Source organism: Glaciecola sp. XM2 (assembly GCF_018595715.1).
Lineage (GTDB): Bacteria > Pseudomonadota > Gammaproteobacteria > Enterobacterales > Alteromonadaceae > Glaciecola.
In genome coordinates, this window is record NZ_JAHEOJ010000027.1 from 81,719 (window position 1) to 131,214 (window position 49,496).

The following is a 49,496-nucleotide window of genomic DNA, read 5'->3' on the forward strand; positions in this document are numbered from 1 at the left end:
CAGCTTAAAATAAGTCAGCTCGAACTAGCCACCTACTGATGAATCAGTAGTTGATATGTCTTGGCAGTTCGATTCCGGCAGTCGGCACCATTTTCTACACTAGTTTAGCCTTTTTGTTTATCTTTGATAATCTCCTTACCTCGAACCGGCCATTTTTCAAATCAGAGCGCTTGCCGCCTTTTTGATTTGAGGTTATGTTATTATCATTATTAATAGTTTGTTTAGAGAGATAACGTGAAATGAACAAAGTGATTTGGGCCGGTTACATATTTTTGGTCATGATGGGTGCACACATAGCGCATGCAAAGGCGAATGACGCTGATGCTACAATGGCACAAAACATTGTTGTTGATAAAGTATGGGCACGCGAAACTTTTAAAATGGCGCGCTCTGGCGCTGCATACGCGCAACTCACTAATCCATCAGATGCAGAAATAGTATTAGTTGGCGCAAGTGTCGACGAAAGTATCGCAAGCATGGTAGAGCTACACGAAACCAACATGGTCAATGGCATGATGCGGATGCAAGAATTAGAGCAAGGCATTGCAATTGCGCCTGGCGCTTCGGTTTCCATGCAACCAGGTGGGATGCATTTTATGATTATGGGCCTACAGGGCCCTCTGGTTGCCGGCGAATCGTTTACTTTAACTTTGGAATTCGCTGACCAATCGCAGCAAACGCTCAATGTGGGTATCCAAGATATGAGTAATCGTAAGGCTGACGATGCAAGTAAACCAAAAACCCACAATTAGTCTATAAATAACGAATTAAAATAAACGCATTGTAATAATAAACGGGAGTCTTTTGTGTCAAAAATTGATATTGGTATTAACGAAGCAGACCGCGTAGCGATTGCTGATGGTCTAAAGAAACTACTTGCAGATTCATACACGTTATACCTTCAAACGCACAACTTTCATTGGAACGTGACAGGTCCTCAGTTTCGTGAACTGCACCTTATGTTTGAAGAGCACTACACCGAATTAGCGATTGCTGTGGATGATGTTGCTGAGCGCATTCGTACGCTTGGTGTAGTTGCGCCAGGTACATATAAAGCATTTGCAACACTTAGCAGTATTAGCGAAGTCGATGGCGTCCCTGAGGCAAAAGAAATGGTGACCATTTTGACGCAAGGACATGAAGCGGTCGTAAGAACGTGTCGTGAAGTATTAAAATTAGCACAGGATGCCGATGATGAATCTACTGCAGCACTAGTAGGCGACAGAATGCGCGTTCATGAAAAAACAGCTTGGATGTTGCGAGCAACTCTACCTAATTAAGGTTTATCCCATATGAAAAAGTGTTTAAAAATAGCCCTTGCCTCGAGCATAGTCTTGGCAGGGAGCACCCATGTAGTGGCTCAATCAAACTTTGAAGTAACTGAGGTTGCCAGCGGTCTGAACCACCCATGGGGCATTGCGTTTTTGCCTGACGGCAGTGCGCTTATTACCGAGCGCAAAGGCGGCCTTAGACATATGAAGGCTGATGGCGAACTCAGCGCTCCTATTACCGGATTACCCGCCGCGGTAGATAGAGGACAGGGTGGGATGTTAGGGCTAGCGATACATCCTAACTTTGCAGAAAACCAAGAAGTTTATGTATGTCTGTCGGTTGCTGGCGAAGGCGGTACTTCTAGTGAAGTGCACAAAGGCACTCTCAACGATGGCGCACTTACTAATGTGACTCGAGTGTTTGAAGCCTTACCTAAAGTCGACACAGGTTTTCATTTTGGTTGCCGCGTAACATTTGACCAATCGGGCCATGTTTATATTTCATTGGGCGATCGTGGGTCGTTCAAAGAAGCATCACAAGAAACGGATGCGCATTTCGGCAAAGTAGTGCGCATTACGCAAGACGGGCAACCGGTTGCCGACAATCCCTTCATTGATGGTCCTGCACCAGAGGTATACACCTACGGACACCGCAACGTTCAGGGGATGACCATGCACCCAGAGACCGGCGCTATATGGACTCATGAACATGGACCTAAAGGTGGCGACGAAATAAATATTCTTAGCAAAGGCGACAATTATGGTTGGCCGAGCATCACTTACGGCGTTAACTATAACGGCAGTATCATCACCGATAAGACAGAGATGGACGGAATGGAGCAACCGCTAACCTATTGGGATCCTTCCATTGCGCCCAGTGGTATGATGTTCTACACAGCAGAGATGTTTCCTGAGTGGCAAGGCGACTTGTTTATTGGTTCGTTAAAGTTCAGATACTTAAAGCACCTTGAAATGGACGGTGACAAAATTGTGTCACAAAACAATTTACTAGAAGGTTTGGATTATCGTATCCGAGATGTAGCTCAAGGACCAGATGGCAGCATTTACGTCATTACCGATGCCGCAGACGGAAAAGTATTGAAGCTGCACGCACCAAAGTAAGCTAAGCTTATTCTTCAAAAGACTGCCTAAATCTAGGCAGTCTTTTTATCCCTTCAAAGATATCTTTCCAATAAGAATATCTTTAAACATCACCCAATCACCCATCAAGCTATATATGGGGTGCTTAAACGTCGCTGGCCGGTTATGTTCGTAAAAGAAGTGGCCCACCCACGCGAAGCCATAACCAATAATGGGCATCAGCCATAACAATACATATTGACTGGTGACTATTGCCGCAATGATGACGCCAAGCACTAACCATGAGCCAATAAAATGCAGAAGGCGGCATGTAGGGTTTGCATGCTCTGCCAAATAATATGGGTAAAACTCAGAAAAAGAGGAAAATCGATTACTCATACATCATACTCAAAACAGTAAATCACATGTGTTTATATCACGACTTTTGCACACATGTAAATTTGTCCACAGGCTTGCAAAACCGAAATTGATCCTCATAATCGAGAGATATAAACAAGTAGATTGGCTAAATATGTCTGAGAATACAGTTGCGTTAAATGTTGAAAACTTTAAACAAGTTATATTGGAAGATAGCAAGCACAAGATAGTGATTGCTTATTTTTGGGCGCCTTGGGATGAAGCTTCTGTGCAGATGATGCCTGTATTGGAAAATGTATGCCAGCAAAACCCACAAACCCTTAAATTGGCCACTATCAATTGTGACGAGCAACCCGAAATAGTAGGGCAATTTGGCGTGCGCTCGCTGCCTACGACCATGCTGATTAAAGAAGGACAACCTATCGACGGTTTTGCAGGTGCACAAACGCCAGAACAACTTTCAGAAACGTTGGCAAAACATTTGCCTAGCCCTGCAAGCGAAGCCTTAGAGCAAGCGGTAAATGCGGCGCAGCAAGGTGACATGCAAACTGCATTTACCTACGCCAAACAGGCTTTTGATCTCGACCCAGATAGCATTGAATGCCGATTACTACTTGCCGATTGCGCGGTTGAAACAGGTCAAATTGAAACAGCAAAAGCATTAGTATCTGAAATCAAACTAGTTGATCAGGACGCAAGATACCAAGCCATTGTTGGAAAAATTGAATTGGCTGAAAAAGCGGCCGAATCGCCAGAATTAAAAGCGTTGCAAGCAGAGCTTGAGAAAAATCCAGATGATTTTGATTTGAAAATTAAGGTGGCTGTGCAGCTCCAGCAAGCGCATAAAACTGAGGCCGCATTAACCTTATTATTCGAAGTTCTCAGCAAAGATCTTAATTTTGCAGATGCGAAGAAGATTACGCTCGATATGATTAACGCGCTACCGGATGGTGAGCCTCTGAAGTCTAAGTATCGCCGCAAGATATACAGTTTGCTGTACTAACGCATAAGTGGCGGGTTGTGCTGAGCGCATCTGTTTCATTATTAGCAGTTTTAGGGGCAATTTTCGCTTAAAAAGACGCTTTTTTGCCTTACGACTAAAAATATAGATATTTAGTGTCAACATGCGTAGTGAAATTTGCTAAAATCGCCGCCTACTTAATCAAGCATAAAAATCCATGGCAAAAAATGTTGTAGTGCTCGGCACCCAATGGGGTGATGAGGGTAAAGGAAAGGTCGTTGACTTATTAACGGATCAGGCGTCATATGTCGTGCGCTATCAGGGCGGTCATAACGCGGGTCATACTCTCGTTATCGACGGTGAGAAAACCGTATTACATCTTATTCCCTCAGGCATATTACGCGAAAACGTTACCTGCGTAATTGGTAATGGCGTGGTGCTTAGCCCACAAGCATTACTTGAAGAAATGAAAATGCTTGAAGATAAGGGAATTCCAGTCAAAGAGCGCTTGGTCATTTCTGAAGCATGCCCGCTTATTCTCCCTTTCCATGTGGCATTAGACGTAGCCCGCGAAGTGGCTCGTGGTGCAAAAGCGATTGGCACGACAGGGCGCGGCATCGGTCCAGCATATGAAGACAAAGTATCTCGAAGAGGTTTGCGTGTAGGCGACCTATTCAATCCAGAAGACTTTGCCGTAAAACTTAAAGAAGTCATGGCGTATCACAACTTTATGTTGACCGAATATTACAAGCAACCTGCTGTGGATTATGACACAGTGTTGGCAGAGGCTTTGGCAGTTGCCGATCTATTTAAGTCTCTCAAAGTCGATGTAACCGACCTACTTGAGAAAGCCAAACAAAACAATCAAGCCATTATGTTTGAAGGCGCGCAAGGTACTTTGCTAGATATTGATCATGGTACATATCCATATGTGACCTCATCGAATACCACCGTAGGCGGCGTTGCCACCGGCGCCGGCTTTGGCCCGCTGAGCATTGACTACGTCCTTGGGATTGTAAAGGCATATACTACACGCGTTGGCTCTGGACCGTTTCCAACTGAATTAGATTGTCAGGTAGGACAACATCTAGGAATTAAAGGACATGAGTTTGGCGCAACTACTGGTCGTAAACGCAGAACAGGCTGGTTTGACGCAGTTGCTATTCGTCGTGCGGTACAACTCAACTCTGTAACAGGATTCTGTCTAACCAAGCTTGACGTGTTAGATGGCTTAGAAGTGTTGAAAATTTGTATCGGATATCAAGATGCCGACGGCAACGTCGTCGATACGCCACCTCTAGCCGCCGAGGGTTATGACCTTATCACGCCTGTGTATGAAACAATGCCGGGATGGTCACAAAAGACTTACGGTGTCACTCAATACGATGATTTACCTCAAGCAGCTAAGAATTATATTGCACGTCTAGAAGAGCTCACAGGGGTTACCGTAGATATTATTTCTACAGGCCCAGATAGAGCTGAAACGATGGTGTTGCGTCATCCTTTTGAATAAGCATTCACTGGCGCGGTAAAATAACGAGGTTTGTATTAAAAGGCGGTAATATTACCGCCTTTTTTGTTGTTCAAATTTTGTTAAATCCACTTACTTTGTTAATATCGAGATCTTATCAGTAAGGGATGCAGTTCACATGTCTAATACCCATAGCATAGCGTTGGAAATTACATCAGCGACTAGCAATAGTGCAGATGATGCAGCTATTGAGCAATTCGATTTTACCAATGTCTTAGATGGTCTTAATAAGTACTTTGATACTCGAGTCACTTTTTCTATGGAATGGCGAAAAAGCCAGCTACACGCCATGGCAAAAATGCTGCGCAAAAACGAAGCGGCAATATTTGAAGCGCTATATAAAGATTTAGGTAAATGTAAGCAAGAAACCACCTTAGCCGAAATTGCATTTTTACAGGCAGATATAAAGTATGCACTCAAGCATATAAAGAAATGGATGCGGCCAATTGCTAAATCGACACCGTTAATGGCAAAGCCAGGCAAGAGTTTTGTATACCCACAGCCCTTAGGTACTGTGTTGATTATTGGTGCTTGGAACTATCCTCTACAGTTAACGTTGAGCCCATTTGTTGCGGCGATTGCTGCTGGCAATTGTGCCGTGCTAAAGCCCTCCGAAATGGCTTCTAACACATCCGCTCTTATCGCTAAAATGTTGCCAGAATACTTAGATACGAAGGCATTTAAGGTAGTGGAAGGTGGCAAGGATGAGACGACCGCTTTGTTGCAGCAGCCTTTTAACAAAATTTTCTATACGGGCGGTGAGCGGGTGGGTAAAGTCGTCATGCGCGCGGCTTCTGAGCACCTTACTCCTGTCACCCTGGAGTTAGGTGGCAAAAGCCCATGCATTGTAGATAAAACCGCTGATTTAGATATTACGGCCAATCGCATCGTTTGGGGAAAATGGCTGAACGCAGGGCAAACGTGTATCGCGCCTGACTACGTTTTGGTTGAGCCAGAAATACAGCAAGCGTTCATCGAGGCAATGAAACGCGCACTTGAGGCGCAATATTCGAAAGAGCCTAAATCAAATAAAGCATATGGGCGTATTATTTCGCAACAACATTGTCAGCGAGTTGCAAGCTATCTTGATGGGCAGACCATTATCCATGGTGGCCAAATTGATATCCCCGAGCGCTACATCTCGCCAACGCTTGTTTTAAATCCAGCGCTTGATTCTCCTATCATGCAAGAGGAAATTTTTGGACCGCTACTACCCATCATAACCTTGCCCTCTATTAACGAAATGTTTGCCTTTATCAATAAACGTGCCGACCCCTTAGCGGCTTATATTTATACAAAAGACAAAGAGATTGAGAGCCAATTTATTGAAAAAGTCAGTGCAGGAAGCATGTTAATCAATGACAGCAATATGTTTATGCTCAATCATGAGCTTCCCTTTGGTGGCGTTGGCGCCAGTGGAATGGGTCGTTATCATGGCAAATATGGCTTTGACTGCTTTAGTCACGAAAAGACGGTTATGAAGCGCACTTTCAGTTTTGAAAATAATATTCGTTATGCGCCGTATACCTCATTTAAATCCTTTCTTCTTAATAGGTTCATGTAATGATTTGTCCATTTCACCTCGCTATCCCCGTCACCGATTTACAAGCAAGTAAGCGTTTTTATCAAGAGCATATTGGCTGTGAGATGGGGCGTAGTTCTGAGCAATGGATTGATTGGAATTTTTTTGGCCATCAACTCGTGACGCACTTGGTCAATGAGATGCCAAGCGGCGACAATGCCAATCAAGTGGACAGCAAGTCAGTGCCGGTCCCGCATTTTGGGCTCGTACTGCCAAAAGCCGAGTGGGAGACCCTTGCTTCGCGTCTCCAGAGCGCTGGATATACCTTTCATATCTCGCCCTATATTCGTTTTAAGGGTGAAGTGGGCGAGCAGGGAACCTTCTTCTTATTCGATCCTAGCGGCAACGCCCTGGAGTTTAAATATTTTGAAGATATGAGTCAGCTCTTCGCCTCATAAGCTATTCTATAGCGCTACCACGCTAATACCGATGTATCCGATAATGGTGGTGGCCCCAACTACAAGTGCATATGGCAGTTGCGTTCGAACGTGAGTTAATAGGTCGCAGCCTGCCGCAAGAGAACTGATTGCGGTTGTATCTGAGATGGGTGAGCAGTGATCACCAAAAATCCCGCCGCCTAAAATTGCCGCTAACACAATCTCTGGCGGTAGCCCTAAACTTTGCGCTAACGGCATACCAATGGGAATTAATATCGCAAACGTGCCCCATGAGGTACCGGTGGTAAAAGAAATGATGCCCCCAGCAATAAAGAGCATGGGAATAATCAAATAAATAGATAGGTAGCTACCCACTAAACCGGCCGCAAAAGTCCCCGTACCTAGTTCCTTTAAGCTGTCTCCAAGGGTAATTGATAGTAATACAATGGTGACTAACGGAAGCAGTTCACTCATGCCGTTAAAGCCCATTTTAAACGCGCCCTTATTGTCGGTCTTTTTACCAATTAGGAGCATGGCGTAGGCAACGATGCAGGCGAGAAATGTCGCATAGAGCACCGACTTACTGCCACTACCTGATGTTAAGTCGCCCTCGCCCGTCCAAAACATAAAGCCGAGCATGCCAAATACCATGACGAGCATTGGTACCAACATAAAGCGCGCTTTGCTAGGAGCAGCTACTTCTACGTTACTGTCGATACGTTCTAAGTCTATTTCTGCTTGCGCCATCGGACCATGAACCTTATCGCCCGCAATCGTATAAGCGACTACTACAAGGGTTAGCCATGCATAGATATTGTAAGGAAGGGTTGACCATAATATTTCAAGTGGGTTTTGACCTAAATCGTAGCTTGAAAGCAAAGCCAATATGTAGGCCCCCCAACCGTTTAGCAAAATAAGAATACACACAGGAGCACTGGTTGAATCAATCACATAAGCAAGCCGCGCACGACTCATTTTAAATTTGTCGAACAAGCCGCGGGCGAGGATACCGGAGGTAAGAACGCTTAAATTAGACTCGATGAAAATGGCGATGCCGGTAAACATGGTAATGCCGCCCACTCTTCGCTTTGTGCTAGCGATGCCTGAATTGATGAGCTTATTCACCATAGCTGCCACACCGCCCGAGTCACGAACAAAAGCGAGCAATGCACCGACTAATAAAGAAAATACTAAAATACGCGCGTTACCGGGGTCACTCACCGTGCTAATGATGCGTTCAATGGTATTGATGGGAGTTAAAAATAAGGAGGCTTCATTTGACAATAAAAGCAACAGAAACTCGGCGCTGACCACCGAAAGCAACAAAGCCAAGATGACTTCTTTTTTCCATAACACGATAATGATCGCGATTGCTGGTGGTAATACGGTTAACCAATCCACTGCGCCTCTCCCTCGATAGATGTTTGTTTTATTCTTATAGACGTCAATGTTTTTATTAACATCGGATTACTTTGTGCGAATGATCGCCTCATACACAAGACTCATTACGCTACCATAGCGCCCTGTTTCGAAGGTGTCACCCAAAAAGCTTACCCCGTTCTCGTTTACGATTGTGGGTGAATGTTTTTTGTTGGTCAGTAGAATAACCGCTAAGTCATATTCAGGATCAATAAGTGTTGCGGTGCCTGTCCAACCGGTATGTCCGAAGGCACTGGCACTGGCATACGGACCAAAGTGCCACGCCAGCGATTTATCAGATGCCAAACGCCAACCTAAACCGATGTTATGTTGCCCTGAGCTAGATTGTGTAAAGCGACGGAGCACATTGTCATCAACAAGGCTTACATCACCATAGCCACCGCCATTTAGCAGTAGCTGTGCTAACACCGCTAAATCTTGAGCATTTCCAAATAAGCCTGCATGTCCAGCCACGCCAGCCATCGAATAATATGCTTTTTCATCGTGCACCTCGCCTTGCAAGGTATGCATGCGAATATTCGGGAAATTGATTTCTCCTCCTCGCGAATTACCCATCAGTTCGGTAGCCGCAAATTGTGAAGGATCTTCACCTTTCTCAAGAGGTGTAAATTGCAATGACTTAAGTTCTAATGGTGCGTACACCTCATCTTCTAGGTACTCATCTAACCCGAGGCCGGTTATGCGTTCAACCAACAAGCCTAAGATCATGAAGTTAGTATCGGAATAGGTTTGCAGCGTTTGTCTTCCGGCTTTAAACGGTACTTTGTTCAACAGTAAATCTTTTGTTACCCCTGGCTCCAATGAATGAAAAGTTTCGCCAAGTGAATTGTTGGGGTCAAAAAATTTCACTTCACTATCAAAGCCAGAGGCGTGGGATAGCAAGTCTTCTATCGTGCGGGTTTCACGTCCAGCGCCTATAAATTCTGGAAGGTGAGTGACAACCAAATCATGTAAACTCAATTTACCTTCATTCACCAGCTTCATAATGGCCAGTGTGGTGCTAAACACCTTGGTGTTTGATGCAAGATCAAATCGAGTGTCTAGCTGCATGGGCAAGGGTGAGTTTAGCGTTTCGCCATTGTTGTCATATTTACGGGCATAACCGTAGGCCGAGTGCTTAACAATCTTACCTTTATGCAATACCAACAGTACCGCACCAGGAAAACCATTTTCAATATCGTCTTGAATTAATCTATCGACCGCACTGAAGTCATAGGGTGCAGCTGTGGTTTTGCCAATCTCAGGGTAGGGAATGGATATGTGAACGCTAGCGCCTTGAGGGAGAATATTGGCCACCCTTAATGTGTTTATGCCATCGTGCGTACGTTTTTCTAACGAATATTCATATATGTTGCCAAAGATAAAGGGGGTGTCAATATTAAGCTTTTCTTCGTTCACGTATATATCTGCCGACGTCGCATCAGATGAGGTGAGAGAAAAGCGGCCGCTATTGGCATATGCGCTAAATCGCGTTCTGTTATTTACCCATTCTCGGCTTTGCGCCTTGATCATCGGAAAGTGCAAGTCGAGCTGATTGACGAAAGAGGGGAGGGGCTCTTCGATGCTCTCACGCTCAAGATGATATCGCTCCATCAGGGCAGTATGAGCATCTGGAAAGTATTTTTCGAGCAATGCAAAGATAGCAGCGGCGGTTCTTGCATCTGAATTGCCACTTACCTGCCAAGGTAAAAAGTGCATTTGAAATGCTGACAAATTATCAATACTTTGTCTGTCGAGTATGCCGGTTTCAATAATGCCGTATCCGTAAGCACTCAGTGCCGCTTGCACTAGGCCGATATTGGGCAAATCGCTATTAAATATTTGCCAATGCTTAGCTAATGTTTCGTCGTCATACCATGCGCCAACGCCTGCTTGATATAGCTGAAACCAAGGAAAGCGTGGACCGGGATCGTTTTTCCGAGAAGGAGCAATATCAGAATGGCCAACCACCGCAGTAGGTGAAATATCTGGATTGCGCGCTAAGATGTCTTGACTGAGTTGGATGACTAACTCGATTTGTTTTGGGTCAAAATCTGGGAAGATGCAAAGACGGTTAGGCCCATGCTCAGCTTTAGACGCCATTCCTGCGGCCTCAATCGCGTTCTCATCATCAAAGCATGACGGAGTATTTACAATTTCAATGCCAATTGAACTATCATTGAGACCGGTTCGACCTTGCCAATAGCTTGTACCGGCATGCCATGCGCGCTCAGTTTCATCAACCAGTTGTAATATTTTTAAATCAGAATATGGATAGCTAGGGTCATTGCTTTGCGGAACAAGGTAGTGAGAGCTTACAAACCCTTCGTCGACCAATAAATCCACCGATGTTTGATAATCTACAGCGGTAAAATGCATCACCAACGATTTGACCCGAAAGCTATAATTCGCCGAGGGAAGTTGGGTATATGATGAACTTACGCAACTCGCAACTAATATGGCACTAGCAAGTATAAAAACTGAACGTAAAACAGAATAAGACATCTAGCGATTAGCTCCGCTCTTTTGCATTTGACCCCCGACGTATTGAACAGTATAGGAGGGATTCTCTTATTGTTTCAATATCATAGTGCCTTAATTATCTAGAGACAATCATATTCACAATACAATGGACGGCTACAGCGGTTTATTATTCCAATATAAGCAGTTTTCCGTTAATTACTGCGGCAACAACGACGCCTTTCAGGCGCATGAGAAAATAAGCGGGTTGCTGTAAACGTAATGAGCACCTTATTGAGGGCTCGGTGTTATTAAACGACAGACTATAATCAGACTGATTATTCAACAAGTCGGCCTCACCATGAAAGTGAATCACTCCTTTTTTAAGCCAATCCTTATAACCTTGGTTGTCAATAAGTAAAGGTTCACTAAGGTTATGAGGCCGCCCGTAGTCAAAGCATAACCCAGTCGCATCAAATTCTTCAAGGCCAGCTTGAATGCCTAAGTCGCCCACTGCGTCGATAAAAAACACATCGCTATAACGTGCGGTTTGTTTGATGCTGATACTGGCGAAATACGGGTGCTCACCGTCGAACCTTAAGTTGTGTATCACCAAAGACGACAACGTTTCTGCGGTGTTTTCATGAATTCGCCAGTATGCTTGTTGATAATGGGATAGCTGGGCTTCGTCTAGTTGTTGCTCGTGCATGTCTTTTAATGCGTTGAGTGCACTTCGAATTGCAAGTACATTCATTTTGCGAGCGACCTGACGATTAGGGTCTTTGCGTGCCGCGCCAGATTCTATCAATATCGTACTAACTTGCCTCTCGGCTATGCGGTCGCCAAACGAGCGAGGAGAAAAGGTATCGTCATATCGTGCTATGCATTGCGGAATGTGCGGGCTAATCGTTTCTGTCATTTTGCCAATCAGGGCCATTGCTAAAAAGCGCGCTTCATCAATATCCTTTTCATGATTAAACGCTGGGGCAAGAAAGGCGATAGTTGAGGGGTTACCGTTTGTGCCACACTGATAATAAGGCGACTGGTCGTGAAGATTAAAGCCAACCTTAGGTTTTAAATCATCTACCAAGCGCATCAATATGCGGCCTTCAGGCGTTTGTTGCGCCATCGCATCCCTATTGATATCAATCGCTTGAGCATTATGACGTATGCAGCGCTGTGCGCCGTCTGGGTTTAGCATAGGTACGATATGCAATGTAAACAACTGCTCAAACACATTGAGCGGCATATCTTGTGCACTCAGCACGCTATCGATTAAATCAAATACTGAGGCGGTCGCGGTTGCTTCATTTCCATGCATTTGCGTCCACGCTAAAATAACAATGGGACCACAGCCAAGGCGAATGCGATAAATGTCACGGCCTTCGTAAGACTCTCCCTCGCATACTACTTCAACGCTTTCAATTTTCTTGAGCTCACGTATAAACGGAAGAACATTGTCATGGACTAAATGAGGTCGGTTCAGTTCGGCCAACAGTGGATGAATGGAAGATGGCATATGGTGTTAAACATTATAGAGTACGTGTCTATTACCATAGCTAAAGAAGGCACGCATATGCAAATTATAATCGACGGCTAGACGGCGTTTATTTGCAAAGTTAAGGCAATATTATGATTTCAATGCGTTGCGCAAAAATCCGTCAGCATCATCTAGTAGCCGGCGTGCTTGTTGTGCAGATGAATTAGTCAGTACCATCAAAATTGCGAGCTTGGCGCTATTTTCAGCTTTCGCTAGCGCGGTTTGTGCTTGCTCGACCGAACATGCCGTTGCCTGCATCACAATACGAATTGCCCTTGCTTCAAGTTTGTGATTTGTCGCGTTTACGTCAACCATAAGGTTTTCATATACCTTGCCAATTTTTACCATGCTTGCAGTGCTAAGCATGTTTAACACTAACTTTTGTGCACTACCCGACTTCATGCGCGTTGAGCCTGTTAGACACTCTGGACCTACTGCAACACAGATGCCGGTATGGGCAATTTTCAACAAAGGCGCATTTGGGTTACAGACTAAACATACCGTCCGGCAGCCCGTATTATTAGCATATTCCAACGCTCCAATCACATAGGGTGTGCGGCCGCTTGCTGCAATACCTACAACGACATCATTTGCGTTTAGTTGAATCTCTTGTAAATCGATTTTACCTTGCTCAATATTGTCTTCTGCCCCTTCAACTGCGTGAGTGAGTGCACGCTCACCGCCTGCTATTAGGCCAACAACCATATCATCTGGCACACTGAACGTTGGGCGACACTCCACCGCGTCTAGTACGCCAAGTCGCCCGCTAGTGCCGGCACCAATATAGATTAAACGCCCACCTTTTTTGAAAGCAGCGACGATTGTGTCAACCGCGCAGGCTATTTGTGAAAGCTGCGAGCTAACGGCTTCAGCGACTTTTTTATCTTCTTGGTTAATGACACGTAAAAGCTCTTGCGTAGGGCGAGTATCTAAATCTAGCGTGTTTGGGTTTCGCCCTTCTGAAAGCATGTTATCCAAATCACGGATTAACACTTCTGAGGTATTAGTCATTTTTTATCATCCCTCGTGCACTGGCTCAGCGGTATGAGATGACTTACCAAGCATGCATATACTCAGCGACAAGGCCGTCCCAATAATTAGCTGCCATGAAAAACCTAAATCAAACTGCAGGTGCTCTGGCAAATACAGAGTTTGTATGTAGGGCTGCATTACGACCGGCGTTAAGAAGCCAACGATGAGCGCACATAAAACCGATGTAGGTGAGCCTCTATGAGTGAATAGCGCGGTAAAGTAAATGCCGAGTAATCCACTGTAAGAAAATACCATGACGCTAAGCGCAAATGCTAGCAGGGGGGTATCGGTATATTGTTGCCAGTAATAACAAAGGGCCGCCATAGACGATAACGCGAGGGCGACAAGACCCATGCTAACGCGCCCTGCAAATACGAGCTTTTGCTCAGAGATAACCGCGTTTTTGCGAATCAAGCCTCTATAAATATCCTGTATCGCTACCGAAGACATTGAGTTGAGTCCCGAATTTAAAGTTGATAAGGCTGCCGCCACGATACCAATGGTGACAATTGCTTTTATGCCATTGGGGAGGTCGGTAAGCACGTAATACATAAAGATGGTGACGGTTTGCCCATCAAACTCTGGCACCGGCTCTCCTAGTGCAGACTGCGCCATAATATCTGGGCGTTGATAGTAGATAAAAAGCAGCAGGCCGATGCAAACAAAAATAAGCACCACTGGTATTCCCATTGCGATGGACGAAAGTAGGGCCTTGGTGGCGCTTTTTTCGTCTTTACAAGTGAGCATGCGCTGAGTGACGTCTTGGTCTAAACCAAAGGCGGCAATGTTGAGCAACACAAACCCTGTGATCACCGACCAAAAACCAAAGACGCCGGCGCTACTAAAATCCAAGGAAAAATCGATAAAGGTCAGTTTTGATGGCTCCCCCGGTGCAGGGTTTTGCAGTGTTTGCACGATGGTGCCAAAATCTACGGGCATGCTGGTGTATAGATAAAACAAGACGAGTAGGGCCGCGCTGATATACACAAGGCATTGGATCGCGTCAGAATAAATAACGCTGCGGATACCGCCGTACATGGTATATGCAAATCCGATAATCGCAATTAGCAAGATGGCACTTATTACGCTGCTGGCTTGAATATCGCCGAACAAAATCATCGCCACGGCAATGGCCGCCATGTATAGTCTTGCGCCGCTAGCAAACAGACGACCGCTTAAATAAATGATCCCCGCTTGATACTTAGCATTTTCACCAAAGCGTTTTTGCAATAGCTCGTATACCGTAAATACCTTTAGTTTGTAGAATCGAGGTAGTAAGAATGTCGCTACAAAGATAGCGGCAATGATACCTGCAATATTTGTGGCCAAATAGGTTAAGTCACCACGGTAACCTTGATCAGGACCGCCTAAAAAGGTGGCAGCTGATTGCGATGTGGCTAACACAGAAACCCCTACCGCCCATATCGGCATGGCATTTCCAGCAAGGAAGTAATCGTTGGTTGTGCTTGCTTTTCGATTGAAAATATAGCCGGTGACTAACAGCAATAGGCCATAACCGGCAAATACCGACCAGTCGATTAATGAAAATTGATCAATCATTCAAGACAAACCTTAAGGTTAATAAAATAGCGCAACATGCGACAATAATGAATAATGGGTTTCATGCGAACAAGATAATGAAGTATCGCATCAATTTAACCCAATGGCCTTCGAAAACCAAGTTGCAATCCACGCGAGGGATTATTCTGCGCGCCAGGGATCAAAGCTTTGATTGGGGCTAATTCCAAGCCCCGCTGTGGTATTCAGTTGAATGTTGGCGTTGTCGAAAACGGTCGCTCCTTTAATCGGATCGAACTTGGCCAATGTTGGGCCATCAAGGTCAATAAGCTTAATGACATCGGCATTTGCGGCGGCTAAATGTGAGGCAGCAGCGACGCCAATACTGCTCTCAAGCATGCAACCAATCATGCAAGTTATGTCATGTTGACGACAATATTCGATGATACTTAAAGCGCCAAACAAACCGCCAGTTTTGATTAGTTTAATGTTAATAATATCGGCTGCTTCGCACCTGTGTAACTGCTTTACTTGAGACAAGTTAAACGCGCTCTCATCTGCCATAAGAGGCGTATTGATAGCTGCTTTTATGGTTGCCATGCCAGTAATATCATTCGCTTTGACTGGTTGTTCGAGCAATTCAAAGGTCATGCCATTTGTCTCTAATGTTTGCATGATTGAGATTGCTGAATCGGTGCTCCAGCCCTGGTTTGCATCGATGCGAATGGCGATCTCTTCGGTGCAAGAGCGCCGTATGTGGTGATATAGTTGGGTGATGCTGTCTATGTCGTCCTTTGGCTCTTTACCTACCTTGACCTTTAAGCACCGATACCCGCGTGATATTGCCTCATCTACATGCTTTTGCATTTGTTCGGGGCTATTGACGCTAATGGTATAATCGGTCATCAACGTGGTATGAATCGTCTTGCTCGGTTGTTGAGCCGGCGATAATAGCTGATACAAAGGCATTTGATTAAGTTGAGCAAAAGCATCATAAAGTGCTACATCGATAGCGGCTTTTGCATTACTGCCTGCCTCAGGGTGCTGATTTACCTGACGAATAATCGTGTCAAATTGCTCAAGGGTTTGCCCAATCAGTAAGGGCTTGAGTAACTTATGTATATCGTTAGCAATATGTCTGTGATCTTGTTGAGTGATTGCAAGCGTTGCCGGGGCACTGCCAAACCCAACGATGCCATTGTCGCACTGCAAAACTACCACGCTGTCATGCAATGCGTTCACCGTTCTAAGAGCAGTTTTAAAAGGGGTGTGTAGAGGCGCGCTTAAAGAATAAAGAGAGATATTCCTGATTTTCATAATGGCGAATTGTCGTTTCCAGCAGCGCAAAAATAGCGTCTTTTAACACGAGAAGATAAACGCGTCATAAGTTCATAACCAATGGTGCCAATATGCTCAGCGACATCATTAATGGACAAGGTATCACCCCATAATTCCACATTATCGCCAACCTCAACATTTTGTAAGTCCGTCACATCAAAGGTAATCATATCCATAGAAACTCTGCCGACTAATGCAATCCTGTGACCATTGCACATCGCCGGTGTGCCAGTGGGAGCATGCCTTGGATAGCCATCAGCATACCCGATTGCGACTGTTGCTATGGTGGATTGTCGCGGCGCTTTCCATGTGGCTCCGTAACCTACGGTATCGCCTTTGGGGATAGTCCTTAAAGCAATGATTTTTGCCTGTAGATGCATCACCGGCTTCAGCACCAACGCTTGGTTCGCAGGTGCTTGAACAGAAAATGGAGAGCTACCATACATGGCAATGCCAATTCGGTTGAAGTCTTGGCGTGCGTCTTTGTGTGCAATTGTGCCAGCTGAATTCGCTATCGATAGCGCAAAACCAGAGGTTTGAGCGCACTTTAAAAAGGCATCGATCTGTGACTGAGCATGCTCGCTATTTGCTTCATCAGCGCAGGCCAGATGAGTGGCAATAACAGTGTTGGGGGTAAAGTATTGAGGGTAATCGTCTACGAGCTTTGCAAATGAGTCGAGCGCAAATCCTAAGCGATGCATGCCGCTGTCGAATTTAAACCACAGTCGCCCATCTAGACTTGCTTCGGTAGAGGATAATGCGTCTAAAAAGCCAAGTTGGGTATGATTGTGAATCATCCAGTGCAGATTTTGTTCTAGCGTATGCGCCACTTCCGGTGATTCATGCGGCCCTTGCAATACCAATATTGGCAGTGTGATGCCACTTGCTCTTAACTCCAGGGCCTCTTGCAATATTGCCACGGCGAACATATCGCAATGCGCTTGTATATGTTGGGCAATTTTTACGGCGCCATTGCCATACGCATTTGCTTTTATTACCGCAACGGTCTTACTTTGTTTGGCATATCCTTGAAGCGCGATAAGATTGGATGTCACCGCGTCTAGGTTGATAGTGGCAATGGTTTGTCGACTCACGTTACGGCTCTCTTAAAAGGGTACGCATACTGTCTTCTAGCAGCGCAAGCATCTTCTTACCTGCAAGGGGTAAATTCTCTTCTTTTGCTTGTGGTACGGCTACTTGCGCTGCGATGGTAAACTCTCTACCGCCTTGAAAATGCGGCAAACAAACATGGGCTAACACTACATTTTCTGTGGTAGAGCGCGTTTCGCTTGGGCCCCAACCGATTTTTTGAAATACGCGCCACTGTCCTTGAGTTTGCTCGTCTAATGTCTTTTTCACGTCGTTGGATTGACCATCGACCATGACATTTGCAATGGCCTGTTGGAGCATAGTAGAGATACCCAAAGTCATGCCTGCGAAGCGTTGGTCGGGATATGAATGACCAGTGCCATAGAGTAACGTTTCTACATCTTGAGCAAGCAAATTTGGATGTGCTGTCGCTCGGTCGCGCTGATGTACTGCTAAGCGTTTTAACCATTCGGCCTGAGCAAGTGTGGTCATCGGTTTATTTCCCGTCAAACCACAGGTGTCACACCGGTAAGGAAGGTACGCTGGGTCCTCAGATGCCTCAAGGTATGGCGTGATCAGCGCGCTTTTTTCAGTGTTTAACATGCTCCAAATAAGGTTTGATGGTTCGAATGCGACTGGGCCATATGCTCCCTTGAAATATATGTTGGGGTTGGAGAGTTTTAACCACTGGTCATAAAACAAACCTGTTAGGCGCTCTCTTCCTGCAACATTGGCAAAAAATGTGGCAAGGGCATTGGATTCACCTGACGCAGTGCCAAAATCCTCATAGCTGTTAATGCCCGTAATCATATCCGCAATATAGGTCTCACCGATGGTGGCTTGTGCGCCTAGGCCAAGCTCGCGTACTTTGGAAATCGCTCCGGTGTAGGCGAAAATTTTAGATGAACTCCACGGCTCATATATTTCATCGTGAGAGTTGTCATTGCCTAAATATCGATATGCCATTTCGCCATTTTTATCAGCCATGTCGATAACAAAAACACGACCAGATTGGCTCGAAATATCAAAATAATTGGGTTGCAAGGTAATACGCGACTCCCAACCATAATCAGCATAGTTCACTTGCGTTGAGGTTTTATACGCATCATTTGCGGGCCGCAACGAGCAGCCTTCCGATTTATCACTCTGATTGGCAGGAAGGGGCGGTATCGCTAACATAGTTTGCTGATAAAAGACTGCATGAGGAGGACTGTTCTGCGCTTGTTTGATGGTGTTGTCATCTTGAGTGCCCTCTTGATGTTGGCTACATCCTGATAAAGATACGACAAATATAGCAATGGCGGATGTTAAAGCGAAAGCTTTTACGTGTTTTTGACCGAGCTTGCGTTTAAGATAATATGCACACATTCGCAGGAATGACCCCAAAAGCGTTAGAGTATGTAAATCATCCTATCTTACGTTTTATTGTCAATGGAAATTTTGTTTTATGAGTGACTACATCATTGCAGTCGATGGCGGCGGTACAAAGTGTAACGTGGTGCTTTTTGACCAATCGGGCCGCGAGCTGGCGCAGAGTGTGACCGGACCTGCAAATGTATTTAGTGATTTTGACTTAGCGATACACTCCATTGAAACAGGGGTAGGTAATGTTCTTCAAGCAACAGGGCTTACGCCAGAGCAATGCATTTTAAGCGCAGCTTGCGCAGGTGCCGGCATGCCCGAGGCCTTGCATAAATTCAAAAGTTGGAAGCATCCATTTCAGCATGCCTCAATCATCACCGACATTCATGCATCACTCATTGGCGCAAACAAAGGGCGGGATTGCGCGCTACTTATTGTAGGTACGGGGTCCTGTTTTGCGAGCCTTAAAAATTCACGGGTCACCACGTATGGAGGCCATGGCTTTTTATTGGGTGACATTGCCAGTGGTGCGTGGATTGGTAAATGTCTGATAAGTTGGTACTTACAAACTTTGGATTGTATTTATCACGAGCCGAAGTTGGAACAAGCCATTGCTCAACGCTTTGGTAGTACAGCATCTGTCATCATTCAACACTTCTCGCGTGCAAACCCTCAGGAGTACGCTACCCTTGCTCCCTTAGTTTTTGAACATCAACATTCAAGCGAAGTGGCAAAGACAATACTTGCTGAGGGCGTGGGCTATTTGTCTATGTTGCTTAAAAAAGCAGATGTCTCAAACGATTTTTGTTTTATTGATGGCGGTTTGTCAGAGCGCTATATCCCTTTGCTAGAAAAGCAGCTTGGACACAAACTACTAAAGCCTGCAGCTTCGGCCGAAATGGGTGCTTTCCTGTATGCTAAAAGTATTAAGTAAGTACACACTACTGCTTTTGTAGTTTCACTACCTTAGATTTCAACATCATCACCCCAGCGCCATCCACTTTACAATCGATATCATGGTCGCCCTCAACAATTCTGTTTATTTTTGCTTTCGTTCCTATTTTGAGGACCTGCGAGGAGCCTTTTACTTTTAGGTCTTTAACCAAAGTAACGCTGTCCCCCTCATAGATAAGGTTTCCGACCGCATCTTTAAGCGACAACCTTTGAGGCTCTAAATCACTTTGCTGCCATTCGTGCCCGCACTGAGGGCAAATTAACAGTGTTTGATCTTCATACGTATAATCGGCCTTGCACTGTGGGCAAGGAGGGAGGTTTGACATAAAAAGCTTGCCTCAATGAATTCGCGTGTACTTAGTTTATCAGGCTTTTATATTTCAAACGACCAGTGAGGAGTTTACAATGGCTAAGATTAAGGTATAAGGTTCTCAGTACTTGTGCTCAGTGACTAATTTGCAAAGTGTGAGTCACACTTGAGTTGCATACCTTATATACTCAGCTTGCCGTTAACTAAAGGATACAAAGTGAAAATACATATTTCATTCGTTGCTCTCTTCGCTGTGCTTTTTATAGGCGCATGCACCCCTCCTAAAGAGCTTGGCGATCAGCAAGCCGCTGAGCCGGTTCAAAAAACGCTCGAAGTAGATGTTGAAAAGTTTACTTTGGATAACGGCTTGGAGGTTGTCTTTCATAAGGACGATTCAGACCCGGTTACCGCGGTAGCTTTAATGTTCCATGTAGGTTCAGCGCGTGAAATAGAAAACAGAACAGGGTTTGCGCATTTGTTCGAACATCTGCTGTTTTTGGAGTCTGAAAACTTAGGTAAAGGTGGATTAGATGCCATGAGCAGCCGCATTGGAGGCTCTGGCGCTAATGGTTCAACGAGCCGTGACCGCACTGACTATTTTCAAACCGTACCAAATGATGCCTTAGAAAAGATGATTTGGGCCGAAGCCGACAAGCTAGGCTTTTTCATCAATACAGTGACCGAAGCGGTACTAGAAAAAGAAAAGCAGGTTGTCAAAAATGAAAAGCGACAAGGGGTTGATAATGCACCTTACGGGCATGCAAATTATGTGGTTGGTAAGAACTTATATCCCAGTAACCATCCATACAATTGGCAAGTCATCGGCTCTCTAGAAGATTTGCAAAGTGCGACCTTAGACGATGTAAAAGAGTTTTATCGTAAGTGGTATGTGCCAAACAATGCGACCTTGGTGATTGCGGGTGACTTTGATTCTGAACAAGCAAAAGCTTGGGTAAGTAAGTATTTTAGTGAAATACCCAGAGGGGATGAGATCACGCCACTGCCCAAGATGCCGGTAGAACTTGAGAGCTCTAAGTCCTTATTTCACGAAGATAATTTTGCTCGTTTACCTGAGTTAAGACTTACGTGGCCGACGGTGGAAATCTATCATCCTGATAGCTACCCGTTACAAGTGCTTTCACAACTTTTAAGCAGTGGTAAAAAAGCCCCGTTAAACTCAGTGTTAACTGAGCAAGAACAACTATCATCGACCATCTTTATGTTCGACCGTAATAATGAAATTGCCGGTGAAAAAACCTTATTGATTCGTGCTTTCCCAGGCACAGATTTAGATGAAGTGTATGCAGCGGTCAATACCGCATTCACTAAATTCGAAACCGAAAGTTTCACGCAAGCCGATTTAGATCGCATCAAAGCGGGCATCGAAACCAGCTTTTATAATAATCTGTCGAGTGTTTTAGGAAAAGCGATACAACTAGCAGAGTATAATATCTTTGCTGGCGACCCTAGCTTCATAAATCAAGACATTGCAAACGTGTTAGCGGTAAGCAAAGAAGATGTATTGCGTGTGTACAATGCCTATATAAAAGGCAAGCCATATGTTGCGACTAGCTTCGTCCCTAAAGGAGAGGTTGAGTTGGCGCTTGAAGGAGCATCGGTAGCGCAAGTCACCGAAGAAGAAATTGTACAAGGTGTGGCGCAAGAAGAGTTTTTGCTGCCTGAATCAACTGAATACGCTAGAACGCCGTCTAGCTTTGACCGCAGCGTGGAGCCTCCATATGGTCCTGCAGCCCAAGTAAAAGTTCCTACTACGTGGCAAGCCCAAAAAGCTAATCAAATGGGCGTTTATGGTATTGAAACCTTTGAGCTGCCGCTCGTGCAGTTTCGTTTAGAAATAGACGGTGGCCTGATGATGGAGTCCACCGAAAAGGCCGGCGTAGCTAACTTGCTTGCAGAGCTCATGATGAAAGGAACGGCGAGTAAAACAGCCGAACAACTGGAAGAAGCGATTGATATGCTCGGCGCCTCTATTTCGGTAAGTGCGAGTCAAGATACGATGAGTATCAGCGGCAACACGTTAGCAAAAAACTATCAAGCAACCTTGGACTTGGTAGAGGAAATACTGCTTTCTCCTAGGTGGGATGAACAAGAATTTGCGCTTGCTAAGCAAAGTGTATTGAGCAACCTTGCTCAGCAGTCTGCAAACCCAAATGCCATTGCTAATGCGCAATTCAATAAACTGCTCTACGGGAGTGAAAATATCCTCTCTTATAGCGTGTTAGGTAGCACAGATACCGTGGCCAATATTACCTTAGGAGACCTTAAGGAATACTACGAAAGGCACCTTGCGCCGGAGTTAGCCGATTTCCATATTGTTGGCGCAGTGACACAAGATACCGTTATGGCATCACTTGACGACCTAGCGACTAAATGGACCGTAAGGGATGCAAAACTACCTGTGTTTACAAAGCCAGCCCCAATTGAAGCCTCGCAAGTCTATTTTTATGACGTACCGGGAGCTAAACAATCAGTTATCCGTTTTGGTTACTTAGCATTGGCAGAGACTGATACAGATTTCTATCCTGCTGAGGTAATGAACTACATTTTAGGTGGCGGCGGGTTTGCGTCTCGGCTAACGCAACAGTTGCGCGAAGGCAAGGGCTACACGTATGGCATTCGCTCTTCATTTTCCGGAACGCAGCTTCCAGGGCCATTTGTCATTGGTAGCAATATTCGCACAAATGTTACCTATGAAGCGGCTGAACTGATTAAGTCTATTTTGAGTGAGTATCCGGCAACCTTCTCAGAACAAGACTTGCAAACAACCAAAAGCTTTTTATTAAAAAGTAACGCGCGCCGTTTTGAAACCCTCGGTGCGAAGTTAAGTATGCTAAAGAACATTAGCGATTATCGTTGGACTGCTGACTATGTTTCGAAGCGAGAAGCGATTGTAAAAGAAATCACCTTAGATGAAATTAGCGCATTGGCTGGTGAGTATGTCAACCCTAACAAGATGCTCTACCTTGTGGTTGGGGATGCACAGACGCAACTAAGCCGACTTGAAGCATTGGGTTTTGGTGCCCCGATTTTGTTAAATCCAAACGATGATGCCCAAGTAGCCCAATAGCGTGAATTGACTCCCCCAAATACAAAGCCTACTCATCGCAGTAGGCTTTTTTTGAGTTAAATGGAATTGTTCGAAACAGCATGGGAGAGTTGCGGTACACTAACAGAAATTTACATAGGTCCTTATTTATATGAAACTGCTTATTCGCAATATATCAAGAGATACCACTGAGTCCGCTTTAAATGAATTGTTTAGCGAGTTTGGTGCTGTTCAATCGTGTAATCTTGTTATGGATAAACAAACAGGAAAGTCAAAAGGGTTCGCGTTTGTAGAAATGCCCAAAGGTGGTGAAGCGAAAGTTGCGATGTCCAAATTAAACAATACAACCTTAGATGGCGCTGTATTACGCGTGAAAAAAGCAGAGCAAAAGCCCAATGACGCAAAACAATGATATGGCAAACGACAACGAAGCCAGCAAAAACAAAGATCCTTTGCACGGCATTACCCTGCAACGCATAGTCGAGGATCTTGTTGAACACTATGGCTTTGAAGAGCTTGGCATGCGCATTAACATACGCTGTTTTACGCATGATCCCAGCGTTAAATCTAGCCTGAAGTTTCTGCGTAAAACCCCATGGGCGCGCGCAAAGGTAGAAAAGCTATATATCTTTACAAAGCAGCTCGGCGACTAATTGCTAGAGTGGTAAATACCCTGCTTGCAAAAGAGCAATGACAATGACCTCCTTTAAGCGCTTTCTCGCCATCTTTATTTGTTTAGCCCTAGCCATAATATGTTTCCGTTTAGGTGTCAGTTATGCGGCTATGCCGCTCATGGTGCTTGCTGGTGTGTTCGAAGTTGCATTTTGGGTATACGCATTCAAACGAAAAAAGCCAAAGCGCTGATATGGGGTACAAGGTACTCGGCTTTTAAAACGTTTTCAGCCATGTCATAGTGACACTAACAGCTTATTTATTTGAAACGAGTGACTCTGCATATGTTAAGCCATTGGCAAGATATTCTATTACTAGATTCACAGCTTACCGAAGAAGAGCGCATGGTTGCGACCAGCGCGAGAGAGTTTGCACAAAGCGAGCTTTTTCCCACTATCCTGTTGGCCAACCGCAACGAACATTTTGACACCAGCATCATGACTAAAATGGGAAAAGCGGGGCTGCTCGGCTCTACCATTAATGGATATGGATGCGCGGGAGTGAATTATGTTTCATACGGGCTTATTGCGCGAGAAATAGAGCGAGTAGACAGTGGTTACCGAAGCGCGATGAGCGTGCAATCCTCTCTAGTGATGCATCCGATTAATGCCTTTGGAAGCGAGGCACAAAAAGCACACTTTTTACCTAAACTGGCAAGTGGCGAGTGGATTGGTTGTTTTGGTTTAACTGAGCCCGATGCTGGCTCAGACCCTGCCGGCATGCTAACCACCGCGACAGAAACCGACGATGGATTTTTGCTCAATGGCAGCAAAATGTGGATCACAAACTCACCTATCGCAGACGTTTTTATCGTTTGGGCAAAGCTTGCTAGCAACCAAGAAATAAGAGGCTTTATCTTAGAGCGAGGGATGCCTGGGTTATCCACACCTAAAATAGTCGGAAAACAATCTTTAAAAGCATCCATCACCGGCGAGATTGTGATGCAGGATGTCAGCGTGCCAAAAACCGCAATGCTGCCGAATGTAAAGGGACTAAAGGGACCTTTTAGTTGTTTAAACATGGCTCGCTATGGCATCAGCTGGGGAGTGATGGGCGCCGCAGAATTCTGTTGGCATAAAGCGAGAGAATATGGGTTGGAACGTAAGCAATTTAATAGGCCGCTTGCGCAAACACAGTTATATCAGACCAAACTTGCTGATATGCAGACTGATATTGCACTTGGTTTGCAAGGAGCATTAAGACTCGGGCGACTGATAGATGAGCAGAGCATGGATCCGGCGATGATATCTATGATGAAGCGCAACAACTGCTCAAAAGCGCTGGATATTGCGCGAAAGGCGAGAGACATGCATGGCGGCAACGGCATCAGTGATGAGTTTCATGTTATCCGGCATATGATCAATCTAGAAACGGTTAATACCTATGAAGGTACCTACGATATCCATGGCTTGATTATGGGGCGCGCTCAAACTGGCCTTCAAGCGTTCTTTTAATTTCCTGTAATATCCGCAACGGGTCGTGAATATGCATGAACGACCTTTTGCAAGTTAGCATTGTATGCTTGTGCATCGAAGGTCAAAGGCATTTCAGTCATTCGCTGGCCGTCTTGGTCAAACACTAACACGCGTGGGAAGCCTGTTAATCCATATTGTTTGGCGAACATTTCACCTTGAGCGCTATCGTGTTCAATTTTCACCAACACAAAGTGGGAATCAATGGTTTCAGCCACCTTTAGGTCAGCGTAAATTTGACTGTCGAGTTTGCGACAGCTCGGACACCAAATCGCGGAATAATCTGCAATGATTAATTTATTGTGTGCCTTTGCTTGGTCAAGACCTACCTGAAGGGTGTGTACTTCGATCGGAATATTAGCGCGTGCCTGTTCGCCAAGATACGATTGCACAAAGCGATTGCCAAAGTAAATCAGTGAAAAAACAAGAAGGGCTGAGCCCGGTTTGATTAAGAAGCTTTTCATACTTGCACGTCATTTATTATCCTTGCGAATAAAGACCTGCTAAGCGGCAGAAATCTTACAATATCCACCGCGTTTATCACGTATTGTTTACCAGCGCTTGAGAATATCCTCATACAGCGCTTCATCTAAGGTGCTCGGTGCGCTCTGATCAGGCAAATAAATATTGTCATATTCGTTGCTAGTTTTAAGGTTTTGGATACCTTCATTGAGTGCGTTTATCACACTCTGCGCATTGGAAAAATTAGTGCTCATACCCAAGCTTATATCGACCACAAAAAGCGGTTTAGACGAGATGTACAAGGGTTCTTCATCAATCGCGACAAGGAGTTTGTTCATTTCATCAAGCATCACTTTATCCGCCACAATATAGTTCACGCGCTGCCCTGCGAGCTGTTGCATATTGCCGATAAAATCTGGTGATCGAGCCCAGTTAACCGCGCGTTGCGATCGCACTTGGTCGGTGTTGGCAAAGCGATTCTCCATGCCCACTCGCTTGCGATAGAGTTGATCAAGTCTGTTCATGCTAGCGGCATCGGCATCGGTGGAAGCAACGTGCAAATTTACTTGAGCATATGTTTGTGAATATACAAATCCACGCTGAGGATCATTGAGTGAGTAGTGGTCGATGTAACCATCAAATTGACCGCTACGTAATCCACTACCGGACCAAGCCTGAGTGGTCGCCGTAATGCTATGAGGCGTATCTTTGAGCGCCGCCGCAACTAGGGCTGAAAGCCGAGATGGTTGGTTATTATCATTAATAAAGGTTTCTACTTTATTCCCAACTAAGTTAACTTCGTCAGCATGCACAAACGCTGTCGCGCTTATGCTGATCAATGCGGCACCTATCGCACATTTAAACCACTGCTTTATCATTTATAACCTCTAATTAATATGTCATAGCTTAAAACGTACTTTTCGTCTGAATGGATTACATCTACGGTCGCTTATTCGCCAAATGCACCCGCTGGCCCAGGATAAACGACCGGGCTCTCATGTCCGTCGGTACTTACACTAGCAACACCGAAAAAGTAGTTGTCGATAACAATATTTTCGAGGGTAAATTCAGTTACATTGCCCACATAACGACTAAATTGCCATTGCGGTGCGTCTGTTAAACGCCAATAGATTTTATAACCTTTAAGCTGAGGGTTTTCATCTTGTGGTAATGCTCCCCAGCTTAGTGTGGTAGAAGGTTGCACGGCACCACTAATGCTGACTTCAATAGGGGGCTTTGGTGCCCACGCCATAGACGCCAGTGATACAGCGTTTAGACCGGTAAGTTTGGCCGCGTAATCAAAGTCCACGCCGTCTATAGTATCACCATATACAATGCCATCTTCGGTACGTAAATCTTGATGCTGGCGGTTATAATTTTCATTCGTTTCCATAATGCGCACGCCTGGGAACGCAAGGTCATTGAATGGTCGATGATGCCCTCCGCGACGGAATCGGTCTAGACGATAGACGACCATAGTATCTAGATTTTCTATATAGCGGTCTGCCATCATGTCAATGTATCTGGCAAGGTTGCGGCTAGGTGAATCTACTTCACCGCCGGTAAAACGTCGTAAGTTGGCCTCTTGTTGTGTTTCTTGTTGCCGTGTTCCTTCAGCAAAAATTCTGGCCGTTGTGTTGTCGATAATGCCATTCACGCCTTCGATATTACCGATCATATCGTTATTTAACACGGCTTTGAGTTTCCAATCTTGCGCCTTTGCATATTCAGCCAATATACGCCCGCCGAACAAACCTTGCTCCTCACCCGCTAGGGCGGCATAAACAATACTGCCGTTGAAGGTATACTTAGAAAGTACTCTTGCCGCCTCGAGGGTGCCAGCAACTCCTGATGCATTATCATTTGCACCGGGCGCATCATCGGTGTAATTCATAATGTCGCTTACCCGAGAGTCGATATCTCCGCTCATCATCACATAGCGATTAGGATCGGTGCTGCCTCGTTGGATAGCAATCACACTTACAACTTCTACAGGGTCGGGTATTCTTCGCTCCCCAGATATGACTTCAGATTGATAAAACACTTCTAAACATCCGCCACAATCTGCAGAGATTTTATCAAATTCTGCTTTTATCCAGCGTCTTGCAGCGCCAATGCCACGCGTGTCTGATTCAGTTTCTGATAGCGTATGGCGGGTGCCAAAACTGACTAGCGTCTGAATATCTTGCTCAATATTTTTAGCCGAAACCGCCTTTGCAATATCATGTAGCTTCGCCTGATCTTCATACGTTAAGTTATCCTGTCGTGCTTGAGCAGAAGTAGATAACAAGCCAAGAAGAGTGATTGTGCTAATGTGCAGAAAGAAACGTTTCATATCGAGACCTCAAATTCATGTGGTATATAGAGTGAGCAAAACCATTACGCCATGCTCATCAGTAGCAATAACCTTATATGAAGGCAAAAGCGTCGCCTAGCATGTTCTCTGGCAACAGACCTAGTGGCAACAAATCATCCTTGATTACTTTGGCCATTTCAAAACGGCCGGCAACATACACTTGTTTGTTGCTAAACTCTTTAACGTCTTGCATGACTGCGTTATGCACGATCCCGCGCTTGCCTGCCCAGCTATCATCGGGATGTTCTACCACAGGAATATAAGAGAATGTCGAGTGAGCGTCAGCTAGTGCTTGCAGTTGAGGCGTTTCATAAAGATCAGTTACTTTTTTCCCTCCCCAATATAGGCAGACCTTACGATTGGGTTGGTTTTTCAATATGTCTAACAAGATGGATTTGGTATATGAATACCCAGTGCCACCGGCAATCAAAATAGCGTCGAGCGAACTTTCTTGCAAGTAGGCTGTACCGTGAGCAATTTCTAGCGTCAGTGCATTGTCTTGCTCTAGCTTTTGCATCACCTCGTAAGCATATGGGTTAGCAGGTGTCGCACCAATATGAAGTTCTATCACATCAGATTGATAAGGGGGATTTGCAATTGAAAATGGACGTTTATCTTGTGCGCCCATTACCACCTGTAAATATTGACCGGCCTTAAAAGATACCGCAGTGTCAGGTTGCAAAAGCACCTTGTACACATAAGGCGTTAGTTGCTCTTTGCTGAGCAACTGAGCTTGGGTGACTATCATGTAATTCCTAATTAATGTGCTGTATTGAGTATTGTTTATTGCAGCAATAAGAACGCCAGTGGCGCCCTAATTGATTGTTCGGCAGCTTGTTAAATGCTGCTCTTTTCATTTATATGCCTAACTCGTCCCAAATCGCGTCAACTTTATCTTTGACCGCTTGGTCCATGATAATTGGAGTACCCCACTCTCGGTCCGTCTCTCCGGGCATTTTGTTGGTGGCATCTAGCCCCATTTTAGAGCCAAGTCCGGAAACAGGTGATGCAAAATCCAAATAATCTATAGGAGTGTTTTCAATCAAGGTTGTATCACGCGCTGGGTCCATGCGCGTAGTGATTGCCCAAATCACGTCATTCCAGTCGCGAGCGTTGACATCATCATCACATACTATCACGAATTTGGTATACATGAATTGTCTCAGGAATGACCAAACACCCATCATGACGCGCTTGGCGTGTCCAGGATACTGTTTTTTCATGGTCACAACAGCCATTCTGTAAGAGCACCCTTCTGGGGGAAGATAGAAATCAACAATTTCTGGGAACTGTTTTTGTAAGATGGGCACAAAGACTTCGTTAAGTGCAACACCCAAAATTGCCGGTTCATCCGGTGGGCGTCCCGTGTAGGTGCTGTGATAAATAGGGTTATCTCTATGGGTAATATGCGTAATGGTAAACACCGGAAATGAATCAACTTCATTATAATAACCGGTATGGTCTCCATATGGCCCTTCATCTGCTACTTCATCTTGTGCGATGTAACCCTCAAGCACAATTTCTGCGCTTGCAGGCACTTGCAAGTCATTAGAAATGCACTGCACAACTTCGGTTTTGTCTCCACGTAGCAAACCAGCAAAAGCATATTCAGACAATGTATCTGGGACAGGTGTTACTGCTCCTAAAATAGTCGCAGGATCAGCTCCTAAAGCGACCGAGACGGGATATGGTTCACCCGGGTTCGTTTGACACCATTCTCTGAAGTCTAACGCACCACCTCTATGAGATAACCAGCGCATGATGATTTTATTCTTCGCGATAACCTGCTGACGGTAAATCCCTAAGTTTTGGCGTTTTTTATGTGGACCCCTAGTAACTGAAAGCCCCCACGTAATAAGCGGTGCTGCATCACCGGGCCAACAGCGCTGGATAGGTAGTTTATAAATATCGACATCATCGCCACTAATAATGTTTTGCTGGCATGGCGCTTTTTTTACAACTTTTGCAGGCATATTTAATACTTGTTTAAAAACAGGTATTTTACTCACCAAGTCTTTTAAGCCTTTTGGTGGCTCAGGTTCTTTTAAAAACGCCAAGAGTTTGCCAACTTCACGGAGCGCTTCTACAGAGGTTTGGCCCATACCGAGTGCAACACGCTCTGGGGTACCAAATAAGTTCGCCAGCACGGGGATATCGCTACCTTTCGGATTTTCAAAAAGTAATGCTGGACCACCAGCGCGCAATGTACGATCTGCGATTTCAGTCATTTCCAAATCGGTGTCAATTTCCATCGTAATACGCTTGAGCTGGCCTTGCTTTTCTAGCTGCTCAATGAAATCTCTTAAGTCTTTATACTTCATGTTTATAACGGTCTCTTGGTGCGTAAATCAATCGTCTTGGCGGTCTGCATTGATTTAACAATGCGAGCAGAATGAAATATATTACATGAATTTTGCGATAACCGTTTAATCCCTTAATGAATTGTTTCTAATGCCGATACCATATTAATCATGATTGCGCTTGTGGAGCTAACTATGTCCAGACTATTTTTTACCCTCATTATCGGTGTCTTACTGACGCTATCTTGTGCAGGCAATGCTCGCGCGCAGCAGCTAGAAGCTGTGCAATTGTATTCACAGGATGACCTTATCAAGCTGATTAATAAAAATGAACACTTACAACGAGTGGTCGCTGACCGCTGTCAACTTGTGCAAGACATTGAAGCCCGCGCTGATATTATGCGTGTGCCGGCCTATCAATTCTTATGGGGTGATATGTTGGCGTGGGGTGTTTGTGTTGAAGAAAACCCTGTGCAAGGTATTCACTATATCCAACAAGCGGCTAACCAAGGACTACCAGCAGCTTTAGAGCAATTAGGCCGCTATCACGTCAGAGGCATTTTGGTTCAAGAGGATAAAAAGCGCGCGGTGATATATTTACGTGAAGCCTCTGCATTAGGCAGCTTACAAGCACAACTTCAACTTGCTGAACTATTTATAGATGGTTATGGCAGTCCCTATGATTTTGAAGATTTGTATCATTGGCTTTACAACGCGGTGACCAGTGATTCAGGTATGCATCAAAAAATCGCCAGTTATATGCGTGAACTTGAATTTTTAATGCACCCTAAAGCGGTCAGAACGGCACGTAGACCTCTTAGCGATTAAGGGTTCTTGCAGGGCTAAAAGCCGCAGATGACCATTGCGGATTATACAAAATAAAAATTGTTTTGCTGATCAATGAACGCTTCATTTGTTCTGCTGTTATACTATGCGCAAAATAACAGCAATATATTGAAAATACTGAATGAGTAAAGACCCGCATTTTGCGCGTGAAAAAGAAAAATATGAAAACCCGGTAGCAAGCCGAGAATACCTACTGAGCATTTTAAAAGAAAATAAAGCGCCGCTCTCGTTTCTTGAGATTTGTCAGATGGTAAAAGCTAACGACGAAGACAGTCGTATTGGCATACAACGCAGACTTCGAGCCATGGAGCGAGAAGGTCAAATCGCGTTTACCCGCGAAAAAAAATATGAAGTACAAAAGCAAGCTGAGTTAATTAGAGGCACGGTCATCGGGCATAGAGATGGCTTTGGCTTTTTGAAGCACTCCCTCACGGAAAAAGATTATTTTATCCCTGTACACCAAATGGCGACTGTCATTCATGGTGATGTGGTTGAAGGTACTATCGATGGGCAAGATCGCAGGGGCCGAACGGAGTTTCGTGTCAATCGCGTTATTGAGCCACGCCAGGAAGCGATTGTAGGCCGGTACTACGTAGAGCAAGGTGTGGGCATGGTCATTCCAGATGACAACCGCATTTGCCACGAAATCATGATTTCTGAAGGTAACGATAAAGGTGCTAGGCAGGGTAATGTTGTGGTAGTTGAAATCACGCAGCGTCCTCGTCGGCACGTCAGCGCCATAGGTAAAGTAAGCGAAGTACTTGGTGAGCATATGGCTCCAGGTATGGAAATTGAGACTGCGCTGCGTAATTTCGAAATTCCTCATCAATGGCCCAAGAGCGTTGCCAAATCGCTAGAGTCTTTAACCGAAGAGGTGCCTGAAGAGGCAAAAGAAGGGCGTATCGATTTGCGTCAGTTACCTTTGGTGACGATAGACGGAGAAGATGCTAGAGACTTCGATGATGCAGTTTATTGCCAGCCTATAGAAGGTGGTGGTTGGCAGCTGTGGGTAGCCATTGCTGATGTAAGCAGTTACGTGCGAGTTGGCACTGCGCTTGATACCGAAGCGCAAAATCGCGGAACCTCTGTTTACTTTCCCGAAAAAGTCATTCCTATGCTGCCTGAGGTGCTATCAAACGGATTATGCTCCTTAAACCCTGAAGTCGACCGTTTGTGCATGGTTTGCGAAATGAGCATCGACAAGCGCGGCAAGTTAAAAGAATATCAATTCTATGAGGCAGTGATGCGCTCTCACGCCCGCCTTACCTATCAAAAAGTGTGGCATATATTACAGGGTGATGAGACCCTTATTGAGCGCTACAAACCTCGTGTTGATGATTTGCACCATCTGAATGACTTGTTTGGCGCCTTGAAGTTGGCAAGAACCGGCCGTGGAGCCATTGAATTTGAGACTCAAGAAACTAAGTTTGTATTTAATGCTCAACGTAAAATAGAAAACATCGTTCCGCTTATCAGAAATGATGCACACAAAATCATTGAAGAATGCATGATTATGGCCAATGTTTGTGCGGCGCAGTTTATTGAAAAGCACACCGCAGAAGCACTCTTTAGAGTGCATGACAAGCCAGATGAAGATCGCCTTCTGACCTTTAAAAACTATTTACGAGAAATTGGCATTGAGTTCACCTCCGGTGACCAACCTTCGCCTCATGAGTTTACAAAAGTCATCCACAAAACGGCTCATCGCTTAGATAAAGAATTAATCCAAACGATGTTATTAAGATCCATGAAGCAGGCGGTTTATGACGGAAACAACATTGGGCATTTTGGCTTGGCGCTAGAGGCCTATGCGCACTTTACCTCACCTATTCGTCGTTATCCTGATCTGATTGTGCATCGGGTGATTAAAGCCATCATTAATAAGGTAAATGGTAACAAAGGGTGCAAAGGCGCGAAATTTTACACCGAAGATGAAATATCACAGCTTGGTGAGCAATGCTCGGTTGCTGAACGACGGGCAGATGATGCGACACGAGACGTATCTGATTGGTTAAAATGCGAGTTTATGCAAGACCATGTGGGTGATGTTTTTGATGGCGTTGTGGCGTCTGTTACAAACTTTGGTTTGTTTGTGCGTTTGAATGATTATCATATAGATGGTTTAGTGCACATTACATCGTTAGCATCTGATTTTTATCGCTATGATGAAGTAAAGCAATGTTTGGTTGGCGAAAGTTATGGCCTGACATACCGCTTAGGTGACCCGCTAAAAGTCAAAGTGGCAGCTGTTAATTTAGACGAGCGCAAAATTGATTTGATTTTAGATGGTATGCCCGCCATTACTCGCAAGTTGAAAAGTGGAAAGGGCAAAACACGCGGTGATAAAGAGAAGGGCGCAAATAAGCCAAATACGCAAAAACCACCTCGCGCTTCAAAATCTAAGGGGAAACGTAAGGCTGGGACAGACAATAAGCGAAACAAAAGCTCGCGCAATAAGCCAAAGCGATAGGAGTATTTAAGTGGCGCAACACGAGTATTTATATGGGTTACACACCATCGCGGCGGTTTTAGAGTCAGAACCTGAGCGGTTACTAGAAATCATGATCGCAAAAGGTCGAAATGACGACAGAATCAACCAGATCGTTAGTCTCGCACGCAAACAGTCTATTGCCGTTCAGTTTTGTCAGAGAAAAACCCTGGACGATAAAGCGAAAGGAGAGCAACATCAGGGTATTTTAGCGCGTGCGAAGCCTGCCAAAGTTCTAAATGAAGCCGATTTAGATCGTATCGTGGAGCAACAAACCACGCCGTTTTTTTTGGTACTTGATGGCGTGACTGATCCGCATAACCTAGGCGCGTGCTTGAGAAATGCCGATGCAGCGGGCGTGCATGCGGTGATTGTTCCAAAAGACAACTCGGCTTCTATCACTCCAGTAGTAAGAAAAGTGGCCGTTGGCGCAGCTGAAACAATACCGTTGATTCAAGTTACCAACCTATCTAGAACACTTAAGCAACTGCAACAGGCAGGCGTTTGGGTTGTAGGAACAGCGGGTGAAGCCCAACAGTTGATTTACGAGTGCAAACTCAATGGTGCAATTGCCATTGTGATGGGCGCTGAGGGCAAGGGAATGCGAAGATTAACCCGAGAAACGTGCGATGAACTGGTGAAACTACCTATGGCGGGCACGGTTTCAAGTTTAAACGTGTCGGTTGCATCGGGCATTTGCTTGTTTGAAGTGGTGCGACAGCGGTCTTTAACTGCCAAAAAATTGTAATTTACGCCCTATTTTTCTTATTTCTGAAATTATCTGCTTTTAAAGCTAAATTAAACTACACGTCACCATCCTTTTCTGTTATAGTTTCGCGCCCTTTTTGTAGGGGTATGGTCTATTTTTCTCAGTTTTTTGAGATTTTATAGCAGCTTAGCGGCTCGAAAGAGTCATAATTTAACAGCGGAGCACTAACTAATGATCCAAATGCAAACTAACCTGGATGTTGCCGACAACTCCGGCGCTCGCAGGGTTCAGTGTATTAAGGTTCTTGGTGGCTCGCATCGCCGTTATGCACATATCGGTGACATCATCAAAGTTACTGTCAAGGAAGCAATTCCTCGCGGTAAAGTAAAAAAAGGTGACGTTCTGAATGCAGTGGTGGTGCGTACTAGGAAAGGCGTTCGTCGAGCTGATGGTTCTACTATCCGTTTTGATAACAACGCAGCTGTTTTGCTTAACGCAAACAAGCAACCTATTGGTACGCGTATCTTTGGCCCGGTCACACGTGAGCTTCGTGGAGATAACTTCATGAAAATCATTTCTTTGGCCCCAGAGGTACTATAAGGAGTCACGATAATGGCTAATAAAATTCGTCGTGATGATGAAGTAGTCGTATTAGCGGGTAAAGACAAAGGAAAGCACGGAAAAGTATTACGTGTTGTGAATGAGTCTAACCGCGTTTATGTAGATGGCGTTAACGTTGTCAAGAAACACCAAAAAGGAAACCCGCAAGCGGGCGAGCCTGGCGGTATCATTGACAAGGAAGCTTCTATTCACGTTTCAAATGTAGCGATTGTTAACTCGGCAACGGGTAAAGCAGATCGCGTTGGTTTCCGTTTTGAAGATGGTAAGAAAGTTCGTTTCTTTAAGTCTAACGGCGACTTAGTTTAAATTTATTGGAGAGTACGATGGCGAAACTGCATGATTTCTACAAAGAAACAGTAGTAGCTGAACTTGCAAAGCAGTTCGGGTACAAAAGCGTCATGCAAGTCCCTCGGATTGAAAAAATCACCTTAAACATGGGTTTAGGTGAAGCAGTAGCGGATAAAAAAGTGCTAGAGTCTGCGCAAGCAGACATGGCCGCTATCGCTGGTCAAAAACCAGTGGTAACCGTTGCTAGAAAATCTGTAGCGGGTTTTAAAATCCGTGAAGGTTATCCGATTGGCTGCAAGGTAACCCTACGAGGCGACCGCATGTGGGAATTCTTAGAAAGACTTATTTCTATCACAATTCCACGTATCCGTGACTTCCGTGGTCTCAACCCGAAATCTTTTGACGGTAGAGGCAACTACAGCATGGGTGTGCGCGAGCAAATCATCTTCCCTGAAATCGATTTCGATAAAGTGGATAAAGTGCGCGGTATGGATATTACTATCACTACCAGTGCTGAAACTAACGAAGAAGCGCATGCATTATTAACTGCATTCAACTTCCCGTTTAGAAAATAAGGTGTAGGGTTATGGCAAAAGAATCAATGAAGGCACGCGAAGTAAAACGTGCCAAGCTGGTTAAGAAGTATTCAGCTAAGCGCATTGCGCTAAAAGCAATCATCTCAGATGTGAATTCTTCTGAAGAAGAGCGTTGGGACGCTGTTCTAAAGCTACAACAACTTCCACGTGACTCAAGCCCATCGCGCAAGCAAAATCGCTGCCGCGTAACGGGTCGTCCACATGGTTTCCTACGCAAATTTGGTCTTTCTCGTATTAAGCTTCGTGAAGCTGCAATGCGTGGCGAAGTCCCTGGCCTTAAAAAAGCCAGCTGGTAAGGAGTAGCAAATATGAGCATGCAAGATCCAATCGCAGATATGTTTACCCGCATCCGTAATGGCCAACAAGCCGCTAAAGTTACGGTGACGATGCCTTCTTCAAAAGTACGCGTGGCAATTGCCAAGTTACTTGAAGCAGAGGGTTATATCGGAGGATTCAGTGTTGAAGAGGGCGTTAAGCCAACTCTAGAAGTAACATTGAAGTATTTCGAAGGTAAAAAAGTAATTGATACAATCGAACGAGTTAGCCGTCCTGGTTTGCGCATCTACAAGAAAAAAGATGAGCTTCCAAAGGTAATGGGTGGACTTGGGATTGCTATCGTGTCTACCTCAAAAGGTGTGATGACTGACCGTGCAGCGCGTAACGCTGGCATGGGTGGTGAGATCATCGGTTATGTAGCATAACGGGGGAAATGATATGTCACGTATAGCAAAGTCTCCTGTAACCATCAAAGCTGGCGTAGAAGTAACTATCGCTGGCCAAGAAGTTACAGTTAAAGGAAAAAATGGCACCTTATCACGCGTAATTAATGACGCCGTTGAAGTGGTCCAAGAAGAGAATGAACTTAAAACAGTACCTCGTGAAGGCGCTGTTAACGGTTGGGCTCAAGCTGGAACTGCTAATTCGTTGTTAAATGCAATGGTAATTGGTGTAACCGATGGTTTTGAAAAGAAACTTCAACTTAATGGTGTTGGTTACCGTGCACAAGCACAAGGTAGCAAACTAAACCTAACGTTGGGCTTTTCACACCCTGTCGTCTACGAAATGCCTCAAGGTATTACAGTAGAAACTCCTACGCAAACTGAAATCGTTGTCAAAGGCAGTGATAAGCAGGCTGTAGGTCAGGTTGCAGCTAACATTCGCGCTTATCGTCCACCAGAGCCTTACAAAGGTAAGGGTGTTCGTTATGCAGATGAAGCTGTGCGTCGCAAAGAAGCTAAGAAAAAGTAGGTAGGTGATACGATGGATAAGAAATCAGCTCGCTTACGTCGCGCTACGCGTGCTCGTAAGAAGATCAGTGAGTTAGCTGTTAATCGCTTGGTTGTAAACCGTACACCGCGCCACATTTACGCTCAGTTAATCGCTCCAAGTGGTTCTGAAGTAATAGCGTCAGCTTCAACTGTTGAAAAGGACCTTAAAGGTGCTTTAAAAGCAACAGGCAACGCAGAAGCAGCAGCGGCAGTAGGTAAAGCGATCGCAGAACGTGCTATCGAAAAAGGTGTTAAGCAAGTTGCCTTCGATAGAAGTGGATTTAAATATCACGGTCGTGTGAAAGCACTGGCTGATGCCGCGCGTGAAGCCGGTCTTCAGTTCTAGGAGTTAATTATGGCTAAAGTAGAAGTTCAACAACAGGGCGACCTGTTAGAAAAGCTCATCGCTGTTAACCGTGTATCAAAGGTAGTTAAAGGTGGTCGTATCTTTAGTTTTACCGCACTAACGGTTGTCGGTGATGGCAATGGCCGTGTTGGGTTTGGTTATGGTAAAGCACGTGAAGTTCCAGCTGCTATTCAAAAAGCAATGGAAAAAGCGCGTCGTAACCTAGTCAATGTTGACCTAAACGGAAACACACTTCAGCATCCTATTAAAGGACGTCATTCTGGTTCTAAAGTTTACATGCAGCCTGCCTCTGAAGGTACGGGTATCATCGCTGGTGGTGCAATGCGTGCAGTTTTAGAAGTAGCCGGTGTACAAAACGTTCTTTCTAAATGCTACGGATCAACTAACCCAATCAACGTTGTACGCGCAACAGTGAATGCTTTGGTAGAGATGAATTCTCCAGAGAAAATTGCTGCGAAACGTGGGTTGCCGGTTAATGAGATTTTGGGGTAATCGAACATGGCTAATACGATTAAAGTAAAGCAAGTTAAAAGTTCGATCGGGCGTTTGCCAAAGCACAAAGCTACTTTAGTAGGTTTGGGTTTGCGCAAGATTGGACATGTTCGTGAACTAGAAGATACCGCTGCAGTGCGTGGTATGATCAACCGTGTACATTACATGGTTGAGGTCATTGAGGAGTAAGAGATGAGATTAAATACGATTGCTCCCGCACCTGGAGCTAAAAGCGCACCAAAGCGAGTTGGCCGTGGTATCGGCTCTGGTTTAGGTAAAACCGGTGGTCGTGGTCACAAAGGTCAAAAGAGTCGCTCTGGCGGATCAGTTAAGCCTGGATTTGAAGGTGGTCAAATGCCTATCCAGCGTCGTTTACCAAAATTTGGTTTTACGTCGCGCAAATCTTTTGTAACTGACCAAGTTACTTTAAGCGAAATTGCTAAAGTCGAAGGTGATGTTGTATCGCTTGATACTTTGAAAGCAGCAGGTCTTGTCAAAAAAGAAATGCAGTTAGTAAAAGTCATCAAAAGCGGCGAAATCAATCGTGCTGTTACAGTTAACGGTTTGAAAGTCACTAAAGGCGCATTGGAAGCAATTAACGCTGCTGGCGGTAAAGTAGAGGAATAACCTAAATGGCGAAACCAGGACAGGGTTCAAGTGGCGGCGGTTTAAGCGAATTACGTTCGCGTTTACTGTTTGTGCTTGGCGCAATAATAGTATTTAGGCTTGGGTCATATGTGCCCATCCCTGGTATCGATGGTAACGTGTTGTCTCAAATATTTGAGCAACAAACGGGGACTATCGTAGGCATGTTTAACATGTTTTCTGGTGGTGCTCTTGAGCGTGCCTCGGTACTAGCATTAGGTATCATGCCATATATCACTGCATCTATTATTATGCAGTTATTGTCTGTTGTGCATGAACCTTTCAAGGAATTAAAGAAAGAAGGTCAGTCTGGTACACGTAAGATTAGCCAATACACACGCTACCTTACATTAGTGCTTGCAACATTCCAGTCCATTGGGATTGCGACCGGTCTTCCACAGCTAATTCCAGGCCTAGTGCTAAATCCTGGCATCGGTTTTTATTTTACAGCTATCGTGAGCTTGGTAACCGGAACCATGTTTTTAATGTGGTTAGGTGAACAAATCACTGAGCGTGGTATTGGTAATGGTATTTCGATTCTGATCTTTGCTGGTATCGTAGCGGGTCTTCCTACTGCGATTGGGCAAACTGCAGAGCAAGCAAGACAAGGGGACATTAACCTACTATTCTTGTTTATATTGGCAGCTATTATCATTGCATTGACTTACTTAGTTGTTTTTGTAGAAAGAGCGCAACGTCGTATCGTTGTTAACTACGCAAAACGTCAACAAGGTAGAAAGGTATTTGCAGCACAGAGTTCTCATCTTCCCTTGAAGGTGAATATGGCGGGTGTAATCCCACCAATCTTTGCGTCAAGTATCATTCTTTTCCCTGGGACTTTGTCGGGTATGGTTGGACAAAATGAATCACTTTCATTTTTGACCGACGTCTCTTTGGCATTATCTCCAGGCCAGCCTTTGTATGTCATGTTGTATGCAGCAACTATTATTTTCTTCTGCTTCTTTTATACGGCATTAGTTTTTAATCCACGCGAAACAGCTGATAATTTAAAGAAATCTGGCGCATTTGTTCCCGGGATTCGTCCAGGTGAGCAAACATCACGTTACATCGATAAAGTGATGACTAGGTTGACCCTAGCTGGTGCTCTCTATATTACCTTTGTTTGTTTAGTGCCTGAATTCTTATTACTGTGGTTTAACGTTCCGTTTTACTTCGGTGGTACATCGCTACTCATTATATGCGTAGTGATTATGGATTTCATGGCGCAGGTGCAGACCCATTTGATGTCACATCAATACGGGGATGTTCTTAAGAAAGCTAACTTAAAAGGCTAAGGCCTTTTGTTAGCCATTTACGGAGTGATGTTATGAAAGTTCGTGCATCCGTTAAAAAGATTTGCCGTAACTGCAAAATCATCAAGCGCAACGGTGTTGTTCGAGTGATTTGTGCAGCTGAGCCGAAGCATAAGCAAAGGCAAGGTTAATCTGAAAAACATGGGTCTTTTGTCGCTGTGTTGCTATTCATAGTATCGCAGCTCATTGGGCCTTAATTTGCAATTTAGTTGTCGGGTAAGTATCCTAACGGGCTTTTTAGGCTGGCAACAATAAATTAGAGGAGTGCTGTTAATGGCCCGTATCGCTGGCATTAACATTCCTGAACACAAGCATACGGTAATTGCGCTACAAGCCATTTTTGGTATTGGTGCAACCCGTGCAAAGGCGATTTGCGATAATGCAGGTGTGTCAGAGTCTACCAAAATTAAAGATTTGGATGAGACTACAATCGACAAACTTCGTGATGAAGTTGCTAAATTCACTGTAGAAGGTGATTTACGACGCGAAGTTTCCATGAGTATAAAACGTTTGATGGACCTAGGTTGCTTCCGTGGTATTCGCCACCGTCGCAGTTTACCTCTACGTGGTCAGCGCACTAAAACAAATGCGCGTACCCGTAAAGGTCCTCGTAAACCTATCAAGAAGTAAGCGAGGGATATAACTATGGCTAAAGCACCAGCACGTAGCACGCGTAAGCGCGCAAAACGTCAAGTCGCAGACGGTATGGCTCATATCCATGCTTCTTTTAACAATACAATAGTGACGATTACCGATCGCCAAGGCAATGCACTTGCTTGGGCAACATCTGGTGGTTCTGGTTTCCGCGGTTCGCGTAAATCTACTCCTTTTGCTGCACAGGTTGCCGCAGAGAGAGCAGGTGTTGCGGCGCAGGAATACGGTCTTAAGAACATTGAAGTGTTCGTAAAAGGTCCAGGTCCAGGTCGTGAATCAGCTATCCGAGCGCTTAACGCAACTGGATACAAAATCACTAATATTACCGATGTGACGCCTATTCCACACAATGGATGTCGTCCACCGAAAAAACGTCGCGTATAGACGAACAGTTGGAGAAAGATCATGGCTAGATATTTGGGTCCAAAACTCAAACTAAGTCGTCGTGAAGGAACCGACTTGTTCCTTAAAAGCGGCGTAAGAGCAATTGACACAAAGTGTAAAATTGAAACAGCTCCTGGTCAGCATGGTGCCCGTCGCGGTCGCTTGTCTGATTATGGTGTGCAATTGCGTGAAAAGCAGAAAGTACGTCGTATGTATGGCGTATTAGAAAAGCAATTTAGAAACTACTACAAAGAAGCAGCTCGCCTGAAAGGTAATACAGGTGAAAACCTGTTGCAGTTACTTGAACAGCGTCTCGACAATGTGGTTTATCGTATGGGTTTTGCAAGCACACGTGCAGAAGCGCGCCAACTTGTAAGCCATAAAGCGATCGTTGTTAACGGACATGTGGTTAACATTCCTTCTTTCAACGTAAAGGCTGAAGACGTTGTTTCTGTTCGCGAAAAAGCGAAGAAGCAAGCACGTATTAACGCGGCGCTAGAATTAGCAGACCAGCGTGAAAAGCCGACTTGGTTGGAAGTTGATAACAGCAAGTTGGAAGGCACATTTAAGCGTGTACCTGAAAGAGAAGACTTGTCTGCAGAAATTAACGAGCAGCTGATTGTCGAACTTTACTCTAAGTAAAATAACTAAAGAGGATACATTGTGGGTTCAGTGACCGAATTCCTAAAGCCAAGATTAGTAGAAATTGAAAACGTTTCTCCTACTCGTGCAAAAGTAACACTCGAGCCATTAGAGCGTGGCTTTGGCCATACTCTTGGCAACGCACTACGTCGTATTTTACTCTCGTCAATGCCTGGTTGTGCAGTGACTGAAGTAGAAATCGATGGCGTTCTACATGAATACACCGCTAAAGAAGGTGTTCAAGAAGACGTTTTAGAAATATTGCTAAACCTTAAAGGATTAGCGGTAAGTCTAGAAGGTAAGACTGAAGCAACTCTTACTTTAGTTAAATCAGGTGTAGGTCCGGTAGTCGCTGGTGATATACAGCATGATGGAGACGTTGAAATTATCAATCCTGATCATGTTATTTGTACCTTGACTGGTGAAGCTGAATTAAGCATGCGCATCAAGGTCGAAATGGGTCGTGGTTATGTGCCTGCTTCAACTCGTCGTTCCTCTGAAGATGATGATCGTCCTATTGGTCGTTTATTGGTAGATGCTTCATTCAGTCCAGTAGAGCGTATTGCTTATTCAGTTGAGTCAGCACGTGTTGAACAACGCACTGATTTAGATAAGTTAATTATTGATATGGAAACTAACGGAACTTTAGATCCGGAAGAGGCCATTCGTCGCTCAGCTACTATTCTAGCTCAGCAACTAGATGCTTTCGTTGAATTACGTGACATCTCTGTTCCTGAAGCTAAAGAAGAGAAGCCAGAATTTGATCCTATCCTCCTTCGTCCTGTTGACGACTTGGAGCTTACGGTTCGTTCGGCTAACTGTTTGAAAGCTGAAGCTATCCAATACATTGGTGACTTGGTGCAACGCACTGAGGTTGAGCTACTTAAAACGCCTAACCTTGGTAAGAAGTCTTTAACAGAAATAAAAGACGTTCTAGCATCACGTGGTCTTTCTCTAGGCATGCGCTTAGAAAACTGGCCACCAGAGTCAATCGCTGAAAAAGATTAATCAGGTTTATTTAAACTGATTTGTAAAGAAGGAAAGAGCTATGCGCCATCGCAATAGTGGTAGACAGTTAAATCGCAATAGCAGCCACAGACAAGCTATGTTCAAAAACATGGCCGGTTCTTTGGTCAAGCACGAAGTTATTAAAACTACGTTGCCTAAAGCGAAAGAGCTTCGTCGCGTAATTGAGCCTCTTATTACATTAGCGAAACAAGACAGTGTCGCTAACCGTCGCCTTGCATTTGCAAGAACGGGTGATAAAGAAGTTGTTGGTAAACTATTTAACGAACTTGGGCCTCGCTACGACGCGCGTCCAGGTGGTTATAGCCGTATCTTAAAGTGTGGTTTCCGTGCCGGAGACAATGCACCTATGGCTTATGTTGAATTAGTAGACCGTCCTGTTGTTGAAGCAGAAGAAGAAGTAGTAGAAGCAACAGAAGAATAAGCAATTATTCAAAATTAAAAAACCCGAGCTAGTCTCGGGTTTTTTTATGCTTGCTATTTGGCTGGTCTGATTATTGCTAGTGAAGAGGCAATGTAATACTGAGCGTCGAAAATGTGACGTCTCAGCTGCGGCTCTAATCGACACTGAAGCAAAACCGAGAACCATGAAATACTGTAAAGCATGTTTGACTACAGATCTAAGACCAAACTCGTCTTTTAAAGACGGAGTGTGTATTGCATGTGAGTATTCTGAGCAGGTAAAGACTCAAGACAGTGCATTTCAGGTAAAGCTTGAGCTATTAAAGCAAGCTATAAAACGAAGTAGAGGAAAGCAGGCTAACAAACAGGCTTATGACTGCATCGTAGGCGTAAGCGGTGGCAAAGACAGCACGCGTCAGGCTCATTGGGTCAGAGATAGACTTGGTTTGCGCCCGTTATTAGTATGTTGCGCATATCCCCCGAAACAAATGACACAAGTTGGCGCGGACAATCTATCAAATCTGATTTCAATGGGCTTTGACCTAATTACGGTAACGCCCGCGCCGACCACATCACAACAGCTTGCATTGACCTCTTTTAAAGAGTTTGGAAATGTATGTAAGTCTACCGAAATGTCATTATTTTCAACTGTCCCAAGAATTGCTATTGAACTGGGTGTTAACACCATTTTTTGGGGTGAAAATCCCGCTTTGCAAATGGGTGATAGTGCTGTTGAGGGATTTGATGAATTTGACGGCAACAATTTGCGCAACCTCAATACGCTAGTTGACGGCGGCTATAAGTGGTTAGAGCGGGCTATTAGTGAGCCCTATAAGTCTGAACATTACTTTTATCCTGAACAGATACTATTTGAGAAAAAGCACATCAATATTTTCTACCTCGGCCCAGCATGGGATGATTGGAGCAACGAAGATAATGCCACCTATGCCTCTTTAAATGGGTTGACGTTACGTCCAGGTGACGAAAATGATACAGGAGACATCTCTAACGCATCAATGCTGGACGAAGAGTTTACTAACATCAACATGATGATTAAGTATTTTAAATTTGGCTTTGGAAGAACCACCGACATTGTTAATGAACAAATTCGAAATCATGAGTTAACCCGTGAACAAGCCATAAAAATAGTAAAACAATATGATGGCGTTTGTTCCGACCGGATTATTAAGAGGTTTGCAGATTATGTCGGAATATCCGTTTCTCAGTTTTGGGATATCACCAATACGTATGTGAATAGCGATATCTTTCATATTAAAAAGGGCGCTCGTCCTATTCCTAAATTTCAAGTAGGAATTGATTATGTATCTTGATATTGCTGATCTTGGCTTTGGCAACCTATCTTCGATTCAACATTGGGTGAGTCTAGCGAACATTAAAACACGTCTTGTTGATTGCCCCACTAAGTTATCGTCTTCGACTCTTTTGTTACCTGGCGTGGGTTCAGCTGGGTCATATCTGTCCCGCTTACGCGAATTAAAGTTTGATGATGCAGTGCGTGAGCACGTTGATAAAGGCGGCCGCCTCATCGGAATTTGTCTAGGTTTTCAAGCTATGGCGAAATTTACTGAAGAGGATTCAGGGCAAGTTGGACTTAGCCTGATTGATGCTGATGTTATTAAAATGACCGAAGTGTTTTCGAACAATCAGTGGCACGCATTTAGTTTTGATAAACGGGTATTACAGGTAAATGGCTATCCGTGTGATTACAAACGTTCTAAGAAAAGAAAACTAAGCGGACGAGTATTTTTTAATCATGAGTATGGTGTAATTAATCACGATAAAGAAGCTGCCACTGTCCCGATAAACAACGCATTATCTCGCTACAGTGGTTTAATCGTGAAAAATAACATCTTAGGGATGCAATTCCATCCTGAAAAAAGTCAGCAAACCGGTGCTGAACTAATACGAATGATTTTGTGAGTGAACAAATGAGAATCGGCACGAGCTTACTTTTGCAAAATCAAAATTGTGTTCAGTCATATGGCTGGGAGTTATTGCGCCCACTAGGCGACGCAGATACGGCGGTTTCTGCATTAAGTGAATATGCATGTGACGACATTAGCTTTATACGAATTGCTCGAGGTGATGATTGCTTAGCTGAGTTTACAAAAGACCTAGATGTCATCAGGCAGCTTAAGTGTTCAACCCCCGTCGCTTTTGGCGGAGGGCTGCGCTCCATCACGCATCTTGACTTGCTTCGCGGTCTTCCGATAGAAAGGCTTGTGTTTTCTTCTGCCTTTATTACAAAGGATGTCCAATTATTGAAACATGCACAGGAGAATTTTGGGCGTCAGTCCATCCAGTGTTTATTGCCAGTTAGTGCGCAAGCAGATGAGTTTGAAGTGTTTTGCTGCAATAAAAACCGGTATATAAAACTCATCAACCTAGACTTTGATTTTATCTCAGAGTTTGCAAATGAGATTATTCTATATGATACCCGCCATGACGGATGTGCATCGGGTTTTGATGCAAGGATACTAAATGCAGTGCCTATATCACCCAATAGGTTAGTACTAACCGGCGGTATTGGTAAAGCTGAAGTCAAATGGGCCAAGAAACTTAGGGCCGCAGGGGTGTTAATCGACAACAAGACACTTCACCAAGAGTCTTCAATTGCGGGGTATCGTTATGCCGCAAGAATGTAATAGCTGTCTGTACGATGACAAACATCCTTTTGGAATGGCGTTTAAAGACAGAACATGCCTTGGTTGTTTGACGCATAAAGAAAAACAAACATTAGATTGGCAAGCACGCAAAGATAAACTTATTCAGATAACCCACAAACTAAAGCGTCATTCGAAAACATATGACTGCGTGGTGCCCGTTGTTGGGGATGCTGAAGATTATTTTACCGTCAATGAGGTGCTAGATTTAGGGTTAAGGCCACTCATTGTCTGCGTGAACGACTATTTTAAAAATGACATTGCTTGGCACAATCTACATAATTTGATCACGCATTTCGACGTTGACTCATTTGTTTTTAACCCAGATATGAATGTGTACAAAGAGTTGGTCAAAACCTCTCTTCGTAAATATGAGCATGTTTTGCTCCCTTTTTTACAATTGCATACTAGCTTTCCAGTTCATGTTGCATATGAACGCAAAATTCCAATGATCATTTGGGGGCAGCATCAAGCCATTGAGCAAGTGGGTAAGTTCTCACATTCGGATGAAGTTGAGATGTCGAAATGGAGTAGGCAACAGCATGATATCTTCACCGTCGATATAGATAAATTGATGGGAAATGGCGCACAAGTCCAACAACGCTATGTAAATTACTATCGTTATCCAAATACACAAGCATTACAGAAGCGCGGCACGACCGGTCTTTACCTTAGTAACTACATCCCGTGGGACCCGTTAAAGCAAAACTACAATGCCTTAACCTATGGCTTTATTCCGCAGCGGCAGATCGCTACTTTTGATATATATGACCGAGCTGGCAGCTCAATCTATTACGACTTACATGATTTGTTGAAGCTTAAACGAGTAGGATATCGTAAATGCGTTGATCATTTGGTACGAGAAATACGTCACCAACGCATTAAACCAACTCATGCTCAAACCTTAGCAGATCATTACATGAATACCCCCGTAAACATTAAACCATTCTTTAATTGGCTCGGCGTGACCAGCAGCGGTTACGAATGGTTTATTGAACATAAGTTATCTGGTATGAAGCATTTATTGTCTAAAGAGCCCCTTTCAGAATCTGTAAAATTAACAAAGAAGATATCTGATTTGCTCGTCAATGGAGAGTCTCCTCAGCGAAGCTTTATACTATTTGGTAAAGGCATAGACATTTAATATGGAATCAATATGAAAAAAAGCATCGTTTTATTTGGTTGTGGTCACGTGGCTGAAAAACACCTTAATCTGGTTCCCGCGTTTATTGTTGATAATAACCCTGACCTTATTGGGACACAGTTTCATGACATTGAAATAAAGTCGCCAAGTATCCTAGCTGGGAATGCTGACGATTATGAGGTGATTGTTTGCACAACATCAGTATCAGAAGTGAAAAGCCAGCTTGAATCATATGGCTTTACATGGGGGCAAAATGCAAAAGTTGCCTTGCTATTAAGTGAACGCATGGAGATGGCTGATTTAGAGGACACGGCCTTTCGCTTTTTGCTAAGCAGTGGTTTACCTTCTTCTGCTGAGACTTTCTCAGGTGGAGGTATATACCTAATTGAAGAATCCGATAACTTCCCAAATGCAACTAAACTATATGAGGGAAATACTCATGGTTTGATCCGGCACGAAGAGGGGTACGCCTTTTCGAGCCAAGGAGAGGGCATTATTTTCTTAAACGAATCATTTGAACTGACAAACAAAATTTCCTTACACTCAGCACTTCGCCCACATGGAATAAGGCAATACGGAGACCTTTGGGTCCTAGCGTCCAGTTATCATGACTCTATTGTAGGTGTAGATAAAAATGGGAATGAGATATTTGAATACCCATTTAGTAAAAAACGCAGTGATTATCTAAGCGCGCAACATCATTGCAATGATTTATTTATTGTTGGTGATTATGCTTACGTATCTATGTTTTCAATAACCGGCAATTACAAACGAAACAGCTTTGATGGTGGCATCCTTGAGATCGATTTAAGAAACGGCGAAATGCAAACGTTGATTGATGGCCTAACAATGCCCCATAGTGTCACTTGTGATGAACAAGGCTATAAGGTGTTAGATTCATTTAAAGGAACGTTGTTAGCCGATAACTTTCAGGTGAAAGCAACCTTGCCAGGCTTTGTGAGAGGATATGATGCTGATTCAAAATATTATTACTTAGGTGAAAGTAAAAACCGAAACTTTTCTCGATTAAATCCCGGGCGAACACCCGTTTCAATCGACTCTAGAATAACGATTATTAATAAAGACTTCGGATTTAGCCGCTCCATCCCACTACCTAAAAAGGTGTCAGAAATTCATTCACTGATCAAGTTATAGTGGCAACGCGGCGCGTTACCATTTTCTTTGTACTAAGAGGGTATCGCTGGACTAAGCTTATTGTGAATAGTGTTTTTGTATCAATGCCAACACATCTTGCTCTTCTAGACCGCCTTTAACGGCGCTCTCCTTGAGTAGATCTGAGTCGATGTTCCGTTCGTGAGCTAATTGAACAAGTCTATCTATGGCATCTGGATATTGCGCTAACTGTTCTACTGAAACGATGATCATTTCTTCAGACTGTGCGTCGTCTCCTTCAACCGTAGCAAGCAACGCATCTAAAACATACTTACCGACAAACGGCACTTCTTTTATTGTTGTTACCAATATTTCCATCGTTTTGTTTGGAAACGCATTTACAAGTTTTTGTGCAATTTGATCAGCCGAATCTGGCTGTGCTAATACTGCCGTTTTAACAATTTCATTGAAGTATTCAGGTGAATAGTTGCACGCTGCATTAGTTGCAACACCGGCATAACTTGGTTCAGCGTTAACCGCAATCTCAACTATCGCTGTTGGCTTAGCAACGTTGTGCTCGTTTGCTAGCATAATAATCTCATCAACAAACGTTGGATTGGTCGAAACGCTAGCGGTAATTATTTCTTGATAATCTTCGGGGTACGCTGCGAGCGCTATGGACACAAACTCTTTTGTCTTATCGGGATATCTAGTGAGTAATGCTCGAAGAGCGTCACTTACAGAACGATTATTGCTTACTTGCGTTTTGAAGAAATGAATAGACTTTTTACTGGGTTCTAGGATGTTTTGAAGTTCGTCATCTACGATTGTGTTAGACGCAAAGCCATGTGTTGCGAAGGCAGAAAGGATACATGCTATGTATAAACGTTTCATAAAAACTAACCTTAGAGTACTCATTAAGTGACATACATTATTTATTATCGGCAAACTCCTTTTATGCCTAAAAGTTAACTTACGCTGATAGGCAAAAAACACAAGTTAAGACAGGTATGAATATGTGACTAATAGTATGTTGAAAAACCCTGCAGCTTTCCTTAGCCTCAAATAGACATCGCATATTAAAAATAGTTCATAATTAGTTACAAATTTGTAAAAAAAGTAACAGCGGAAAATATCTATCTTTTTACGAACAAATGTATTGACAAAAATTATCAATGGCGTAGTATTCGCATCCCGCTTGAGAGACACTCGATGTGCTTAAGTGGCAACGAACGAAAGTTAGGTTGCACTGCTCTTTAACAATTTATAACAAGACAATCTGT

The 49,496-nt window shown here is 44.2% G+C and carries 52 protein-coding genes and 1 pseudogene; 37 read left to right on the forward strand and 16 right to left on the reverse strand.

Annotation, left to right across the window (positions count from 1 at the left end):
* The first annotated feature begins 239 nt into the window (after positions 1 to 239).
* Genes KJ365_RS15155 through KJ365_RS15165 form a run of 3 tightly spaced genes read left to right on the forward strand, consistent with a single transcriptional unit; the run spans position 240 to position 2,393 of the window.
* Positions 240 to 752 carry a copper chaperone PCu(A)C gene (locus KJ365_RS15155; RefSeq protein WP_214452520.1) on the forward strand — a complete coding sequence of 171 codons (513 nt, stop codon included), beginning with the start codon at positions 240 to 242 and terminating at the stop codon, positions 750 to 752.
* Between the two features lie 54 nt (positions 753 to 806).
* A complete protein-coding gene (locus tag KJ365_RS15160) occupies positions 807 to 1,280 on the forward strand; it encodes a Dps family protein (RefSeq protein ID WP_214452521.1) in 474 nt (157 codons plus the stop codon).
* A 12-nt stretch (positions 1,281 to 1,292) separates the two neighbouring features.
* Positions 1,293 to 2,393, forward strand: coding sequence for a PQQ-dependent sugar dehydrogenase (locus KJ365_RS15165; RefSeq protein ID WP_214452522.1), 1,101 nt, complete (start codon positions 1,293 to 1,295; stop codon positions 2,391 to 2,393).
* A 45-nt stretch (positions 2,394 to 2,438) separates the two neighbouring features.
* Here KJ365_RS15165 and KJ365_RS15170 read toward each other — a convergent pair whose 3' ends face one another.
* Positions 2,439 to 2,750 (reverse strand): Mpo1-like protein, encoded by a 312-nt coding sequence (locus KJ365_RS15170; RefSeq protein WP_214452523.1) that lies wholly within the window; start codon positions 2,748 to 2,750, stop codon positions 2,439 to 2,441.
* 133 nt (positions 2,751 to 2,883) lie between these two features.
* Between KJ365_RS15170 and KJ365_RS15175 the strand changes: the two genes are divergently transcribed.
* From KJ365_RS15175 to KJ365_RS15190, 4 genes are all read left to right on the forward strand, one after another.
* Complete coding sequence (locus KJ365_RS15175) at positions 2,884 to 3,732, forward strand: tetratricopeptide repeat protein (protein ID WP_214452524.1); 849 nt, start codon at positions 2,884 to 2,886, stop codon at positions 3,730 to 3,732.
* A gap of 175 nt (positions 3,733 to 3,907) precedes the next feature.
* Complete coding sequence (locus tag KJ365_RS15180; RefSeq protein WP_214452525.1) at positions 3,908 to 5,203, forward strand: adenylosuccinate synthase; 1,296 nt, start codon at positions 3,908 to 3,910, stop codon at positions 5,201 to 5,203.
* A 136-nt stretch (positions 5,204 to 5,339) separates the two neighbouring features.
* Positions 5,340 to 6,785, forward strand: a complete 1,446-nt coding sequence (locus KJ365_RS15185) for an aldehyde dehydrogenase family protein (protein ID WP_214452526.1) — start codon at positions 5,340 to 5,342, stop codon at positions 6,783 to 6,785.
* Positions 6,785 to 7,201: a VOC family protein gene (locus KJ365_RS15190; protein ID WP_214452527.1), complete on the forward strand. Its 417-nt coding sequence runs from the start codon at positions 6,785 to 6,787 to the stop codon at positions 7,199 to 7,201. Before KJ365_RS15185 ends, KJ365_RS15190 begins: the two co-directional genes overlap by 1 nt.
* A gap of 6 nt (positions 7,202 to 7,207) precedes the next feature.
* Here the strand turns inward: KJ365_RS15190 and KJ365_RS15195 are convergent, their stop codons facing one another.
* From KJ365_RS15195 to KJ365_RS15230, 8 genes are all read right to left on the reverse strand, one after another.
* Positions 7,208 to 8,581, reverse strand: coding sequence for a Na+/H+ antiporter NhaC family protein (locus KJ365_RS15195; protein ID WP_214452528.1), 1,374 nt, complete (start codon positions 8,579 to 8,581; stop codon positions 7,208 to 7,210).
* Positions 8,582 to 8,647: 66 nt separating this feature from the next.
* Positions 8,648 to 11,104 (reverse strand): penicillin binding protein PBP4B, encoded by a 2,457-nt coding sequence (gene pbp4b, locus KJ365_RS15200; protein ID WP_214452529.1) that lies wholly within the window; start codon positions 11,102 to 11,104, stop codon positions 8,648 to 8,650.
* Between the two features lie 145 nt (positions 11,105 to 11,249).
* The gene (locus KJ365_RS15205; RefSeq protein WP_214452530.1) at positions 11,250 to 12,578 is read right to left on the reverse strand and encodes a M14 family zinc carboxypeptidase; all 1,329 of its coding nucleotides are present in this window, start codon (positions 12,576 to 12,578) and stop codon (positions 11,250 to 11,252) included.
* Between the two features lie 111 nt (positions 12,579 to 12,689).
* The gene (gene murQ, locus KJ365_RS15210; protein WP_214452531.1) at positions 12,690 to 13,610 is read right to left on the reverse strand and encodes an N-acetylmuramic acid 6-phosphate etherase; all 921 of its coding nucleotides are present in this window, start codon (positions 13,608 to 13,610) and stop codon (positions 12,690 to 12,692) included.
* A 6-nt stretch (positions 13,611 to 13,616) separates the two neighbouring features.
* Positions 13,617 to 15,191, reverse strand: coding sequence for a sodium:solute symporter (locus KJ365_RS15215; protein ID WP_214452532.1), 1,575 nt, complete (start codon positions 15,189 to 15,191; stop codon positions 13,617 to 13,619).
* A 141-nt stretch (positions 15,192 to 15,332) separates the two neighbouring features.
* Positions 15,333 to 16,466 (reverse strand): mandelate racemase/muconate lactonizing enzyme family protein, encoded by a 1,134-nt coding sequence (locus tag KJ365_RS15220; protein ID WP_214452533.1) that lies wholly within the window; start codon positions 16,464 to 16,466, stop codon positions 15,333 to 15,335.
* The gene (gene alr, locus KJ365_RS15225) at positions 16,463 to 17,581 is read right to left on the reverse strand and encodes an alanine racemase (protein WP_214452534.1); all 1,119 of its coding nucleotides are present in this window, start codon (positions 17,579 to 17,581) and stop codon (positions 16,463 to 16,465) included. The genes KJ365_RS15220 and alr overlap by 4 nt, the downstream gene beginning before the upstream one ends.
* Position 17,582: 1 nt before the next feature.
* The gene (locus KJ365_RS15230; protein WP_214452535.1) at positions 17,583 to 18,944 is read right to left on the reverse strand and encodes a hypothetical protein; all 1,362 of its coding nucleotides are present in this window, start codon (positions 18,942 to 18,944) and stop codon (positions 17,583 to 17,585) included.
* Positions 18,945 to 19,023: 79 nt separating this feature from the next.
* Between KJ365_RS15230 and KJ365_RS15235 the strand changes: the two genes are divergently transcribed.
* Positions 19,024 to 19,872 (forward strand): glucosamine kinase nucleotide-binding domain-containing protein, encoded by an 849-nt coding sequence (locus tag KJ365_RS15235; protein ID WP_214452536.1) that lies wholly within the window; start codon positions 19,024 to 19,026, stop codon positions 19,870 to 19,872.
* A 7-nt stretch (positions 19,873 to 19,879) separates the two neighbouring features.
* Here the strand turns inward: KJ365_RS15235 and KJ365_RS15240 are convergent, their stop codons facing one another.
* Positions 19,880 to 20,218 carry a zinc ribbon domain-containing protein YjdM gene (locus KJ365_RS15240; protein WP_214452537.1) on the reverse strand — a complete coding sequence of 113 codons (339 nt, stop codon included), beginning with the start codon at positions 20,216 to 20,218 and terminating at the stop codon, positions 19,880 to 19,882.
* A gap of 201 nt (positions 20,219 to 20,419) precedes the next feature.
* On the opposite strand from KJ365_RS15240, the gene KJ365_RS15245 reads away from it, so the two are divergent.
* From KJ365_RS15245 to KJ365_RS15260, 4 genes and pseudogenes are all read left to right on the forward strand, one after another.
* Positions 20,420 to 23,290 (forward strand): M16 family metallopeptidase, encoded by a 2,871-nt coding sequence (locus KJ365_RS15245; protein WP_352109426.1) that lies wholly within the window; start codon positions 20,420 to 20,422, stop codon positions 23,288 to 23,290.
* A 130-nt stretch (positions 23,291 to 23,420) separates the two neighbouring features.
* Positions 23,421 to 23,681 (forward strand): RNA recognition motif domain-containing protein, encoded by a 261-nt coding sequence (locus KJ365_RS15250; protein ID WP_214452538.1) that lies wholly within the window; start codon positions 23,421 to 23,423, stop codon positions 23,679 to 23,681.
* A gap of 1 nt (position 23,682) precedes the next feature.
* A pseudogene (locus KJ365_RS15255) lies at positions 23,683 to 23,913 on the forward strand (VF530 family protein); the annotation flags it as partial.
* A 312-nt stretch (positions 23,914 to 24,225) separates the two neighbouring features.
* The gene (locus KJ365_RS15260; RefSeq protein WP_214452539.1) at positions 24,226 to 25,395 is read left to right on the forward strand and encodes an acyl-CoA dehydrogenase; all 1,170 of its coding nucleotides are present in this window, start codon (positions 24,226 to 24,228) and stop codon (positions 25,393 to 25,395) included.
* Here the strand turns inward: KJ365_RS15260 and KJ365_RS15265 are convergent.
* The 5 genes from KJ365_RS15265 to ubiD form a co-directional block, all read right to left on the reverse strand.
* A complete protein-coding gene (locus tag KJ365_RS15265) occupies positions 25,392 to 25,877 on the reverse strand; it encodes a thioredoxin fold domain-containing protein (protein ID WP_214452540.1) in 486 nt (161 codons plus the stop codon). The two genes, KJ365_RS15260 and KJ365_RS15265, sit on opposite strands and share 4 nt — an antisense overlap.
* An 87-nt stretch (positions 25,878 to 25,964) precedes the next feature.
* A complete protein-coding gene (locus KJ365_RS15270) occupies positions 25,965 to 26,753 on the reverse strand; it encodes a transporter substrate-binding domain-containing protein (protein ID WP_214452541.1) in 789 nt (262 codons plus the stop codon).
* A gap of 71 nt (positions 26,754 to 26,824) precedes the next feature.
* Entirely contained in the window at positions 26,825 to 28,210 is a 1,386-nt protein-coding gene (locus KJ365_RS15275; RefSeq protein WP_214452542.1) for a M28 family metallopeptidase, read from the reverse strand.
* A gap of 73 nt (positions 28,211 to 28,283) precedes the next feature.
* Entirely contained in the window at positions 28,284 to 28,979 is a 696-nt protein-coding gene (fre, locus tag KJ365_RS15280) for an NAD(P)H-flavin reductase (protein WP_214452543.1), read from the reverse strand.
* 109 nt (positions 28,980 to 29,088) lie between these two features.
* Entirely contained in the window at positions 29,089 to 30,552 is a 1,464-nt protein-coding gene (ubiD, locus tag KJ365_RS15285; RefSeq protein ID WP_214452544.1) for a 4-hydroxy-3-polyprenylbenzoate decarboxylase, read from the reverse strand.
* Between the two features lie 174 nt (positions 30,553 to 30,726).
* On the opposite strand from ubiD, the gene KJ365_RS15290 reads away from it, so the two are divergent.
* The 25 genes from KJ365_RS15290 (at position 30,727) to KJ365_RS15410 (ending at position 48,255) form a co-directional block, all read left to right on the forward strand.
* On the forward strand, positions 30,727 to 31,359 hold the full coding sequence (locus KJ365_RS15290; RefSeq protein WP_214452545.1) for a tetratricopeptide repeat protein: 633 nt from the start codon (positions 30,727 to 30,729) through the stop codon (positions 31,357 to 31,359).
* A 139-nt stretch (positions 31,360 to 31,498) separates the two neighbouring features.
* A complete protein-coding gene (gene rnr / locus KJ365_RS15295; RefSeq protein WP_214452546.1) occupies positions 31,499 to 33,847 on the forward strand; it encodes a ribonuclease R in 2,349 nt (782 codons plus the stop codon).
* Between the two features lie 10 nt (positions 33,848 to 33,857).
* Positions 33,858 to 34,613, forward strand: a complete 756-nt coding sequence (gene rlmB, locus KJ365_RS15300) for a 23S rRNA (guanosine(2251)-2'-O)-methyltransferase RlmB (protein WP_214452547.1) — start codon at positions 33,858 to 33,860, stop codon at positions 34,611 to 34,613.
* 192 nt (positions 34,614 to 34,805) lie between these two features.
* Entirely contained in the window at positions 34,806 to 35,174 is a 369-nt protein-coding gene (gene rplN, locus KJ365_RS15305) for a 50S ribosomal protein L14 (protein WP_124029309.1), read from the forward strand.
* A 12-nt stretch (positions 35,175 to 35,186) separates the two neighbouring features.
* Entirely contained in the window at positions 35,187 to 35,501 is a 315-nt protein-coding gene (gene rplX / locus KJ365_RS15310; RefSeq protein WP_214452548.1) for a 50S ribosomal protein L24, read from the forward strand.
* Between the two features lie 17 nt (positions 35,502 to 35,518).
* Entirely contained in the window at positions 35,519 to 36,058 is a 540-nt protein-coding gene (gene rplE, locus KJ365_RS15315; RefSeq protein ID WP_214452549.1) for a 50S ribosomal protein L5, read from the forward strand.
* A gap of 11 nt (positions 36,059 to 36,069) precedes the next feature.
* Entirely contained in the window at positions 36,070 to 36,375 is a 306-nt protein-coding gene (gene rpsN / locus KJ365_RS15320) for a 30S ribosomal protein S14 (protein ID WP_214452550.1), read from the forward strand.
* Between the two features lie 12 nt (positions 36,376 to 36,387).
* Positions 36,388 to 36,780, forward strand: a complete 393-nt coding sequence (gene rpsH, locus KJ365_RS15325; RefSeq protein WP_214452551.1) for a 30S ribosomal protein S8 — start codon at positions 36,388 to 36,390, stop codon at positions 36,778 to 36,780.
* 13 nt (positions 36,781 to 36,793) lie between these two features.
* Positions 36,794 to 37,327 carry a 50S ribosomal protein L6 gene (gene rplF, locus KJ365_RS15330; RefSeq protein ID WP_214452552.1) on the forward strand — a complete coding sequence of 178 codons (534 nt, stop codon included), beginning with the start codon at positions 36,794 to 36,796 and terminating at the stop codon, positions 37,325 to 37,327.
* Between the two features lie 12 nt (positions 37,328 to 37,339).
* On the forward strand, positions 37,340 to 37,693 hold the full coding sequence (gene rplR, locus KJ365_RS15335; RefSeq protein WP_214452553.1) for a 50S ribosomal protein L18: 354 nt from the start codon (positions 37,340 to 37,342) through the stop codon (positions 37,691 to 37,693).
* Between the two features lie 9 nt (positions 37,694 to 37,702).
* Positions 37,703 to 38,206: a 30S ribosomal protein S5 gene (gene rpsE, locus KJ365_RS15340; protein ID WP_214452554.1), complete on the forward strand. Its 504-nt coding sequence runs from the start codon at positions 37,703 to 37,705 to the stop codon at positions 38,204 to 38,206.
* 6 nt (positions 38,207 to 38,212) lie between these two features.
* The gene (rpmD, locus tag KJ365_RS15345) at positions 38,213 to 38,395 is read left to right on the forward strand and encodes a 50S ribosomal protein L30 (protein ID WP_214452555.1); all 183 of its coding nucleotides are present in this window, start codon (positions 38,213 to 38,215) and stop codon (positions 38,393 to 38,395) included.
* A gap of 3 nt (positions 38,396 to 38,398) precedes the next feature.
* Positions 38,399 to 38,833 (forward strand): 50S ribosomal protein L15, encoded by a 435-nt coding sequence (gene rplO / locus KJ365_RS15350; protein ID WP_214452556.1) that lies wholly within the window; start codon positions 38,399 to 38,401, stop codon positions 38,831 to 38,833.
* 5 nt (positions 38,834 to 38,838) lie between these two features.
* Positions 38,839 to 40,146, forward strand: coding sequence for a preprotein translocase subunit SecY (secY, locus tag KJ365_RS15355; RefSeq protein WP_214452557.1), 1,308 nt, complete (start codon positions 38,839 to 38,841; stop codon positions 40,144 to 40,146).
* 32 nt (positions 40,147 to 40,178) lie between these two features.
* Positions 40,179 to 40,295: a 50S ribosomal protein L36 gene (gene rpmJ / locus KJ365_RS15360; protein ID WP_214452558.1), complete on the forward strand. Its 117-nt coding sequence runs from the start codon at positions 40,179 to 40,181 to the stop codon at positions 40,293 to 40,295.
* Between the two features lie 142 nt (positions 40,296 to 40,437).
* Positions 40,438 to 40,794: a 30S ribosomal protein S13 gene (rpsM, locus tag KJ365_RS15365; RefSeq protein ID WP_214452559.1), complete on the forward strand. Its 357-nt coding sequence runs from the start codon at positions 40,438 to 40,440 to the stop codon at positions 40,792 to 40,794.
* A gap of 15 nt (positions 40,795 to 40,809) precedes the next feature.
* On the forward strand, positions 40,810 to 41,202 hold the full coding sequence (gene rpsK / locus KJ365_RS15370) for a 30S ribosomal protein S11 (RefSeq protein WP_214452560.1): 393 nt from the start codon (positions 40,810 to 40,812) through the stop codon (positions 41,200 to 41,202).
* Positions 41,203 to 41,223: 21 nt separating this feature from the next.
* Positions 41,224 to 41,844, forward strand: coding sequence for a 30S ribosomal protein S4 (gene rpsD, locus KJ365_RS15375; RefSeq protein ID WP_214452561.1), 621 nt, complete (start codon positions 41,224 to 41,226; stop codon positions 41,842 to 41,844).
* Between the two features lie 18 nt (positions 41,845 to 41,862).
* Positions 41,863 to 42,852, forward strand: a complete 990-nt coding sequence (locus tag KJ365_RS15380) for a DNA-directed RNA polymerase subunit alpha (protein WP_214452577.1) — start codon at positions 41,863 to 41,865, stop codon at positions 42,850 to 42,852.
* Positions 42,853 to 42,892: 40 nt separating this feature from the next.
* On the forward strand, positions 42,893 to 43,294 hold the full coding sequence (gene rplQ, locus KJ365_RS15385; RefSeq protein WP_214452562.1) for a 50S ribosomal protein L17: 402 nt from the start codon (positions 42,893 to 42,895) through the stop codon (positions 43,292 to 43,294).
* Between the two features lie 163 nt (positions 43,295 to 43,457).
* On the forward strand, positions 43,458 to 44,603 hold the full coding sequence (locus KJ365_RS15390) for an N-acetyl sugar amidotransferase (protein ID WP_214452563.1): 1,146 nt from the start codon (positions 43,458 to 43,460) through the stop codon (positions 44,601 to 44,603).
* Entirely contained in the window at positions 44,593 to 45,213 is a 621-nt protein-coding gene (locus KJ365_RS15395; protein ID WP_214452564.1) for a glutamine amidotransferase-related protein, read from the forward strand. Before KJ365_RS15390 ends, KJ365_RS15395 begins: the two co-directional genes overlap by 11 nt.
* On the forward strand, positions 45,210 to 45,938 hold the full coding sequence (locus KJ365_RS15400) for a HisA/HisF-related TIM barrel protein (protein ID WP_214452565.1): 729 nt from the start codon (positions 45,210 to 45,212) through the stop codon (positions 45,936 to 45,938). The genes KJ365_RS15395 and KJ365_RS15400 overlap by 4 nt, the downstream gene beginning before the upstream one ends.
* On the forward strand, positions 45,922 to 47,100 hold the full coding sequence (locus KJ365_RS15405; protein ID WP_214452566.1) for an adenine nucleotide alpha hydrolase family protein: 1,179 nt from the start codon (positions 45,922 to 45,924) through the stop codon (positions 47,098 to 47,100). Before KJ365_RS15400 ends, KJ365_RS15405 begins: the two co-directional genes overlap by 17 nt.
* A gap of 12 nt (positions 47,101 to 47,112) precedes the next feature.
* The gene (locus tag KJ365_RS15410; protein WP_214452567.1) at positions 47,113 to 48,255 is read left to right on the forward strand and encodes a DUF4915 domain-containing protein; all 1,143 of its coding nucleotides are present in this window, start codon (positions 47,113 to 47,115) and stop codon (positions 48,253 to 48,255) included.
* Positions 48,256 to 48,312: 57 nt separating this feature from the next.
* Here the strand turns inward: KJ365_RS15410 and KJ365_RS15415 are convergent, their stop codons facing one another.
* Positions 48,313 to 49,107, reverse strand: coding sequence for a hypothetical protein (locus KJ365_RS15415; RefSeq protein ID WP_214452568.1), 795 nt, complete (start codon positions 49,105 to 49,107; stop codon positions 48,313 to 48,315).
* Between the last annotated feature and the right edge of the window lie 389 nt (positions 49,108 to 49,496).

Excerpts from the sequence above, each read along its gene's own strand:
- KJ365_RS15155 (WP_214452520.1), top strand. The coding sequence starts at position 240 with ATGAACAAAGTGATTTGGGCCGGTTACATATTTTTGGTCATGATGGGT.
- KJ365_RS15165 (WP_214452522.1), top strand. The coding sequence starts at position 1,293 with ATGAAAAAGTGTTTAAAAATAGCCCTTGCCTCGAGCATAGTCTTGGCA.
- KJ365_RS15170 (WP_214452523.1), bottom strand. The coding sequence starts at position 2,750 with ATGAGTAATCGATTTTCCTCTTTTTCTGAGTTTTACCCATATTATTTG.
- KJ365_RS15175 (WP_214452524.1), top strand. The coding sequence starts at position 2,884 with ATGTCTGAGAATACAGTTGCGTTAAATGTTGAAAACTTTAAACAAGTT.
- KJ365_RS15180 (WP_214452525.1), top strand. The coding sequence starts at position 3,908 with ATGGCAAAAAATGTTGTAGTGCTCGGCACCCAATGGGGTGATGAGGGT.
- KJ365_RS15185 (WP_214452526.1), top strand. The coding sequence starts at position 5,340 with ATGTCTAATACCCATAGCATAGCGTTGGAAATTACATCAGCGACTAGC.
- KJ365_RS15190 (WP_214452527.1), top strand. The coding sequence starts at position 6,785 with ATGATTTGTCCATTTCACCTCGCTATCCCCGTCACCGATTTACAAGCA.
- pbp4b (WP_214452529.1), bottom strand. The coding sequence starts at position 11,104 with ATGTCTTATTCTGTTTTACGTTCAGTTTTTATACTTGCTAGTGCCATA.
- KJ365_RS15205 (WP_214452530.1), bottom strand. The coding sequence starts at position 12,578 with ATGCCATCTTCCATTCATCCACTGTTGGCCGAACTGAACCGACCTCAT.
- murQ (WP_214452531.1), bottom strand. The coding sequence starts at position 13,610 with ATGACTAATACCTCAGAAGTGTTAATCCGTGATTTGGATAACATGCTT.
- KJ365_RS15215 (WP_214452532.1), bottom strand. The coding sequence starts at position 15,191 with ATGATTGATCAATTTTCATTAATCGACTGGTCGGTATTTGCCGGTTAT.
- KJ365_RS15220 (WP_214452533.1), bottom strand. The coding sequence starts at position 16,466 with ATGAAAATCAGGAATATCTCTCTTTATTCTTTAAGCGCGCCTCTACAC.
- KJ365_RS15230 (WP_214452535.1), bottom strand. The coding sequence starts at position 18,944 with ATGTGTGCATATTATCTTAAACGCAAGCTCGGTCAAAAACACGTAAAA.
- KJ365_RS15235 (WP_214452536.1), top strand. The coding sequence starts at position 19,024 with ATGAGTGACTACATCATTGCAGTCGATGGCGGCGGTACAAAGTGTAAC.
- KJ365_RS15240 (WP_214452537.1), bottom strand. The coding sequence starts at position 20,218 with ATGTCAAACCTCCCTCCTTGCCCACAGTGCAAGGCCGATTATACGTAT.
- KJ365_RS15250 (WP_214452538.1), top strand. The coding sequence starts at position 23,421 with ATGAAACTGCTTATTCGCAATATATCAAGAGATACCACTGAGTCCGCT.
- KJ365_RS15260 (WP_214452539.1), top strand. The coding sequence starts at position 24,226 with ATGTTAAGCCATTGGCAAGATATTCTATTACTAGATTCACAGCTTACC.
- KJ365_RS15265 (WP_214452540.1), bottom strand. The coding sequence starts at position 25,877 with ATGAAAAGCTTCTTAATCAAACCGGGCTCAGCCCTTCTTGTTTTTTCA.
- KJ365_RS15270 (WP_214452541.1), bottom strand. The coding sequence starts at position 26,753 with ATGATAAAGCAGTGGTTTAAATGTGCGATAGGTGCCGCATTGATCAGC.
- KJ365_RS15275 (WP_214452542.1), bottom strand. The coding sequence starts at position 28,210 with ATGAAACGTTTCTTTCTGCACATTAGCACAATCACTCTTCTTGGCTTG.
- fre (WP_214452543.1), bottom strand. The coding sequence starts at position 28,979 with ATGATAGTCACCCAAGCTCAGTTGCTCAGCAAAGAGCAACTAACGCCT.
- ubiD (WP_214452544.1), bottom strand. The coding sequence starts at position 30,552 with ATGAAGTATAAAGACTTAAGAGATTTCATTGAGCAGCTAGAAAAGCAA.
- KJ365_RS15290 (WP_214452545.1), top strand. The coding sequence starts at position 30,727 with ATGTCCAGACTATTTTTTACCCTCATTATCGGTGTCTTACTGACGCTA.
- rnr (WP_214452546.1), top strand. The coding sequence starts at position 31,499 with ATGAGTAAAGACCCGCATTTTGCGCGTGAAAAAGAAAAATATGAAAAC.
- rplN (WP_124029309.1), top strand. The coding sequence starts at position 34,806 with ATGATCCAAATGCAAACTAACCTGGATGTTGCCGACAACTCCGGCGCT.
- rplX (WP_214452548.1), top strand. The coding sequence starts at position 35,187 with ATGGCTAATAAAATTCGTCGTGATGATGAAGTAGTCGTATTAGCGGGT.
- rplE (WP_214452549.1), top strand. The coding sequence starts at position 35,519 with ATGGCGAAACTGCATGATTTCTACAAAGAAACAGTAGTAGCTGAACTT.
- rpsN (WP_214452550.1), top strand. The coding sequence starts at position 36,070 with ATGGCAAAAGAATCAATGAAGGCACGCGAAGTAAAACGTGCCAAGCTG.
- rpsH (WP_214452551.1), top strand. The coding sequence starts at position 36,388 with ATGAGCATGCAAGATCCAATCGCAGATATGTTTACCCGCATCCGTAAT.
- rplF (WP_214452552.1), top strand. The coding sequence starts at position 36,794 with ATGTCACGTATAGCAAAGTCTCCTGTAACCATCAAAGCTGGCGTAGAA.
- rplR (WP_214452553.1), top strand. The coding sequence starts at position 37,340 with ATGGATAAGAAATCAGCTCGCTTACGTCGCGCTACGCGTGCTCGTAAG.
- rpsE (WP_214452554.1), top strand. The coding sequence starts at position 37,703 with ATGGCTAAAGTAGAAGTTCAACAACAGGGCGACCTGTTAGAAAAGCTC.
- rpmD (WP_214452555.1), top strand. The coding sequence starts at position 38,213 with ATGGCTAATACGATTAAAGTAAAGCAAGTTAAAAGTTCGATCGGGCGT.
- rplO (WP_214452556.1), top strand. The coding sequence starts at position 38,399 with ATGAGATTAAATACGATTGCTCCCGCACCTGGAGCTAAAAGCGCACCA.
- secY (WP_214452557.1), top strand. The coding sequence starts at position 38,839 with ATGGCGAAACCAGGACAGGGTTCAAGTGGCGGCGGTTTAAGCGAATTA.
- rpmJ (WP_214452558.1), top strand. The coding sequence starts at position 40,179 with ATGAAAGTTCGTGCATCCGTTAAAAAGATTTGCCGTAACTGCAAAATC.
- rpsM (WP_214452559.1), top strand. The coding sequence starts at position 40,438 with ATGGCCCGTATCGCTGGCATTAACATTCCTGAACACAAGCATACGGTA.
- rpsK (WP_214452560.1), top strand. The coding sequence starts at position 40,810 with ATGGCTAAAGCACCAGCACGTAGCACGCGTAAGCGCGCAAAACGTCAA.
- rpsD (WP_214452561.1), top strand. The coding sequence starts at position 41,224 with ATGGCTAGATATTTGGGTCCAAAACTCAAACTAAGTCGTCGTGAAGGA.
- rplQ (WP_214452562.1), top strand. The coding sequence starts at position 42,893 with ATGCGCCATCGCAATAGTGGTAGACAGTTAAATCGCAATAGCAGCCAC.
- KJ365_RS15390 (WP_214452563.1), top strand. The coding sequence starts at position 43,458 with ATGAAATACTGTAAAGCATGTTTGACTACAGATCTAAGACCAAACTCG.
- KJ365_RS15395 (WP_214452564.1), top strand. The coding sequence starts at position 44,593 with ATGTATCTTGATATTGCTGATCTTGGCTTTGGCAACCTATCTTCGATT.
- KJ365_RS15405 (WP_214452566.1), top strand. The coding sequence starts at position 45,922 with ATGCCGCAAGAATGTAATAGCTGTCTGTACGATGACAAACATCCTTTT.
- KJ365_RS15410 (WP_214452567.1), top strand. The coding sequence starts at position 47,113 with ATGAAAAAAAGCATCGTTTTATTTGGTTGTGGTCACGTGGCTGAAAAA.
- KJ365_RS15415 (WP_214452568.1), bottom strand. The coding sequence starts at position 49,107 with ATGAAACGTTTATACATAGCATGTATCCTTTCTGCCTTCGCAACACAT.